38 protein-coding genes and 1 riboswitch (1 of these 39 only partly in view) are annotated in these 44,100 nt (G+C 69.8%); of the genes, 28 read left to right on the top strand and 10 right to left on the bottom strand.

What is annotated here, in order from left to right:
- From ABZS64_RS02735 to ABZS64_RS02710, 6 genes are all read left to right on the top strand, one after another.
- Window positions 1–1,417: SUKH-4 family immunity protein (locus tag ABZS64_RS02735; protein WP_355822349.1), on the top strand; the 1,417-nt coding region annotated here is incomplete at its 5' end.
- Window positions 1,418–1,604: 187 nt separating this feature from the next.
- The gene (locus ABZS64_RS02730; protein ID WP_355822347.1) at window positions 1,605–2,495 is read left to right on the top strand and encodes a cellulose-binding protein; all 891 of its coding nucleotides are present in this window, start codon (window positions 1,605–1,607) and stop codon (window positions 2,493–2,495) included.
- Between the two features lie 199 nt (window positions 2,496–2,694).
- Window positions 2,695–3,054 (top strand): hypothetical protein, encoded by a 360-nt coding sequence (locus tag ABZS64_RS02725; protein ID WP_355822345.1) that lies wholly within the window; start codon window positions 2,695–2,697, stop codon window positions 3,052–3,054.
- Window positions 3,051–7,316 carry a DUF6531 domain-containing protein gene (locus ABZS64_RS02720; RefSeq protein ID WP_355822343.1) on the top strand — a complete coding sequence of 1,422 codons (4,266 nt, stop codon included), beginning with the start codon at window positions 3,051–3,053 and terminating at the stop codon, window positions 7,314–7,316. Before ABZS64_RS02725 ends, ABZS64_RS02720 begins: the two co-directional genes overlap by 4 nt.
- Before the next feature lie 10 nt (window positions 7,317–7,326).
- Window positions 7,327–7,779: a hypothetical protein gene (locus ABZS64_RS02715; protein WP_355822341.1), complete on the top strand. Its 453-nt coding sequence runs from the start codon at window positions 7,327–7,329 to the stop codon at window positions 7,777–7,779.
- Window positions 7,776–8,087, top strand: coding sequence for a hypothetical protein (locus ABZS64_RS02710; protein ID WP_355822339.1), 312 nt, complete (start codon window positions 7,776–7,778; stop codon window positions 8,085–8,087). The genes ABZS64_RS02715 and ABZS64_RS02710 overlap by 4 nt, the downstream gene beginning before the upstream one ends.
- Window positions 8,088–8,198: 111 nt before the next feature.
- Here ABZS64_RS02710 and ABZS64_RS02705 read toward each other — a convergent pair whose 3' ends face one another.
- Genes ABZS64_RS02705 through ABZS64_RS02695 form a run of 3 tightly spaced genes read right to left on the bottom strand, consistent with a single transcriptional unit; the run spans window position 8,199 to window position 8,786 of the window.
- Window positions 8,199–8,417 carry a hypothetical protein gene (locus ABZS64_RS02705; RefSeq protein WP_355822337.1) on the bottom strand — a complete coding sequence of 73 codons (219 nt, stop codon included), beginning with the start codon at window positions 8,415–8,417 and terminating at the stop codon, window positions 8,199–8,201.
- Window positions 8,418–8,436: 19 nt separating this feature from the next.
- Complete coding sequence (locus ABZS64_RS02700; RefSeq protein WP_355822335.1) at window positions 8,437–8,562, bottom strand: hypothetical protein; 126 nt, start codon at window positions 8,560–8,562, stop codon at window positions 8,437–8,439.
- A complete protein-coding gene (locus ABZS64_RS02695) occupies window positions 8,559–8,786 on the bottom strand; it encodes a hypothetical protein (RefSeq protein WP_355822334.1) in 228 nt (75 codons plus the stop codon). The genes ABZS64_RS02700 and ABZS64_RS02695 overlap by 4 nt, the downstream gene beginning before the upstream one ends.
- Before the next feature lie 116 nt (window positions 8,787–8,902).
- On the opposite strand from ABZS64_RS02695, the gene ABZS64_RS02690 reads away from it, so the two are divergent.
- A complete protein-coding gene (locus ABZS64_RS02690; protein ID WP_355822332.1) occupies window positions 8,903–9,751 on the top strand; it encodes a helix-turn-helix transcriptional regulator in 849 nt (282 codons plus the stop codon).
- Window positions 9,727–9,942: a DUF397 domain-containing protein gene (locus ABZS64_RS02685; RefSeq protein WP_355822330.1), complete on the top strand. Its 216-nt coding sequence runs from the start codon at window positions 9,727–9,729 to the stop codon at window positions 9,940–9,942. The genes ABZS64_RS02690 and ABZS64_RS02685 overlap by 25 nt, the downstream gene beginning before the upstream one ends.
- A gap of 231 nt (window positions 9,943–10,173) precedes the next feature.
- Here the strand turns inward: ABZS64_RS02685 and ABZS64_RS02680 are convergent, their stop codons facing one another.
- On the bottom strand, window positions 10,174–11,685 hold the full coding sequence (locus ABZS64_RS02680) for an MFS transporter (RefSeq protein ID WP_355822777.1): 1,512 nt from the start codon (window positions 11,683–11,685) through the stop codon (window positions 10,174–10,176).
- Window positions 11,686–12,174: 489 nt separating this feature from the next.
- Here ABZS64_RS02680 and ABZS64_RS02675 point away from each other — a divergent pair, with 489 nt between their 5' ends.
- The 3 genes from ABZS64_RS02675 to mfd all read left to right on the top strand — a co-directional run bounded on the left by ABZS64_RS02675 (window position 12,175) and on the right by mfd (window position 19,314).
- On the top strand, window positions 12,175–12,963 hold the full coding sequence (locus tag ABZS64_RS02675) for an ABC transporter ATP-binding protein (protein ID WP_355822328.1): 789 nt from the start codon (window positions 12,175–12,177) through the stop codon (window positions 12,961–12,963).
- Window positions 12,960–15,530: an FtsX-like permease family protein gene (locus ABZS64_RS02670; RefSeq protein ID WP_355822326.1), complete on the top strand. Its 2,571-nt coding sequence runs from the start codon at window positions 12,960–12,962 to the stop codon at window positions 15,528–15,530. The genes ABZS64_RS02675 and ABZS64_RS02670 overlap by 4 nt, the downstream gene beginning before the upstream one ends.
- A 229-nt stretch (window positions 15,531–15,759) precedes the next feature.
- Window positions 15,760–19,314, top strand: coding sequence for a transcription-repair coupling factor (gene mfd, locus ABZS64_RS02665; RefSeq protein ID WP_355822324.1), 3,555 nt, complete (start codon window positions 15,760–15,762; stop codon window positions 19,312–19,314).
- An 89-nt stretch (window positions 19,315–19,403) separates the two neighbouring features.
- Here mfd and ABZS64_RS02660 read toward each other — a convergent pair whose 3' ends face one another.
- Window positions 19,404–20,693 carry an SGNH/GDSL hydrolase family protein gene (locus tag ABZS64_RS02660; protein WP_355822323.1) on the bottom strand — a complete coding sequence of 430 codons (1,290 nt, stop codon included), beginning with the start codon at window positions 20,691–20,693 and terminating at the stop codon, window positions 19,404–19,406.
- A gap of 121 nt (window positions 20,694–20,814) precedes the next feature.
- Window positions 20,815–21,372, bottom strand: coding sequence for a TetR/AcrR family transcriptional regulator (locus ABZS64_RS02655; protein ID WP_355822321.1), 558 nt, complete (start codon window positions 21,370–21,372; stop codon window positions 20,815–20,817).
- Window positions 21,373–21,471: 99 nt separating this feature from the next.
- Between ABZS64_RS02655 and ABZS64_RS02650 the strand changes: the two genes are divergently transcribed.
- On the top strand, window positions 21,472–22,338 hold the full coding sequence (locus tag ABZS64_RS02650) for a hypothetical protein (protein WP_355822319.1): 867 nt from the start codon (window positions 21,472–21,474) through the stop codon (window positions 22,336–22,338).
- Between the two features lie 381 nt (window positions 22,339–22,719).
- Complete coding sequence (locus tag ABZS64_RS02645) at window positions 22,720–23,397, top strand: HNH endonuclease family protein (RefSeq protein ID WP_355822775.1); 678 nt, start codon at window positions 22,720–22,722, stop codon at window positions 23,395–23,397.
- 63 nt (window positions 23,398–23,460) lie between these two features.
- On the opposite strand, the gene ABZS64_RS02640 is transcribed toward ABZS64_RS02645, so the two are convergent.
- A complete protein-coding gene (locus ABZS64_RS02640) occupies window positions 23,461–24,255 on the bottom strand; it encodes a hypothetical protein (protein WP_355822317.1) in 795 nt (264 codons plus the stop codon).
- Window positions 24,256–24,373: 118 nt separating this feature from the next.
- Window positions 24,374–25,216: a DUF4190 domain-containing protein gene (locus ABZS64_RS02635; RefSeq protein WP_355822315.1), complete on the bottom strand. Its 843-nt coding sequence runs from the start codon at window positions 25,214–25,216 to the stop codon at window positions 24,374–24,376.
- A 197-nt stretch (window positions 25,217–25,413) separates the two neighbouring features.
- On the opposite strand from ABZS64_RS02635, the gene ABZS64_RS02630 reads away from it, so the two are divergent.
- From ABZS64_RS02630 to ABZS64_RS02620, 3 genes are all read left to right on the top strand, one after another.
- On the top strand, window positions 25,414–27,540 hold the full coding sequence (locus ABZS64_RS02630) for an N-6 DNA methylase (protein ID WP_355822312.1): 2,127 nt from the start codon (window positions 25,414–25,416) through the stop codon (window positions 27,538–27,540).
- A gap of 156 nt (window positions 27,541–27,696) precedes the next feature.
- Complete coding sequence (locus ABZS64_RS02625) at window positions 27,697–28,251, top strand: hypothetical protein (protein WP_355822310.1); 555 nt, start codon at window positions 27,697–27,699, stop codon at window positions 28,249–28,251.
- On the top strand, window positions 28,248–29,768 hold the full coding sequence (locus tag ABZS64_RS02620) for a serine/threonine-protein kinase (RefSeq protein ID WP_355822309.1): 1,521 nt from the start codon (window positions 28,248–28,250) through the stop codon (window positions 29,766–29,768). Before ABZS64_RS02625 ends, ABZS64_RS02620 begins: the two co-directional genes overlap by 4 nt.
- Window positions 29,769–29,789: 21 nt before the next feature.
- On the opposite strand, the gene ABZS64_RS02615 is transcribed toward ABZS64_RS02620, so the two are convergent.
- Together ABZS64_RS02615 and ABZS64_RS02610 are read right to left on the bottom strand one after the other, a co-directional pair.
- Entirely contained in the window at window positions 29,790–30,719 is a 930-nt protein-coding gene (locus tag ABZS64_RS02615) for a class I SAM-dependent methyltransferase (RefSeq protein WP_355822307.1), read from the bottom strand.
- 86 nt (window positions 30,720–30,805) lie between these two features.
- The gene (locus ABZS64_RS02610) at window positions 30,806–33,214 is read right to left on the bottom strand and encodes a YfhO family protein (RefSeq protein ID WP_355822305.1); all 2,409 of its coding nucleotides are present in this window, start codon (window positions 33,212–33,214) and stop codon (window positions 30,806–30,808) included.
- Window positions 33,215–33,339: 125 nt separating this feature from the next.
- Between ABZS64_RS02610 and ABZS64_RS02605 the strand changes: the two genes are divergently transcribed.
- The 12 genes from ABZS64_RS02605 to ABZS64_RS02550 all read left to right on the top strand — a co-directional run.
- Entirely contained in the window at window positions 33,340–34,317 is a 978-nt protein-coding gene (locus ABZS64_RS02605) for a glycosyltransferase family 2 protein (protein WP_355822303.1), read from the top strand.
- Window positions 34,314–34,730 (top strand): GtrA family protein, encoded by a 417-nt coding sequence (locus tag ABZS64_RS02600; RefSeq protein WP_355822301.1) that lies wholly within the window; start codon window positions 34,314–34,316, stop codon window positions 34,728–34,730. The genes ABZS64_RS02605 and ABZS64_RS02600 overlap by 4 nt, the downstream gene beginning before the upstream one ends.
- A 130-nt stretch (window positions 34,731–34,860) precedes the next feature.
- Window positions 34,861–35,511 carry a SurA N-terminal domain-containing protein gene (locus tag ABZS64_RS02595; RefSeq protein ID WP_355822299.1) on the top strand — a complete coding sequence of 217 codons (651 nt, stop codon included), beginning with the start codon at window positions 34,861–34,863 and terminating at the stop codon, window positions 35,509–35,511.
- 19 nt (window positions 35,512–35,530) lie between these two features.
- The gene (locus tag ABZS64_RS02590; RefSeq protein ID WP_355822297.1) at window positions 35,531–36,514 is read left to right on the top strand and encodes a nucleoside triphosphate pyrophosphohydrolase; all 984 of its coding nucleotides are present in this window, start codon (window positions 35,531–35,533) and stop codon (window positions 36,512–36,514) included.
- Window positions 36,511–37,761: a cytochrome P450 gene (locus tag ABZS64_RS02585; protein WP_355822295.1), complete on the top strand. Its 1,251-nt coding sequence runs from the start codon at window positions 36,511–36,513 to the stop codon at window positions 37,759–37,761. The genes ABZS64_RS02590 and ABZS64_RS02585 overlap by 4 nt, the downstream gene beginning before the upstream one ends.
- Window positions 37,762–37,873: 112 nt before the next feature.
- Window positions 37,874–38,725, top strand: a complete 852-nt coding sequence (locus tag ABZS64_RS02580) for a transglycosylase family protein (protein ID WP_355822293.1) — start codon at window positions 37,874–37,876, stop codon at window positions 38,723–38,725.
- A gap of 265 nt (window positions 38,726–38,990) precedes the next feature.
- Window positions 38,991–39,167, top strand: a riboswitch (cyclic di-AMP (ydaO/yuaA leader).
- A gap of 3 nt (window positions 39,168–39,170) precedes the next feature.
- Entirely contained in the window at window positions 39,171–39,827 is a 657-nt protein-coding gene (locus ABZS64_RS02575; protein ID WP_355822291.1) for a transglycosylase family protein, read from the top strand.
- A gap of 350 nt (window positions 39,828–40,177) precedes the next feature.
- Window positions 40,178–41,464, top strand: coding sequence for a phosphopyruvate hydratase (eno, locus tag ABZS64_RS02570; protein ID WP_355822289.1), 1,287 nt, complete (start codon window positions 40,178–40,180; stop codon window positions 41,462–41,464).
- A 79-nt stretch (window positions 41,465–41,543) separates the two neighbouring features.
- Window positions 41,544–42,017, top strand: coding sequence for a septum formation initiator family protein (locus tag ABZS64_RS02565; protein WP_355822287.1), 474 nt, complete (start codon window positions 41,544–41,546; stop codon window positions 42,015–42,017).
- 41 nt (window positions 42,018–42,058) lie between these two features.
- On the top strand, window positions 42,059–42,622 hold the full coding sequence (locus tag ABZS64_RS02560) for a DUF501 domain-containing protein (protein WP_355822285.1): 564 nt from the start codon (window positions 42,059–42,061) through the stop codon (window positions 42,620–42,622).
- Window positions 42,619–43,536 (top strand): Ppx/GppA phosphatase family protein, encoded by a 918-nt coding sequence (locus ABZS64_RS02555; RefSeq protein WP_355822283.1) that lies wholly within the window; start codon window positions 42,619–42,621, stop codon window positions 43,534–43,536. Before ABZS64_RS02560 ends, ABZS64_RS02555 begins: the two co-directional genes overlap by 4 nt.
- Window positions 43,537–43,869: 333 nt before the next feature.
- Window positions 43,870–44,100: the 5' portion of an NAD(P)/FAD-dependent oxidoreductase gene (locus tag ABZS64_RS02550; RefSeq protein ID WP_355822281.1), read on the top strand. 1,149 nt of this gene lie beyond the right edge of the window; 231 of the gene's 1,380 nt are visible here — the first part of the coding sequence; it begins with the start codon at window positions 43,870–43,872; the stop codon falls past the right edge of the window.

Below are 44,100 nucleotides of genomic sequence, written 5' to 3'. Positions count from 1 at the left end.
CGGTGGCGGAGTTCACCACGCTGCGACGATGCTTGCGGACCCGAGCCAGATGGGCGGCCCGGCCGCGCCTCAGCCGCCCGGTCCTCCCGGTGCGCCGGGGGCCCCGCAGCCTCCCGGTCCGCCGACGCCTCCTGGCCCGCCCGGTGGCGGAGTTCACCACGCTGCGACGATGCTTGCGGACCCGAGCCAGATGGGCGGCCCGGCCGCGCCTCAGCCGCCCGGTCCTCCCGGTGCGCCGACGCCCCCCGGTCCGCCGGGTGGTGGCGTGCACCATGCTGCGACCATGCTCGCCGGACCCCCACAGATGGGCCCCGGCGCGCCTCAGCCTCCCGGCCCGCCGGGTGCTCCTCCTGGCCCGCCGCCCGGTCCCGTACCGCATGCGCCGCAGCCGCCGCACGGCGGTCAGCCGCCCGCGTACGGCTATCCGCAGCAGCCGACCGGCATGCCGACCGTCGGCCCCGGCTACCAGGCCGTGCTGCGCTACCGCGCGCCCGACGGCTCGGAGGCCCAGCTGATCCGTCGCTCGGCGCCCGGTACTCCGCACCCGGAGTGGCAGATCCTGCATGAGCTGCGCGCCATGAACGTGCCGCCGCAGCAGGTGCTGGAGCTGCACACCGAGCTGGAGTCCTGCGAGCTGCCCGGTGCGTACTGCGCGCGGATGATCCGGGAGACCTGGCCGCAGGCGCGTATCACCTCGATCGCCCCGTACGGCAAGGACCATGCCTCCCGCCAGCAAGGCATGCAGCAACTCCTTGCGCACCAGGGCGAGTTGCACCAGGTCGCCGACGGCCCGGCGCGCCCCGCGCCGGTACGGGCCCCGCTGCCGCAGATGGCACCGGCCCCGCCGATCCCCCCGGAGGGGATCGCGCAGGAGCTGGCGGGCGCGTTCGGTCCGCAGGGCATCTGCCGCTTCGACCAGCGGGCCGTCTCGCGTCAGGGTGTGCCGGAGATCGTGGCGGCCACGCTGGTGTGGGCGGGCCTGCCGGGCGACTTCAACCCGTTCTTCTGGGCGCAGCCCGCCCAGCCGGTCGTCCCGACCCTGGCCGAGCTCGCGGCCCAGCGGCAGGTGCAGCCCGCCGCCGACGCGGGTTCGTATCTGGTGGTGGGCAGCGACTTCGGCCGCGCGATCTGCGTCCAGTACGGCACGGCGCACATCGTCGCGGTCCCGGTGGAGGCGGGCCCGGGCGGCCAGCCGGTGGCGCCGCAGTTCGTGAACAGCGGCCTGCCGGAGTTCGTACGCTGCCTCGCCCTGCTCGGCCGGATGTGGCGCCTGCGCTTCAACCTCAACCCGGAACAGGCGGGCCGCTGGACGGTCGACTTCCAGGCCCAGCTCGCCGCCCTCGACCCGGCGGCGCTTGCGTCGCCGGAGAGCTGGTGGTCGGTGCTGCTGGAGCAGATGTGGGACGGACTGCTGTAGGGCCGACGTAACGAGATCACCGGGGCGCCCGGTCTGCTGCGGCAGACCGGGCGCCCTGTCTTTACTCACTTCTTCTTTGCTCAATCCTGCCCGATATGTTCGGGTGGAGTGTCGCGTTATGAGTGCTTCCCTTCGATCCAGCAAGATGTGCGCCAATCGCGTTGTATGTCGGAGAGAGGCTCGAAGGATGAGTGCTGCATCGGTGTCACCTCACGGCTTCGCCGCCGTACGGGGTCGTGGCTACCCGATGGAGGAGACCGACGCCTATGTCACCTCCCTGTCCCAGGACCGCGACGATGCCTGGGAACGCGCCGCGCGGCTCACCGTCCTCGCCAAGGAGATGGAGGCGGACGCGGCTGACCTGTGCGAGTTCGTTTCCGGGCTCGCCCCGCAGACGTACGAGACGCTCGGCCGCCGGGCCCAGTACCTGTTCGCGCTGGCCGTCGAGGAGTCCGAAGAGCTGCGCACCGCGGTCCGGAACGAGGCCCAGGCCCTGGTCGACGCCGCCGAAGAGGCGGCCCGGCAGACCCGCGACTCGGCACGCGAGCACGCCGACTCGGTACGGGCGGACGCCGACGCGCGCGCCCAGCAGATCCTGCTCGCCGCGCAGGCGGAGGCCGACGAGACCCGTATCGAGGCCCGCCGCGAGGTGAAGGAACGGCGTGGAGAGGTCGTGGCTGCCTGGAAGGAGATGCGCCGGCGAGGCGACGCGACGCTGGCCGACCTGGAGCGGGAACAGGCCGAACGCTGGGAGGCGATGGAACGCGAACTCGCCGACCGCCAGGCCGAGTTGGACACCCGCCACGCCGAGCTCACCACCTACGCCGAGTCCGGTCTCTCCGAGGCCAAGCGCACGTTCGCCGAAGCCGAGGAGTACGTCCGCCACGGCCAGGAGGACGCGGAGGCGCGGGCCGCCGAGGTGATCGCCGAGGCCGGGGTCCGCGCGGAGCGGATCGCGCGCGAGACAGAGCGGATGCTGCGGGAGCACGAGGAGTCCCGCGAGGAGATGCAGGCGCACATGGCGCACGTCCGCAACAGCCTGACGACCCTGACGGGGCGCGCGGCGGCGGAGGGCTGAGGCGGTCCGCGACGTGGCTCAGCCCCGCCGAGGCTCCGCGCGGGCATGGGACGGCGGCAGCGACGGCCGGCCGCACCGAAGGCGCGTTCGTACATCTGCGCCATCCATTACCCTCGCGTGGTCGTCACATGGGTAAATCTTGATCAAGCTCTTCTAGGGTCGGGATTTGCAATGCGTGAAGACAACGGGGGAGCGTCGCGTGGGCGAAGGCAAGAGTGACGGCAAGGTCCTGGAAATCCATACCGCCGACATCAAGTTGACGGCGCCCGTCTTCCACGAGCAGGCCAAGAACCTGAGCAAGGCGCTCACGACGCTGGTCACCACCCTGGACGGGCTTGGTGCGCCCTGGGGAGACGATGAGCCGGGCAAGAAGTTCTACGACGCCTACCACCCCCAGCAGAAGGCCATCGAGCGGGCCGCCGGCATCCTCGTCCTCGGACTGACCAGCATTCATGAGGCGATGTCGGACATGGCGGACGGGCATGTCGACAACGAGCAGTTGATCGCCGGTATGTTCACCAAGGCGAAGGCGAAGATCGACGGCGAGGGCGCCAAGTGAGCGTCGAGGACGAGGCCAAGGAGATCCTGCTCAAGCTCGGCATGTGGTGGCCCGACGCCGATTCCGGCACCCTGCGCAAGGCCGCCGATGCCTGGCGGGCCTTTGCCGGTGCCGTCGACGACGTACGTACCCCGGTCAACAACGCGGCCGCATCCCTCATCCACAACAACAAGGGTGAGGCGATCGACGCGTTCGAGGTGTTCTGGAAGCGCTACGCCAAGGGGAAGGACGCGGGCTGGCTCAGTGACATAGCGAAGGCGGCCCGCAAGATGGCGGAGATGCTGGACAAGCTCGCCGGCGCCGTCGATGACGCCATCAACAAGCTTCAGACAGAGCTCACCATCGACGCCACCATCATCGTGGCAGGCCTCGGGCTCGCCTGGTTCACGGCGGGCATATCGGCGGGCGCCGCGGCGGTAGCCGCCGAAGCCATCCTCGAACTCGCCGGCACGCTGGGAATCGCCGTCACGACCACGGCCGCCGAAATCGCCGCGGGCGCCGTGGTCGCCGCGGCGTTCGGCGGCGTGGAGTCGGTGGCCGTCGACCTGGCCGTAGCCCAGCCAATGAAGATAGCCACCGGGCTGCAGAAGGGCTTCAGCCTGGACGAGATCAATGCCGCGGCGAAGGACGGCATGATCTACGGCGGGGCGTTCGGCGGGGCGAGCGGTTTGGCGAAGGCCGGAGCCGAGGGGAGCTTGTTCGGGAAGTTCAACGAAACGCCCCTGATGCTGCGACCGCCGACTCTGCGGCCCGACCTCGTTGAACTGGGGCCTGCGGCCCGCCCGGCCAAGAAGACGCCGTGCGTCGGAGAGCCGATCGACGTGGCGACCGGCGCCATGCTGATGACGCAGACCGACCTCACGCTCCCGGCGACGCTCCCGCTGGTCTTCGAGCGCACCCACCTGTCCACGTACCGCGGGGGTGTGTGCTTCGGCCCGACCTGGGTCTCCACCCTCGACGAATGCATCCAACTCGACGCCGAGGGCGTGGTGTTCGCCGCGGCCGACGGCATGCGCCTGGTCTACCCGGTGCCGCAGGTGAGTGAACCCGTTCTCCCGGTGAAGGGAGCCCTGTGGCCGCTGGAGTGGGACGGCAAGCCCGACGGCGTCATGACCATCACCGACCCGGTCTCCGGGGTCGTACGAAGTTTCAGCAGTCCCTTTCCCTCGGACACGCTCGGAACTGTCCACCTCCCTGTGGACAGCTGGCAGGACCGCAACGGCGCCCGCATCGACGTGGAACGCACATCCGACGGCATCCCCACCGGGCTGCGCCACTCCGGCGGCTACTACCTGGCCGTCGACACGCAGGGCCCGCGCATCACCGCCCTGCGCCTGCTCGACGAGACCCCGTCACGGTACGAGCCGACACAGCACAACGGCGGCGGCACGGTCGTGATGCGCTACGGCTACGACGAGGCCGGCAACCTCACCGAAGTCATCAACTCCAGTAACGAGGCACTGCGTTTCACGTATGACACGGAAGGCCGGGTCGCCTCCTGGACGGACCGCAACGGCACCTCGTTTGCGTACTTCTACGACGCCCGCGGCCGCGTAGAGCGCACCGAGGGCAGCGACGGCTTCCTTTCCGGGGCCCTCGCCTACGACGACGAGTCGCGCACGACGACGTACACCGACTCGCTCGGGCGACGGTCCACGCATCGCTACAACTCCGAGGGCCAGGTCGTGGAGGAGACCGACCCGCTCGGCCACACGACGCGCACCGACTGGCACGAGAGGGGCGACAGGCCGCTCTCGGTCACGGATCCGCTGGGCCGTACGACGCGCTACACGTACGACGAGGCGGGGAACCTCACCGCGCTCACCCTTCCGGACGGGTCCCTTGCCCAGGCCGACTACAACACGCTCGGCCGGCCGAGCGAGGTCGTCGAGCCCGGCGGTGCGACCTGGCGCCACACGTACGACGAACTGGGCAACCTGCTGACCACCGTCGATCCTGCGGGCGCTGAAACTCATTATGGCTACAACGAGTTGGGACATCTGTCCGCCGTCACGGACGCCCTCGGCCATACCCGCACCCTCACACCGAACGCCGCCGGACTGCCCGTCGCCCTGACCGACGAGCTCGGGCATGTGACGGCGGTGCGCCGAGACACGTTCGGCAGGGTTGTGGAAGTGACCGACCCGCTGGGTCATGTCACCCGCATGGGCTGGACGACCGAGGGCAAGCCGCAGTGGCGCGAGTACGCGGACGGCACACGGGAGTGCTGGACCTGGGACGGGGAGGGTAACCCCCTCACCCACACCGACCCCGCGGGCAATGTCACCCGCCACACCGCCACCCACTTCGACGTCCCTGCCACTCGGACGGATCCGGACGGTACGACGTACGGCTTCGCGTACGACACCGAGATGCGGCTGACCGGGGTCACCAACCCGCAGGGCCTGACCTGGTCGTACGCCTACGACGAGGCGGGTCGTCTGGTCGCGGAGACCGACTTCAACGGCCGGACGCTTGCGTACACGCACGACGCGGCGGGCGGCCTGGTGTCGCGTACGAATGGCGCGGGCGAGACGCTGCGCTTCAGTCGGGACGTGCTCGCCCGCGTGACGGAGCAGCGGACCGATGCCGGTGACTTCACCACGTATGCATACGGCCCGACGGGCCATCTGGCCCGCGCGGTGGGCGCGGACGCGGAAGTCGCCATCGAGCGGGACGCGCTGGGCCGTACCCTCACCGAAACCGTCGACGGCCGTACGACCACCTACGCGTACGACGTCCTGGGCCGCCGGACCCAGCGGGTCACCCCGTCTGGGCTCACCTCGGAGTGGACCTACGATCCGGCGGGCCGACCCACGGAACTCCGTTCGGACGCAGGTTCACTGACCTTCGCGTACGACGCCGCGGGCCGCGAGACGGAACGCCGCCTTGGTGAAGACGTCACCCTCAGCCAGACCTGGGATGCGGCCGACCGCCTCGCCACCCAGTCGCTGACGACGCGCTCGGAGGACGCGGACCGGCTCCTCCAGCACCGCGCCTACGCCTACCGCGAGGACGGCTACCTCACCGAGATCCGCGAACTGACCTCGGGCACCCGCCGGTTCGACCTCGATCGCATGGGCCGGGTCACGGGCGTACGGGCACAAGGCTGGACCGAGACGTACGCATACGACGCGGCGGGCAACCTCGCCCATGCCACCGCCCCCGCCCACGAGTCTTCCGGCGACCGTGAATTCGAGGGCACCCTCATCCGCCGCGCGGGCCGCACCTCGTACGAGCACGACGCGCAGGGCCGCCTGATCCGCAAAACCCGCAAGCTCCTCAATGGGCAGCAGCGGACGTGGACGTACGCCTGGAACGCGGAGGACCGCCTGGTCGAGGCGGTTACGCCGGACGGCGCGCGCTGGCGGTACACGTACGACCCGCTCGGCCGCCGAATAGCCAAGCTGCGCCTGGCGGACGACGGCTCGGCCGCCGAGCGCACGGACTTCAGCTGGGACGACACCCGCCTGGCAGAGCAGAAGGCTTCCGACGGCAGGGTCACCACCTGGGACTACGCCCCGGGCAGCCATCGCCCCCTCATCCAGACCGACCACAAGCCACTGGTCCGGGAGCCGGGCGGATCCCTCCTCTCCAAGCTGGCCGAGGACACTTCGGCCGACTACGGCACCCGCTTCCACGCCGTCGTCACGGACGCCGTCGGCACGCCGACCGAACTAGTCACATCACATGGCGAATTGGCCTGGCAGCGCCGCACGACGCTCTGGGGCACGGACTTCCCCGCCCCGACGGACACGGCGTCCGTGGACTGTCCTCTCCGCTTCCCGGGGCAGTACGCCGACCCGGAAACGGGCCTGAACTACAACTACTTCCGCTACTACGACCCGGAGACCGCCCGCTACGCCAGCCCCGACCCGCTTGGCCTGGAGCCTGCGGACAACCATCACGCGTATGTTTTGAATGCGCTGGGCTGGACCGACCCACTCGGCCTTGCACCCAAGTGCGGGATAGACCTTTCGCAGGCGACCCCCCACAGTGGGCGTTTCCCCAAGTCGGCCGATCCGGGCGAAGTCCTGGTACGCCGCAAGGAGGACGGGAGCGTGACCGCCTATGCTGTGTACGGCGAGGATGGGCTCCCGCTGAAGCGGGTTGATGTGGATCCGGACTCCAAGCCACACGGCGGAGTTCCAGCGCCCCATGTCCTGGAAACACACAAGAACGTAAACCCCAAAACGGGCCAGGTATTCCTCACTTGGGATAAAATGCCGCGACCGGCCAGGTCCGATGAATTGCCGCAATAAGGGACACCGGATGGACCCGATGAAGGACCCCCAGATCAAGAGATGGACGGAGGCTTCGGGTGTCGATGTCGATTACCTGGACTTCCTCTCTCAGCGCGTAGGGCTTTCCGAATGGATCGCCATGTCGCGCATGTTTCTGCCGCAGTTCGTCGAGGTGGAGGGATGCGTTCTGTGGGATCGTGCGTACGATCCTGACAACTTTCGGACGTGGCGGCAGGCGTTGAAGGGGGATGTTGCGTCGATCGAAGCCACCTTGAATCAATTCAGGCTCTGGCTGCACATCGACATCGACGAGGATCCCGAATCCGAGGCCAATGCCTTCTCCCTGGCCCAGGAGATCGCGACTGCGTGGCGTGCCGCTCTGGGGCGGCAATTTCCGCAACGACGCTTTGATGTGCAGGCGACGGACACGGTGGACGGCCCGGTCGTGTCATTCACAAGCCGGACGGAGAATGGATTGTGACCGAGGGAATGGAGCTGGCCGCCGGGGTCCATGCGCCGTCGCCGGTGCTCATTGCCGTTTTCGTGCTGGGCGGCCTGGTCGCGGTGTGGTGCGGTGCGAGCTGGGCGTTCAACGTGCGGGGGATCGCTACACGGCGGGCCGAGAACATCAGGCAGCGCTACCTGCTGGGCGGGGCGCAGCTGGGGCAGCTGGACCGATCGCCCACGATGTGGGCTCAGCCGTGGTACCAACGGCTGATGGGGGCGTTCATGGCCTTCGCGGGCCTGGTGATGGTGCTCGCGGGCGGCGCGCTCTGGCATCTCAACTGACGGAGGCGCCTGCGCCGGCCGGGCAGTGCGCCGGCCGCGCTTCCTGTGGGACCACGGCCGCCCCGCTGCCCGGGTGAGCGGCGGGGCTGAGCTGCCGGTGGCGAGCGCTGACTATCCCGCCGGCGGGACCCGGCGGGCGCCGCCGCTGCGCGCACGGGTCACGCGGATCGCGACCCGTGCGCCGAGGACGTACGCGTTGCCGTCCGCGAACTCCAGTCGCTTGCGCCGCCCGCTCACTTCTCGTACGTCGCAGACGGTGTGCGGGATGCCGCCCACGGCGATCACGTCGCCTCTGCGTACCCCGTCGGCGGTGACGCTGACGATCTGCACGACTCGAGTTCCTCTCGTCCTACCGGAGGCGGGCGGCGCTCTGCTTGTTGGCTTCCCGCACCTTGGCGAGCAACTCTTCGCGGCGTGCGGCCTCCGCGTCGCCCTGCACCCGCTGCTCGTCCGGCTCGGGTTCGTCGTCGCTCATGGCGCGGATCCCCGCAGGACTGCCGCCAGTTGACGGACGACGCTCGGGTTGCAGCGACCGAGGTCCACGAGCGGCCGCGGTACGTCGCGGGCGAGGGATGCGTTGTCCAGTCCGAGCGAGGGCAGCACGACGCCGACCGCAGCGAGTGTGTCGCGCAGTTCGTCCCGTGCCGCCTCGGCGTCCTTGATCCGCTCAACCGCCGCTCTGTGTTCAGCCGTTCCCATGTCTGCGGTGCCTTCCGTGGTTGCTCACACCTTCCACTGATGAGCATCGGTGCGTAGAGCTACGATCACTAGGGGTAACGGTTTTCGGGGCGCGCGAGCGAAAACGGGGGGCGGCGATGCCTGCACCGAAGGAGCTTGATCCGTCGGCGTCTTTGGCCGCGCTGTACGGCACGAAGCTGCGCAAGCTCCGTGTCCGCGCCGGGTGGACGCAGCGCGAGCTGGGCGGCAAGGTCCCCATCGCCCATAGCCGGATCGCCCAGTTCGAGCTGGGCAACGAGACGCCGCCCGAGGACATCGACAGGAAACTGGACGCGCTTCTGGGTGCGGATGGCGACCTGACCGACCTGTGGGGCCATGTCAGGCGGACGCCGTTCCCGGACTGGGCACGGACGTTCATGACGTACGAGGCCAAGGCGAACGCCATGCACAAGTACATGGCGCACAGCGTGCCCGGCCTGCTCCAGACCGAGGAGTACGCCCGTGAGGTGCTACGCCTTGGCCAGCCCTGGTGCACAGAGGGGGAGATCGAAGAGAAGGTGGCTGCTCGGATGCGTCGACAGGACCTTCTTCGGACACAGCGACCCCCATTGTTTTGGGCCGTGCTCGACGAGGCGGTGATCCGGCGTCCCGTAGGCGGCTCGGCGATCATGCGTGACCAGTTGGCCCGCGTCGTCGAAGCGGCGAAGGGGCCCCGTGTCGAGGTACAGGTTCTGCCCTTTGCCGCCGGTGGGCATTCGGCCATGGGCGGCTCGCTGACCTTGTTGTCATTCGAGAACGCACCGGATGTGGCCTACCTTGAGGCTGGACACTCCGGGGAGCTGGTGGAAGACAGGGCAGCAGTGGCCCGGCACTCCTATCGGTACGATCTTGTGCACGCCCGGGCGCTGTCGCCTGATGCGTCAACTGCCTTGATCCGGCGGGCAATGGAGGGCTTCGGAGCATGCACGCCATACGACCTGACTTGACATCCGCTGCGTGGCGCAAGAGTAGCTACAGTGATGGCGGCGGCGGCGACTGCGTAGAGATCGCCGACAACCTCCTGGGGCTCGTCCCCGTCCGCGACAGCAAGAACCCTCGCGGCCCTGTTCTGGTTTTCCCGGTCGGTGCGTGGGCCGCGTTCGTCGCCGAGGTGAATGGCGCCGGGTACTCCGGCTGATCAACTCCACGTCCGCACAGGCGCGTTCGCGCAGGTCGGCACCGGGACGCGGTTGGGCGCGTCCCAGTTGGGCGCGCTGCTCCTTAGAGGAACGGGAGAAGGAACCAGCCAACCCGACCCCCCAACTCCACTCGCCACACGATCGGGTGACGAGGTGTCCGGATATCGGAGGGGTGAGGTACGGTCGGCCGCAACAACCTCACCCCGGCGGACCCGATCGCGGCCTGAGGCTTACTCCTCCGGCTTGTCGGCGAGGACCGGGAAGCGGCGCGGCGCCACGAACACCAGGACCAGCAGCGCGACTCCGGCCGCCGCTGCCGCGCCCAGGTAGACGTAGTCCACCGCCGCGTCCACCGCGCGGCGCAGCTGGTCCGTCGCCCTGGCCGTCGTCGATGACGGGTCGGCCAGGGCGTGCGCCACCGAGTCCAGGTCGCCCGAGCCGCCCAGGCGGGAGGCGAGGACACCGTTGGCGACCGCGCCGAACAGGGCCGCGCCGATGCTCTGGCCGACCTGGCGGCAGAAGAGTACGGACGCCGTCGTCGTGCCCCGCTCCGACCAGCCGACCGTCGACTGGACGCCGACGATCAGCGGGAGTTGGAAGAGGCCGAGCGCCCCGCCCAGCAGCAGCATGATCAGGGCCGGCTGCCAGGGCTCGCCCGGGAAGGGGAGGAGCGGGAAGGCCAGCAGGATCAGGGCGGACAGGGAGATGCCGATGATCGCGGTCAGACGGAAGCCGATACGGCTGTAGACGTGGTTGGACAGGGCGGCGCTGACCGGCCAGCTCAGGGTCATCACGGAGAGCACGAAGCCCGCGGCGATCGGGCCGAGGCCGAGGACCGACTGGGCGTATGTGGGGAGGAAGACGGTCGGGGCGACCATCAGCAGGCCCAGCGCGCCGAGGGCCAGATTGACGGCGGCGATGGTGCGGCGGCGCCAGACCCAGCCGGGGATGATCGGCTCGGCGGCCCGCCGTTCGACGACCACGACCACGGCGACGAGGACCGCGCTTGCGCCGAGCAGTGCGAGCGAGGGCACGGAGAGCCAGGGCCAGGCGATACCCCCCTGGACGAGCGCGGTGAGCAGGAGCGTGCCCGCAGCGAAGATGGTCAGGGCGCCGGGCCAGTCGATCCGGGGGCGGGTAGCCGGTCGCGTACGGGAGGGTTCGCGCAGGTGGCGGGCGATCAGCCAGAGGGCGACCGCGCCGACCGGCAGGTTGATCAGGAAGATCCAGCGCCAGTGTGCGTACGAGGCGAGCAGCCCGCCGATCGCGGGCCCGGCCACCGCCGAAACCGCCCACACCGTCGACAACCGGGCCTGGATCCTGGGGCGTTCCTTGAGCGGGTAGAGGTCGGCGGCGATGGTCTGCACGGTGCCCTGGAGGGCTCCGCCGCCCAGCCCCTGCACCACCCGGAACGCGATCAGCGCGGCCATGTTCCAGGCGCCCGCGCACAGCAGTGAGCCGACCAGGAAGAGGACGATGCCGGCGAGCAGGACCGGCTTGCGGCCGAAGGTGTCGGAGAGCTTTCCGTACACGGGGAGGGTGACGGTGACGGCGAGGAGATAGCCGGAGAAGAGCCAGGAGAAGACGGAGAAGCCGCCGAGGTCGCCGACGATCTGGGGTACGGCGGTGGAGACGATGGTGCCGTCGAGCGCGGCGAGCGCCATCCCGAGCATGAGTGCGGCCACGACCGGCCCGCGCCCCCGTGCCCCGGCGGCCCCCGTCCCGGTCCCGTTCACCCGAATGGCCGTGCCAGGGGCGGCGGCCCGCCCTGCGGACCCTTCGGACCCCGCTATGGGCCCGGCGGACCCGGCGGCCTGCCCCGCGGACCCCGTCGCCCCCGCGGCCCGTATCCCCTCCGGATCGTCAGAACGTCCCGTGCTCACCCGGAATCCTTTCCCCCTGCATCTATTTCCCGGAACACCTTCTCACTTGTGCCTCACGCAGCGGGAGGGTGCAGGCTCGAGCCAAGCCGGTCCACCCGGAGGTGGAGTCCCCCTAGGGGCTCCTCCTTACTCCAGGCCAGGGGACGTTCGTCCCCGGGGACGACGAGGAGGCGGCCGTCGATTCCTTAGCTTGGTCTTACGGCCGCAGCTGAGGCCCGCACCACCGGGGGGTGGGGAAAACCCCCGGTTCAAGACTGCGCTGCGCACCAGCGCGCCGGACCGCTTCCGCCGACAGACTCGTATCCGTACGCGGCGACACCCACTGATCACCGACATAGGAGAAATACCGTGACTACGGCTGTGACCACTCCCCAGCAGGGGGACACCGGAGGGCGTACGGCCGTCGCCGCGCGAGGGCGGCAGGTCGTCAAGGCCTACGGCTCCGGGGAGACCCGCGTCGTCGCGCTCGACCGTGTCGACGTCGACATCGCCCGCGGGCAGTTCACCGCGATCATGGGCCCCTCCGGGTCCGGCAAGTCGACGCTCATGCACTGCCTGGCCGGTCTCGACACTGTCACGTCGGGCGAGATCTACCTCGACGAGACCGAGATCACCAAGCTCAAGGACAAGAAGCTCACGCAGCTGCGCCGGGACCGGATCGGCTTCATCTTCCAGGCGTTCAACCTGCTGCCCACGCTCAACGCCCTGGAGAACATCACGCTCCCCATGGACATCGCCGGCCGTAAGCCGGACGCCGGGTGGCTGAACCGGGTCGTCGAGACGGTGGGCCTGTCCGACCGGCTCAAGCACCGGCCCACCCAGCTCTCCGGCGGGCAGCAGCAGCGCGTCGCCGTGGCCAGGGCGCTCGCCGCCCGCCCCGAGATCATCTTCGGCGACGAGCCGACCGGAAACCTCGACTCCCGTGCGGGGGCGGAGGTGTTGGGCTTCCTGCGCCGCTCGGTCGACGAGCTCGGTCAGACGATCGTGATGGTGACGCACGACCCGGTGGCCGCCTCGTACGCGGACCGGGTCCTCTATCTCGCCGACGGCCGGATAGTCGACGAGATGTTCCGGCCCACCGCCGACGCCGTTCTGGACCGTATGAAGGACTTCGACGCGCGGGGGCGGACGTCGTGACCGTACTCAAGACATCTCTGCGCAACTTCTTCGCGCACAAGGGGCGAATGGCGCTCTCGGCCGTGGCGGTGCTGCTGTCGGTGGCCTTCGTCTCGGGCACGCTCGTGTTCACCGACACGATGAACACGACCTTCGACAAGCTCTTCGCCGCGACCGCGTCCGATGTCACCGTCAGCCCCAAGGGCTCCGACGACGACGAGAACCCGAAGACCGGCAAGCCCGAGTCGCTGCCCGCCTCGCTCGTCGGGCAGGTGGCGAAGGCCGACGGAGTGAAGTCCGCCGAGGGCGGCGTCTCCTCCATGAGCGTGACCGTCGTCAACTCCCAGAACAAGGACATGGGTTCCAGCAACGGCGCTCCCACGATCGCCGGCAACTGGACCCCGAACGACCTCAAGGCGATGGAGATCACCTCCGGCCACGCACCGCGCGGCCCCACTGAGGTGATGGTCGACGCCGACACCGCCGACAAGCACCACCTGAAGCTCGGCGACGAACTGCGCACCATCGCCGTCACCGGCGACCTCACCGCCAAGATCTCCGGTATCGCCTCCTTCAAGGTCACCAACCCCGGTGCGGCCGTCGTCTACTTCGACACCGCCACCGCCCAGCGTGAACTGCTCGGCAAGGAAGGCCTGTTCACCCGTATCTCCGTCACCGGCGCCGACGGCGTCAGCGACGAGCAGCTCAAGCAGAACGTCGCCAAGACTCTGGACGGCACCTTCAAGCTGCAGACCGCCAAGGAAGCCGCGGACGCCAGCCGCGAGGACGTCGGCTCCTTCCTCAAGGTGATGAAGTACGCGATGCTCGGCTTCGCCGGGATCGCCCTCCTCGTCGGCATCTTCCTGATCGTCAACACCTTCTCGATGCTGGTCGCCCAGCGCACCCGCGAGATCGGTCTGATGCGGGCCATCGGCTCCAGCCGTAAGCAGGTCAACCGCTCCGTACTGGTCGAGGCGCTGCTGCTGGGTGTCGTCGGCTCCGTCGCGGGCGTCGGCGCCGGCGTCGGTCTCGCGGTCGGACTGATGAAGCTGATGGGCTCCATGGGCATGCATCTGTCCACCCAGGACCTGACCGTGAAGTGGACGACCCCGGTTATCGGACTCGCCCTCGGCATCGTCGTGACCGTCTTCGCCGCCTATGTTCCGGCGCGGCGGGCCGGCAAGGTCTCCCCGATGGCCGCCCTGCGCGACGCCGGTACGCCGGCCGACGGCAAGGCGGGCCGGATCCGGGCCGCGATCGGCCTGCTGCTCACCGGCGGCGGCGCGGCCGCGCTCCTTGTCGCCACCCAGGCCGACAAGGCGAAGGAGGGCTCGATGCTCCTCGGCCTCGGCGTGGTCCTCTCGCTCATCGGCTTCGTGGTCATCGGCCCGCTGCTCGCGGGTGTCGTGGTGCGGGCGATCAGTGCGGTCGTCCTGCGGATGTTCGGCTCGGTCGGCCGCCTCGCGGAGCGCAACGCGCTGCGCAACCCGCGCCGCACCGGCGCGACGGGCGCCGCCCTGATGATCGGCCTCGCGCTGGTGGCGTGCCTCTCGGTCGTCGGCTCCTCGATGGTGGCCTCGGCCACCAGTGAGCTCGACAAGTCGGTCGGCGCGGACTTCATCATCCAGTCCGGCAAGAACCAGCCGATCATGCCGCAGGTCGAGAAGGCGCTGAAGACGGCGCCGCACATCGAGCACGTCACCAACTACAGGGGTGTGGAGGCGAAGCTGACCGCGCCCGACGGCAGGACGGAGGACGAGGAGCTCGTCGCCGCCGACCCGACGTACGCGCAGGATCTGCGCCGCGAGACGGTTTCGGGCGAGCTCTCGGCGGCGTACGGCAAGGACGCGATGTCGGTGGGCGACCGTTACGCCAAGGACCACGGCCTGAAGGTCGGCGACACGATCAAGGTCGCGTTCAAGAACGGCCGGACCGCCGAGCTGAAGATCGCGGCGATCACCTCCGACGACACGAACGTCGACAAGGGCGCGATGTACACCAACATCACGACCGCCGCGCAGTACGTCCCGGCCGCCAAGATGCCGAAGAACGTGATCATGTTCGCGAAGGCGGAGGACGGCAAGGAGAAGGAGGCGTACGCCGCCCTGAAGGCGTCAGTCGCCAAGTACCCGCAGTACAAGGTGCAGAACCAGACCGACTTCAAGCAGGACCTGAAGGACCAGATCGGTCAGCTGCTGAACATCGTCTACGGCCTGCTGGCGCTCGCGATCATCGTCGCGGTGCTGGGTGTGGTGAACACCCTGGCCCTGTCGGTGGTCGAGCGGACCCGGGAGATCGGCCTGATGCGCGCCATCGGCCTCTCGCGCCGCCAGCTGCGCCGCATGATCCGCCTGGAGTCGGTGGTCATCGCCCTCTTCGGTGCCCTGCTGGGACTGGGCCTGGGCATGGGCTGGGGCACGGCGGCCCAGAAGCTGCTGGCGCTGGAGGGCCTGGGAGTCCTGGAGATTCCGTGGCCGACGATCATCACTGTCTTCGTGGCCTCGGCGTTCGTCGGCCTGTTCGCGGCCCTGGTGCCGGCGTTCAGGGCGGGCCGGATGAATGTGCTGAACGCGATCGCCACGGAGTAGCGGGGGAAACGGGGGAGTAGCGGCGGGGGCGCTACGGTAAGGGCCCGGCCCCGGGGTGTTCCTCCAAACACCCCGGGGCCGGGCCTTTGCGCCGTAGTGGGGGCCGGTGTGGAACCGGGCGGCAGGGGCAGCGCGCACGTCGTACGCTGGAGACCCCCGGCCCGTTCGACGTGTCGGGCGGTTCGCGTTGCCCACCCCCCGCCCAGTCTCGCCCCGGATGGAAGCCTTCATGAGCCTGCACGGTCTGCTCGATACCGTCGTACGTGACCCGGCGCTCGCCGAAGCGGTGAAGGCTGCCGGTGACGGTCACCGTATGCATGTCGACCTGGTCGGCCCGGCCGCCGCGCGTCCCTTCGCTGTGGCCGCGCTCGCCCGGGAGACCGGGCGGACGGTGCTGGCCGTCACCGCGACCGGGCGGGAGGCGGAGGATCTGGCGGCGGCGCTGCGTTCGCTGCTGCCCGAGGAGGGCATCGCCGAGTACCCCTCCTGGGAGACGCTGCCGCACGAGCGGCTCTCGCCCCGCTCCGACACCGTGGGCCGCAGGCTCGCGGTGCTGCGCAGGCTGGCCCATCCGTCGAAGGACGACCCGAGCGCCGGCCCGGTCTCCGTCGTGGTCGCGCCGATCCGTTCCGTACTGCAGCCGCAGGTCAAGGGGCTCGGCGAGCTGGAGCCGGTGGCTCTGCGCACCGGGCAGCAGGCCGACCTCAACGAGATTGTGGACGGCCTCGCGGCCGCCGCGTACTCCCGGGTCGAACTGGTCGAGAAGCGCGGCGAGTTCGCCGTGCGCGGCGGCATCCTCGATGTCTTCCCGCCGACCGAGGAGCACCCCCTCCGGGTGGAGTTCTGGGGCGACGATGTCGAGGAGATCCGGTACTTCAAGGTCGCGGACCAGCGCTCGCTGGAGGTGGCGGAGCACGGGCTGTGGGCGCCGCCCTGCCGTGAGCTGCTGCTGACGGACGACGTACGGCAGCGGGCCGCGGCCCTTGCCGAGGAGCACCCCGAGCTGGGCGAACTGCTCGGCAAGATCGCCGAAGGCATCGCCGTCGAGGGCATGGAGTCCCTCGCTCCGGTCCTGGTCGACGACATGGAACTGCTGCTCGACGTCCTGCCCGCGGACGCGATGGCCATGGTCTGTGACCCGGAGCGGGTGCGGACCCGGGCCGCGGACCTCGTCGCCACCAGCAAGGAGTTCCTGCACGCGTCCTGGGCGGCGACGGCGGGCGGAGGCGAGGCGCCGATCGACGTCGCCGCGGCCTCGCTGTGGGGGATCGCGGACGTACGGGACCGGGCGCGCGAACTTGGGATGATGTGGTGGTCCGTATCCCCGTTCGCCGCCGACGAGGAGCTGTCGGACGCGGTGACATCAGCCGACGAGTCGGCGGGCCTCAAGCTGGGCATGCACGCCCCGGAGAGCTACCGAGGCGACACCGCCCGCGCGCTCGCCGACACCAAGGGCTGGCTGGCGGACGGCTGGCGCACGGTCTTCGTCACCGAGGCCCACGGTCCCGCGTCCCGCACGGTCGAGGTCCTGGGCGGCGAGGGCATCCCCGCCCGCCTCGACGCCGATCTCGCCGAGATCTCGCCGTCTGTCGTGCATGTGGCGTGCGGCTCGATCGACTACGGCTTCGTGGACCCCGGCCTGAGGCTCGCCGTGCTCACCGAGACGGACCTCTCCGGCCAGAAGGCGGCCGGCAAGGACGGCCAGCGGATGCCGGCCAAGCGCCGCAAGACGATCGACCCGCTCACGCTGGAGGCGGGCGACTACATCGTCCACGAGCAGCACGGCGTGGGCCGCTACATCGAGATGGTGCAGCGTACGGTGCAGAACGCGACCCGCGAGTATCTGCTCGTGGAGTACGCCCCCGCCAAGCGCGGCCAGCCCGGCGACCGGCTGTACATCCCCACCGACCAGCTGGAGCAGGTCACCAAGTACGTCGGCGGCGAGGCCCCGACCCTGCACCGGCTCGGCGGCGCGGACTGGACGAAGACGAAGGCGCGCGCCAAGAAGGCCGTGAAGGAGATCGCGGCCGACCTCATCAAGCTCTACTCCGCCCGCATGGCGGCGCCCGGCCATGCCTTCGGCGCGGACACCCCCTGGCAGCGGGAGCTCGAGGACGCCTTCCCCTATGTGGAGACTCCCGACCAGCTGAGCACCATCGCCGAGGTCAAGGAGGACATGGAGAAGACGGTCCCGATGGACCGCCTCATCTGCGGCGACGTCGGCTACGGAAAGACGGAGATTGCCGTACGGGCAGCCTTCAAGGCCGTTCAGGACGGCAAGCAGGTCGCGGTCCTGGTCCCGACGACCCTGCTCGTGCAGCAGCACTTCGGCACCTTCTCCGAGCGCTACTCCCAATTCCCCGTGAACGTACGGGCGTTGAGCCGCTTCCAGTCGGACGCGGAGGCGAAGGCGACGCTGGAGGGGCTGCGGGACGGCGCGGTGGACATCGTGATCGGCACGCACCGGCTGTTCTCGTCCGAGACGAAGTTCAAGGACCTGGGTCTGGTCATCGTCGACGAGGAGCAGCGCTTCGGCGTCGAGCACAAGGAGCAGCTGAAGAAGCTGCGCGCCAACGTCGACGTCCTGACGATGTCGGCCACCCCCATTCCCCGTACGCTCGAAATGGCGGTCACCGGCATCCGTGAGATGTCGACGATCACCACCCCGCCGGAGGAGCGGCACCCCGTCCTCACCTTTGTCGGTCCCTACGAGGAGAAGCAGCTCGGCGCGGCCATCCGCCGTGAACTGCTGCGCGAGGGCCAGGTCTTCTACATCCACAACCGGGTCGAATCCATCGACCGGGCGACTGCGAGGCTGCGCGACATCGTCCCGGAGGCCCGTATCGCAACGGCTCACGGCCAGATGCACGAGTCGGCTCTGGAACAAGTCGTGGTGGACTTCTGGGAGAAGAAGTTCGACGTCCTGGTCTCCACGACGATCGTCGAGTCCGGCATCGACATCTCGAACGCGAACACCCTGATCGTGGAGCGCGGTGACAACTTCGGTCTCTCGCAGCTCCATCAGCTGCGCGGCCGCGTGGGCCGTGGCCGCGAGCGCGGTTACGCGTACTTCCTGTACCCCCCGGAGAAGCCGCTGACGGAGACGGCTCACGAGCGTCTCGCGACGATCGCCCAGCACACCGAGATGGGCGCGGGCATGTACGTGGCGATGAAGGACCTGGAGATCCGCGGCGCGGGCAATCTGCTCGGCGGCGAGCAGTCGGGCCATATCGCGGGCGTCGGCTTCGACCTGTACATCCGCATGGTGGGCGAGGCGGTCGCCGACTACCGTGCCGCCGTCGACGGCGGCGTGGAGGAGGAGCCTGCACTCGAGGTCAAGATCGAGCTCCCGGTCGACGCGCATGTCCCGCACGACTACGCCCCGGGAGAGCGGCTGCGCCTCCAGGCCTACCGCGCGATCGCCTCGGCGAACACTGAGGCGGACGTCAAGGCGGTCCGCGAAGAACTCACCGACCGCTACGGCAAACTCCCCGAGCCGGTCGAAAACCTGCTCCTGGTGGCGGGCCTGCGCATGCTGGCGAGGGCCTGCGGGGTGGGCGAGATCGTGCTCCAGGGCCCGAACATCCGCTTCGCGCCGGTGGAACTGCGGGAGTCGCAGGAGCTGCGCCTGAAGCGCCTCTACCCGCGGACGGTCATCAAGGCCCCGACCCGCCAGATCCTGGTGCCGCGCCCGACGGCGGGCAAGATCGGCGGAAAGCCGGTGGTGGGGCGGGAACTGCTGGCGTGGACGGGCGAGTTCCTGACGACGATCCTGGGGTCGTAGCGCGATCGCCTGACGGCGACGGCCGTAGACGGCCCGAGGCCGGACATACCACGGTGGTATGTCCGGCCTCGGGCTTGGCCGGGCGGAGGTCAGAGCGTGTCGAGATCCAGGGCCTCAGCCATCGCGCGGTATCCGGAGTCGCCCGGGTGCAGATGGTCGCCCGAGTCGTAGGCGGGGAGGATGCGGTCGCGGTCCCCGGGGTCGGACACGGCGCGGTCGAAGTCGACCACGGCGTCGTACTCACCAGAGGTGCGGATCCAGTCGTTGACCGCGTCGCGCCGAGCCTCATTGTCCGAGATGTCGTAGAACGAGCCCTTGATGGGGGTCAGGGTCGCGCCGATCACCTTGATGCCCCTCGCGTGTGCCTGGCGGATCAGCGAGCGGTGGCCTTCGATCAGCTGGTTGACCGAAACCTCGGGGGTCGGGCCGCCCGGGAAGGCCGGTGAGCTGCCCCCGATGTCGTTGATGCCCTCAAGCACGATGACCGTGCCCACGCCCGGCTCGCTGAGCACGTCCTTCTTGAAGCGGGCGATGCCCTTCTCCCCGGCCCAGGTCGTGTCGTTGACGACCTGGTTGCCGCCGATCCCGTGGTTAAGGACGCTGCGCGCCTGCCCGGCCGCCGCGAGGCGCTCCGCCAGCTTGTCGGGGTAACGGTTGTTCGTGTTCGCCGTGGAGCCGACGCCGTCGGTGATGGAGTCGCCGAAGGCCACCACACCGTCCCGGCGCGCGGCCCGGCCGCCGGAGACCTCGACGCCGGAGAGGTAGTACCAGGATTCGCTGGTCTCCTTGAACGCCGCGCCGTCACTGTCGGAACGGTGGTCGCCCTGTGCCCGGTAGCTCGCGACGGCGGAGGCGAAGTGGTGGAAGGTGGCGGGTCCGGTCGGCCCGGCCAGATACAGCGTGACGGTCACCGACTCCAGGGCCTCGACCTTGAACGGCACTCCGTCACTGAACGCCGTGCCGCCCGCCGGGATCGTGACGGACCGTCCCTTCCCGAAGGACAGCCGACGCAGCGAACCTGCCTGCACCGTGGCGCCCTTGTCCGTGCGGGCCACCGTCGCTCCGGTGATCCGCAGCGGGGTCTTGCCGTAGCGGTTGGACAGTTCGATACGGGCCTTGGTGCCGCCGGTGCTGACTCGGATCACCTGCCGGACCGTGTGGTTCGAGAAGCCCTGCTCCGACCAGTTCGGAGCGAAGGGGGAGGTCGGCGCCTGCGGCGAAGCAGCCCAACCACCCCGCCAGGCACCGCCGTTGTACTCAACCGCTGCGGCGCCGGAGCCGCCGGCCAGATCTCCCGTGCCAACGACCGGTAGCGCGACCAGGGTTGCCGTCGCGAGCAGCGCAACCCCCGTGCGCCGTATGGAGTTCGTCGATCTCATGTACCCGCCCCTTGTTGTATTGCCGAAGCTCATCTCGGTGATCGCGTGCACGCGACACCTTCAAGCGGAGATCGACTTCGGCTATTCCCGCGTCAGTTCGGGAACGTGAAGTGGGGCCGGGTCAGGACGCCCTGAACGTCAGGCCCGTCAGGGCGCGGAAGACGTCCTCCGGGTCGCGGTCGCCCATCGTGCGTTCCAGGTTGTGGCTCAGCAGCAGGGTGGCGAAGCCGTGGGCGATCGACCAGGCCGCGACGCCCATCAGGGCCGAGTCCTCGTCCGGGCTGCGTTGTTCGACGCCCGCGCGGAGTTCGGCGGCCGTGCGGGCCTTCGCGGACAGCAGGTCCGGGTTGTCCGCGTGGTACAGGTCGGGATGGAACATCACCTGGAAGTGCGCGGGGTGGTCGATGGCGAAGCGTACGTAGTGCACGCCCCGTTCGCGCAGGCCGGCCGCCTCGGCGAGGGTCGTGCCCAGCAGGTCGTAGCCCTCGGTGGCGATTGCCGTGAGCAGGCCTGCGCGGTCTTTGAAGTGGTGGGCCGGGGCCGCGTGGGAGACGCCCGCGCGGCGGGCCAGGTCGCGCAGGCTCAGGGCGGATGGGCCCTCGGTCGCGATGACATCGAGGGCGGCGGTGAGGACGGCCCGTCGTAGATCGCCGTGGTGGTAGGTGCGCTGACTGGTCATGGTCAGCAGGTTACGCGGAATCTAGGCATTGACAAGTTCGCTGCGGGCGCGCAATCTAGCCAGTGTCAAGATGATGCTGATGCGAGGAGAGGAAGAGTCATGGCCGAGGACTACGGACGAGTACGGCAGATGTGGCACCTCCTGGAGCCCCTGCACGCGGTCGTCTACTACGCGCCCGAGGTCTTCGAGGAGTTCGCCGCGCTGGGATACGAGACCGACGAGCGCTGGCCGAGCTACTTCGCCCTGCGCTCCGCGCCGCTCGGGGCGCCCGGGGCCGGGCAGGTGGCCTCCGCGTTCTACAGCTTCAGCCTGCACAAGGTCGCCCAGCACATCCCCGCCGCGTGGGACATCGCCGCACCGGACGAAGTGCTCGCCGCCCGGATGCGCGGTGTCGACCGGGCGTACCGCGCGATCCTCGGTGACGCGGTGGACAGTCCCGAACTCGCCGAGGCCGCCGCCCTCGCGCGCAGGGCGGCCGAGGCTGTGAACGCCGCGGGGCGGCCGCTCGCCGCCGCCAATGCCGCGCTCGCGTGGCCCGACGAGCCGCATCTCGTGCTCTGGCAGGCCGCTACGATCCTGCGCGAGCACCGCGGGGACGGGCATCTCACCGCCCTGCTGGCCGCCGGGATCGACCCGGTCGAGGCGCTGGTCTCCTTCGCGGCCGTCGGCGCGGCCCCGGAGAAGACCTTCGCGAGCCGCGGCTGGAGCGAGGAGGAGTGGGGCGCGGCGCGTGAACGGCTCGCCGGGCGCGGGCTGTTGGACCCCGACGGCAGGGTCACCGAAGCCGGGCGGGCGCTGCGGGCCGAGGTCGAGCGGCGTACCGACGCACTGGCCGCCGCCCCCTGGGCGGCGCTCGGCGACCAGGCCCGCGACCGGCTCGCCGATCTGCTCGGGCCGTTCTGGGTCGAGGTGCTGGGCACAGGGCTGATGCCCGGCGAGAACACCCTCGGCATCGGCAAGGTGTGAGCGGGAGGGGTGGGCCCGGATACGCGACACCGCCCGCGGGGGCCGGCTCGGCTCCGCGGGCGGTGGGTGTGCGTGTGTATGTGTGACCTATTGCTCTGTCGGCGTCCCCATGTGTACGTCCTTCCGTAGAGGACAAGGGTGCTTTCGACGCTACGCGCCCCCTCCGCATTGCGCCAGGCGATGCCCCTGGTGCGGTCGACAGGGACATGAAAGCGGCGTGAAAGCGTCATGAAAGCGGCTATTTCGTACAGGACTTGGGGCGGCCGGTGTCAGTAACCTACGGACGTGAACAGACTCGGGGTCCGAATATCGCGCGCGCTCACCGGCGGCCTGGCGGCCGTCGCCGCCACCGCACTGCTCTCCTCCTGCGACGGAACCGGGCTGCCCGGCGACGCCAAAGCCACGAACTCCGCCGCCGCACCCGCCACCGGGACCAGCCCGCTCGCCAACCCCGACGGCACCAAGCCCGGCCTCGCCGCCCTCACCTCCGAACAGGACCGGGCCGCCGCCCGCACCCTGATCGAGAAGGTGGCCACCAAGGGCCGCGGGCCCAAGACCGGGTACGCCCGTGACCGCTTCGGCCACGCCTGGCTGGACACGGCCGACGGCGTCCCGCTGGCCCGCAACGGCTGCGACACCAGGAACGACCTGCTCGCCCGCGACGGCCGGGATCTGCGCTACCGCTCCGGCTCCGACTGCGTCGTCATCGCGATGACCCTCAACGACCCGTACACCGGCACCGTCATCGACTGGCGGAAGCAGAAGGCCTCCGCCGTCCAGATCGACCATGTCATTCCGCTCTCGTACGGCTGGCAGATGGGCGCGGCCCGCTGGGACAAGGCCAAGCGTCAGCAACTCGCCAACGACCCGCTGAATCTGCTGCCCGTGGAGGGCCGCGCCAACAGCTCGAAGAGTGATTCGGGCCCGGCGTCCTGGCTGCCCCCGAACAAGAGGATCCGCTGCGCGTACGCGGTACGGGTGGCGCAGGTGGCGGTCAAGTACGAACTGCCCGTGACCGCGGCGGACAAGAAGGCGATGCTCACGCAGTGCGGCGGCTGATCCTCCCGGGTGTCGGCCGTGCCGGTGCCCCGGTAGCCCCCCTGCCCGGGCGGGACCCGTGGCCTACTGGGACTCCTTGTCGAGGTCCACGATGTCCTTGGCCGCCGGCTTCGTCGCGCCCACCGGCTTGTTGAACTTCGAGAAGGTGATCGTGCCCGGCTCCTCGCCGCCCTTCTGCTCCACCTTCAGCACATACGGCTCGCCCTCCGTCGCGACGTACACCTTGTAGCTCGTGGCGCCGTCCTTCTCTGTGAGGGTCAGCGCCTTCTGGCCGTTCACCGTCGTCGTCTCGCCCCGGCGCATCAGATTGAAGCCCTCCTCGAACTGCCCGAGGAACGTCTTCAGTTCGCAGAACTCCAGCTGCTCCTTGTCGTCCGGCGACGACGCGTCCGACTTCACCCAGCGCCCCTTGAGCATCTTCAGCACCGCCGCGGTCTCCTCGGGCGAGCCGCCCTCGTTCTGGCTGCGCAGGAATGCCTCGTCGAAGCGCATGTAGGCGTTGTCGCCGATCCTGATGAGCTCGGCCGTGCCGGTTTCGCCCGTGGAGAGCGTGCCCTTGCAGTCGCCCTTGGAGTCGATGGACATGTACGCCTTCAGGTTGCCGTCCGTCGTCCGGGCGGCGAAGTCGACCGTCACCGAGGTGGCCGTCTTGGTCGCTTTGAAGGCCTTGTTGGCGATCTTCGGGCCGGACAGTCCCGGGAACGCGCCTTCCTCGGCCTTCGTGCTCTTGGCCGGCGCGCCCTTGGTGTCCCGGCTGTCGCCGTCGGAGGGGCCGCACGCCGTGGCGGCGAGCGCGAGGGTGGTGCACAGGGCGGCCAGAGCAATGGGCTTGAGGCGGCGCGGAGCGATGACAGACATGAGGTTCTCCGAGGAGGAAGAGACGTTCGGGGAAAGGGGAGGGGGAGGCTGAGGAGCCGGGGCGCGGGGGGACGTCCCTCGGCGGGCAGGGGCCGTCAGGGGCGGCGGGACCCGCCGGTCAGAGCGTCAGCTCCCAGTGCGACGGGTTGTACGAGATACCCGGCGTGACCTCGACTGTGAGGTTCTTCGCGTCCGCCGGGGCGTCGAAGGCGTACTGCACGCTGGCCTTCTTGCCGGGCAGGATCGTGCCGCTGAAACCGCTGCCGACCTTGCCGTCGTAGATCTGCTCGGCGGTCACACCGTCCTTGCCCGCGCGGGCGTCGGCACCGACGAGGTTCGCGTCGAACTTCTTCTTGCCGCCGTTCTCGATGACGATCGTGACCCGGTAGGCCTTGTGGCCCGCGGTGTGGCCGATCGCGAACTCGCCCGGCGAGAAGGACTTGGCCGCCGACACGGTGACCTTCACGTCGTCGTCGTAGATCGACGTGTCACCGGCTGCGAGGCTCTCGGTCTCCTTGCCCTTGGCATCGCCGGCGTCCTTGTCGCCTGCACCGCCCTTGCCCCCGGGCGAGGCGTCCTTCGGGGCGGTGTTCTCCGTGACCTTGTTGATGTCGTCGACCGCGTCGTCCACGGCCTTGACCGTCACCACACCGACGGCCACGCCCACGATCATCGCGACCAGGCCCAGTACGGCTCCGGCTGTGGCGGCGCCCTTGTTGGTGGCCTCGCTGCGCTTGGCGCGGCCCCGGCCCAAGAGGCCGAAGATCAGGGCGAGCAGGCCCAGGATGCAGCCCAGCCAGAACAGGAAGGGGATGAAACCGGTGACGGTGCCGATGATGCCGAGCACCAGGGCGGCCGTCCCGAGGCCGTTGCGCGCCGGGTTGCCCATGGCGTACTGCCCCGGGCCGTATGGCTGCTGCGGGTCGGGCTGAGGCTGCGGCTGCTGCGTGTACTGCGACATGGGTGTCCCCCCGGGAGTGCGTTGCGGGCTCATTTCGAGAGCTCCGTTGTGACGACAGCTCAAATAAGACCAGAGCCTGTGAACCGAGTCAACCAGTAAACTGTGAACGCTTCAGAAGCCAGCTGTGAAGTGGGCTGTTCCGTTCACCGGGTAGGATCGGCGCCTCAGCAGCGGTAAGGACGAGGGGAGTCAGCCGGGTGCCGGAGAACGCAGCAGAGGTGACCGCTGCCGGGATCGCACGGCTCGCGGGGGTCGGCCGAGCCGCCGTCAGCAATTGGCGGCGCCGGCACGCCGACTTCCCCAAGCCCGTCGGCGGTACCGAGACAAGTCCGTCCTTCGCCCTCGCCGACATCGAGCGCTGGCTGCGCGACCAGGGCAAACTGGCCGAAGTCCCCCTGCGTGAAAGGGTCTGGCAGCAGGTTGCCGACCACCCGGCGGGCGCGGTGGGCGCGCTGGTCCGCGTGGGGTGTGCGCTACTGCTCGTACGGGAGCGGCCGACGACGTGGCAGGAGCTGACGGCCGTCGCGGACGAGCGGATGGCCGAGCTGCTGCCGACGGCGCTGGAGCAGGTCCTGGCGGCGCGCTTCGGGGACACCCGGGCGGATCTGTTCCCCACCCCGCCTCTTCCCGGAACCGGGGCTCAGCCCCAGACCCCGTCGGGGCTCCGCCCCGAACCCCGTGCCTCGAACGCCGGCGGGGCTGACCTTCGCCTCCTCCGCTCCGTTGGGGAGCTCGCCGCCGAGACCGGTGCCCGTCAGGCGTTCGAGTTCCTGCTGGGCCGTCACCTCGACGCCAACCCGCGCCAGTACACGCTCACGCCGCCCGGGCCCGCCGCGCTGATGGCGGCCCTCGCCGGACCGGCCGGCACCGTACTCGACCCCGCGTCCGGCACCGGCACCCTGCTGCGTGCCGTCGACCGTCCGGCCGCGCTGTATGCGCAGGAGGCCGACCCCGACCTGGCCGGGCTGACCGCGCTCCGGCTGGCCCTGCACACCGACGCCGACGTGCGGGCTGCCGGCGGCGACGCGCTGCGCGCCGACGCGTACCCGGAGCTCACCGCCGACGCGGTGCTGTGCCATCCGCCGTTCAACGAACGCAACTGGGGCCACGAAGAACTCGCCTACGACCCGCGCTGGGAGTACGGCTTCCCGGCCCGCACCGAGTCCGAACTGGCCTGGGTCCAGCACGCGCTGGCCCGGCTGCGCCCCGGCGGGACTGCCGTCCTGCTGATGCCGCCCGCGGCCGCTTCCCGCCGATCCGGCCGCCGTATCCGCGCCGGGCTGCTGCGCCGTGGCGCACTGCGTGCCGTCGTCGCGCTGCCCGCCGGGGCCGCGCCGCCGTACGGCATCCCGCTCCACCTGTGGGTGCTGCGCCGCCCGGGCGCCACCGACAGGCCATCGCCCGAACTGCTCCTCGTCGACACCGCCTCGGCCGAGCAGACCACGGCCGGCCAGGCCGCGGCAGGACGCGACAGGTTCGACTGGCAGGCCATCCACACCGCGGCGATCGAGGCGTGGCTGCCCTTCGACCGCCAGGGTTCCGTCGAGGAGAACCCCGGGGTGAGCCGTGCCGTCCCGGTCATCGAACTCCTCGACGACGACGTGGACCTGACGCCGGCCCGCCATCTGCCGCCCCCGGCCGCGGGTGGCGGAACCGCCGAACTGGGCGCCGTACGCGAGCGGTTGACGGAGACCCTCCGGCGCACCGGCGAGCTCACCCCGCCGCCCGTCGGGGAGGCCCCGGCCGCCGGTCCGGTCCACTGGCCCACCACCACCGTGGGGGAACTCGCCCGCGCCGGGGTCCTCGCCCTGCACGCGGGGGGCTCGGGCACCGCACCCGGGGGCGCCTCCGTCGCCGTCCTCACCGAGAACGACGTCCTCGCGGGAAAGCCGCCGTCGGGCGGCCTCCCGGACGGCCCGGACGAGGAGCCCGTGCGGGTCGAGACCGGTGACGTCGTCGTACCCGTGCTCGGCGGCGGCACGGTCGTGCGCGTGATCGACGAGGCCACGTCGGGCGCGGCACTCGGCCGCAACCTCCAGCTGCTGCGCCCGGACCCGGCCACCCTCGACCCCTGGTTCCTCGCGGGCTTCCTCCGGGGCAGCGCCAACCAGCGCCAGGCCAGCAGCTACGCCTCGACCGCGACCCGCCTCGACGTGCGCCGCCTTCAGCTGCCGCGTCTGCCGCTGGCCGATCAGCAGCGGTACGGGGCGCACTTCCGGGCACTCGCGGAGTTCGAGGAGGCGCTGCGCCTCGCGGGCCGGCTCGGCGAGCAGCTGGTGCAGGGGCTGTACGACGGCCTGACGGACGGAACGGTCAGCGCGTGAGCACGGCGCCCGGCCGGGCGGCGTGACCAGTTCAACAACGGTTCCGCACAACCCGGGGACCACTGTCCTTGTCGGTGTATACGCTCGACACGCTCAACTCCCCGTTCTCCCTAGTGCGATCCCGTCCGACCTCGTACGTACTTGTCAGGAGCAGGAATGCACGGCCACGGCTTCGGTCCGGCGCAGCCGGACCGTCCCACCACCGGGACGCTGGTCACACTGCGCATGGTCTTCGCGGTGCTCACGGTCCTGAGCTGTGGCCTCCTTGCCTGGATCCCGATGCTGCGTCTCGCGATCGTGACCCGCAGGGCGCTGCACTGGGGCCTGTTCTGCGCCGTGCTCGTGCTCAACATCGGTTTCGTCGTGTACGTGGGGGTGGCGGTGCCGGACGACGAGAACCAGGAGCTGTCCGACGCGACCGCCATCACGATGCTGCTGTGGATTCTCGGCACCGTCGTCGGCGCGCTCACCTACTACCTGTACGCCGAAATCCGGCACTACGAGCAGCTCGCTGCCCCGAGCATGACGCCGCCGTCCGGGCCCGTGGCCGGCTATGGCTACGGCTACCCGCCACCGGTGCAGGCCCACCAGCAGCCGACGCCCGTACCGCAGCCGCAGCCGCAGCCGCAGCCCGCGCGGCCCCGCATCGACCAGGTCCGCGCCGAGCTCGACGAGCTCAGCAATCTCCTCCGCAAAGAAGAAGGCAAGTGAACGGACGCGTCATCGCCGGGCGGTACGAACTGTCCACGGTGATCGGCCAGGGCGGGATGGGCCAGGTCTGGACGGGATACGACGCCCGCCTCGACCGCCGCGTCGCCGTCAAACTGCTGCGCCCCGACCGGATGGCCGCCCCCACCGCCGCCGACGAGATGCGCCGCCGGTTCGTGCGCGAGTGCCGGGTCACCGCCCAGGTCTCGCACCCCGGCCTGGTCACCGTCCATGACGCGGGAAGCGACGAGGACGACCTCTTTCTCGTCATGCAATACGTCGAGGGCGCCGACCTCGCCGACCATCTCGCGGAGCACGAGCCGTACCCCTGGCAGTGGGCCGTCTCGGTCGCCGCGCAGCTGTGCGCGGTGCTCGCCGCCGTGCACGCCGTGCCGATCGTCCACCGCGACCTCAAGCCGCGCAATGTGATGGTGAAGCCAGACGGCACGGTCACCGTCCTCGACCTCGGTGTCGCCTCCGTCATAGACATGGACACCACGCGCCTGACCCACACAGGATCGCCCATCGGGAGTCCCGCCTATATGGCCCCCGAGCAGGCGATGGGCGGCGCGGTCGGTCCGTACACCGATCTCTACGCCCTCGGTGTGCTGCTCCACGAACTCCTCAGCGGGAACGTGCCGTTCGCGGGCTCCACCGCCCTCGGCGTGCTGCACCGACATCTCTACGAGCCGCCGCTCCCGGTCCGCCGGCTGCGCCCCGAGATACCCGAGCCGCTCGAAGCGCTCGTGCTACGGCTGCTCGCCAAGGACCCGCAGCACCGGCCGGCCGGCGCGCACGAGGTGTACGAGGCGCTGGTGCCGCTGCTGCCTGGCCGGGGCACGCCCGGGGGCCCGCTCGATCCGACCCGCCCGTTCCTCCGGCCGCACGCCCCGTGGCCCGACCGCGTCGCGCCCCCGCCGCCGGTCGCGCCACCCGCACCGTCCGCGCCCCGGCCCGATGTTGCCGCCGCCGTCGACGAGGTCAAACGGCTGCTCGGCGAGGGCAGCATCACGCGGGCCGTCGACATCCTCGGCGGGATCCTCCCGGCGGCCGCCGCCGAGCATGGCGAGCACTCCCCGGTCGTACGGATCCTGCGCAAGCAGTACGCCACGACGCTGATGGACGACGGCCAGTACCGCCGTGCGCTGCCGGAGCTGCGCCGCCTCGCCGACGACCGGGCCGCCGAGGCGGGCCCGGCCGATCCGCAGACGCTGCAGTTCCGCTACGACGCGGCGCAGTGCCTGGAGCAGCTGGGCGAGGCGGCCGCGGCGCTCACGGAGTACCGCGCCGTCCTGCCGTACTACGAGAACCAGCAGTCGGGCGGCGCCGATGCGGCCCGAGCCTTCGACGTGCGCCATCGCATCGGGAATCTGCTGCTCGCGGTGGGCGACCACACGGCGGCCCACCAGCAGCTGCAGAGTCTGCTCTACGACACGGAGCGTGTGTACGGGCCGTACCACGCGCTGCCGGTCGAGCTGCGTCGTGCCCTCGACCGGCAGCGGCAGTTCCACAGCGGGTGACCGCGGGGGGACGCCCGGCGGTCAGCTCGCGCGCAGATACGCCGAGGTGGACACCCGCCCCAGCAGGCTCAGCCGCGAAGTCCCGCCCGCCAGATGCTTGTCCAGGGCGTCCTGGACCCCGGGCCATGCCTTGTCTCCGTAGTCGTCGAGGACCACGATCCCGCCCGGGGCCACGATCTGCTCGACCCATTCGAGATCGGCCCGCACCCCGTCCATGGAGTGATCGCCGTCCACGACGATGACGCCGTACTCCCGATCGGAGACGGCGGCCCGCACGTCCGGATCACCCGAGAAGCCCTGCTGGATTCGCGCGTCGATCACCGAACCGACGCCGCCGAGCGCCAGGTTGGCCCGTACGACGTCCTCGCGCACCGGTGTGCCGGTGGGATCGACGTGCTGGGTGACGGTGCCGGGCTGGAGCTGCGCGCCCGCCAGCGGATCGACGATGGTCAGATGCGGTTCGGTCCCGGACCGGTGCAGCATCCGCAGCAGTCCCGCGGCGAACATCCCGTACAGCGTGCCGATTTCGAGGACATTTCCGTTCGGCGGGGAGAGCAGGGGCACCGTGGCGAGCTTTCCGCAGACATTGGAGGTGGACCCGGCCAGCCTGCCCACGCCGAGTGACTCCAGGGCAATCACCGTGCGATAGGCGACGGTCACATTGCGAAGAGCGTGCTCACTGCCGTCCGTCACACCCTGAATCTGACGCGCGAGGGTGTCGATCTGGGCGACGGTGGGCATCCGGTGGCCACTTCGCCCCGTTCCGTCGACGAGCAGGCCGAGTCCGTACTGCGGATTTTGCAGGGCGGTCACTTTCGCGGTCAGAGCGTCCACATCGGTCTGCAGGGCCTGCGTCGCACGTTTCACCTGCTGCTCGATGCGCCGGTCGATCAAGGTGAGGGCTGGGCTCAGGACGCGCTTCGCCAGCCGGTTGCGAAGGAGAGGGGGCATGCGGGGACGCTACGCCGGAGGGCCGCCGCGCGGGCCAAGGCTGGATGCTTTGCAAGTGAAGTCCTGATGACTCCGCGGCGGCGGTCCTATGAAGCGGTCGCGACGGAATGCCGCGTACCGCGCGCCCGCCTCCGGATCCCGGGCAGCAGGGCGATCACGACGAGCGTCAGCAGTCCAGCCGCTCCGATCGCCGCCCCGGCCTTCAGTCCGGGCGGGCGGAAGGAGCAGTCCACCGCCGTCGATGTGCCGTCCAGCTCCACGGCGACGAGCCCGAGGTAGGAGTCGGCCGGTTTGCCGTCGCAGCTCCAGCCCGCGATACGGGGCGCGGCGAGCACCGCCGTCCCCTTGGTGCCGGGCGGCAGTTCGGCCCGTACACCGTTGTCGGTGACCTTGAGCGACACCGCGCCCGTCGTCTTCAGCCTCTCCACGGCGGCGGTGAGCTTCGCCCGGTTCAGACAGCCGAGGGTGGTGCGTCGGGGGTCCTTGCTGTAACCGACCTTCTCGCCGGGCGAGTTCACGGTGCCGAGCGAGGTGAGTGCGGCACGCCGCTTGGGCTGTCCGCCGCGCAGCGTCACCCACGCCGAGTCGCCGAGCCTGGCCTTGCCGGTGTAGTTCGGCGCCCAGAGGAAGACCTCGCCGCCGACCGGGCAGGAGCCGTTCACGGGGGAGCCGTAGACCTGCGAGCCGAGCAGCTTCTCCTGGTTGCGGAAGGGGTTCCAGCCGTACCGGGGCTCGGGGCCCGAAGGCCGCACGGTCACCAGCGGCGGCGTCGCCGCCCGCGTCACCTCCGGCTGCTGCCCCTTCCTGGTGCGTACCCGTGCGCCGACGGAGAAGATCGCGTCGGTGACCGGATTGTCGAGGGACTGCACACTGCGGCCGTTGGACGTCCAGCCCGCGCCGAGCGCGGCCATCGTCCGTGTGAACACATCGGGGGTGTGGCTGCTGTAGTACCCGCCGCCCTGTCCGCCGAGCAGGATCGGATCGTTGCCGGTGATCTGGTCACGGCCCACATCGGTGCGGTAGTCCGGCCAGCCGTCGGCCTTCGCCACGGCCGCCGCGCGCTCGCTGTGCGGCTCGCCCCAGGCCGGATAGTCGTCCAGTCTGCCGAGCCGCTGCCGGTCGGCGTAGGCCGTTGTCGCGGCGGCCTGTCCGACCAGCGCGCCACTGAGCAGCAGCGCCGCCGGCGCGGCGTACTTTCCGCGCCCGGCCAGCACCAGACCGGCGAGCACCGCCGCGATCCCGGCCGCGAAGAGGGGGAAGGTCCAGCCGGTGACCAGATCACTGGTGGAGGCGGCAAGGGCGATCGCGGCCACCACGGCGCCGCCGCCGAGCAGGGCGCGCCGCCCCGGCCAGGCGTACGAGAGGCCGGTCCACGCGGCGATCACCAATATCCCGGCGAAGACGAAGGTCTGGCGGTACGGGCTGCCGTTGGGTGTGGCGAAGACATGCCACACCAGATGGGTGGGCGCCCACTGCAAGGACACCAGCGTCGCCGCAGCAAGCCCGGTCCACAGCCACCGCTCGCGCCGCGGCACAGCGCCGTTGAAGGCGAGCGTGCAGGCCAGCAGCAGCGCCCCGCCGCCCAGGAAGACCGCCGGGGTGAAGAAGCTGTACGTCGCGGGCAGGGTGCGGGCGAACACATCGGCCCAGCCCGCGGGCGCGAACTCCTTCGTCCACCCCGGGTAGGCGTGCTTGGAGCCGAGGAAGACGGGGATCAGGACGGGTGTGGACAGGGCGATCCCGAGCAGCACGGTCCACATGGCCCGCAGCAGGGCCCGCGTCCGGTGCCGCAGATCGGTCTCCTCCAGGGCGAGGCGCACCACGAGCACGAGCGCCGCCCCGATGGTCGCCATGTAGGCGGTGTAGAAGTTGGCGATCCATGCCACCGCGACGACCAGAGGACCGAGGACCGGCCGCCGTGCGGTGCGCGCCCATTCGCCGACCAGGCAGAGCAGCGGGAAGGCGACCAGACCGTCCATCCACATCGGGTTGTACGAGGCCTCGACGACAGACCAGCCGCACAGTGCGTACGAGCCGCCGAGCACCCCCGCCATCCACCAGCGCCCGCCCCGGCCCTCGTTCTCGCCCCCGCCCTCGCCCCCGCGCAGCGACATCAGCAGCCAGGTCATGGCCGCGCCCGCCGTCGCCATCTTGAGCAGCGTGACCACATAGACGGCGAGGTCGATCTCGTCCCGCGGGAAGAGCCCGACCAGCATCGAGTACGGGCTGGTCAGATAGGTCCCGAGGTCGGGCAGAAAGCTGGTGCCGTATCCGGACTGCCAGTTCAGCAGCAGCCCGCCGTCGGCCCGGCCGTGCAGCAGATCCCACAGATGCGCATGAAACGGCACAAACTGATTGCCGAGGTCGTTCACGCTGCGGGTATGCGGTCCGAAGGGAAAACTGCGGGCGACGGCGTCGCCGGCGCACACGGCTGTCACGGTGATCAGCGAGGCGAGGGCGGCGGCGCGGCCTCGCACGGATTGCAGAGTCGACATGATTCCTCGAATATGCCAGCGCCGATCGTGAAAACATCCCGCGGGAAGCCCAGTTCACTGGATGGTCGCCTACGCGTCACGTGAGGAATCCACCTCCGACATTCGGGGGGTATGTTGTTTCTTCCGTGCTGATCTCGATAGTCGTTCCGTGCTTCAACGAAGAGGAGATCATCGGCCGCTTCCATGAACACGTGACCGCGGAACTCTCCCTGCTCGGGCAGGAATTCGAGCTGGTCTATGTGGATGACGGAAGCCAGGACCGGACGCTCCCTCTCCTCGAGGAGATCGCCGAGGCCGACCCTCGTACCCGCTATGTGTCCTTCAGCCGCAACTTCGGCAAGGAGGCGGCCATGCTGGCCGGCCTCCAGCATGCCGAGGGCGATGCCGTGGTCATCATGGACGCCGACCTCCAGCACCCGCCGGAGCTGGTCCGGCGCATGCTGCAGCTCCATGACGAGGGCTTCGACCAGGTCATCGCCCGGCGCACCCGCAAGGGCGACCGGGTCACCCGCACCATCACGGCCCGCGCCTACTACTGGCTGATCAACCGCCTTGTCGACGTGGAACTCGTCGACGGCGTGGGTGATTTCCGGCTGCTGTCGCGCCGTACCGTGGATGCGATCCTCGAACTCACCGAGTACAACCGCTTCTCCAAGGGCCTCTTCGCCTGGGTCGGATTCCGCACCACGACCTTCGAGTACGAGAATGCGGTACGCGAGCAGGGCCGCTCCAAGTGGAGTTTCGGCAAACTGCTCAACTACGGACTCGACGGGCTACTCTCCTTCAACAACAAACCGCTGCGGGCCGCCGTCTATCTCGGCCTTCTCCTGGTCACTCTCGCCATGGCGTATGCCGCCTGGATCGTCGGTGTCGCCCTGGTGAACGGCGTGGACACCCCCGGGTATGTCACCCTTCTCGTGGCGGTCACCGCACTCGCCGGCGTACAGATGCTGATGCTGGGGGTGGTCGGCGAGTACGTCGGCCGTATCTACTACGAGGTGAAGCGGCGACCGCACTTCCTGGTGAAGGCCACCAACGCCGGCCTTCCGCATCAGCAGGAAGGAGAGCGGCGTACACGCACGGGGGAGCTTGTAAGACGATGACAGTCCAGGTCCAGATGGTCAGATTCGCCCTGGTGGGTGTGGTGAACACCGGGACGTACTACGGCCTGTACCTGGCCCTGCTGACCTGGCTGCCGTATGTCGCGGCCCATGTCGTCGCCTTTGCGCTCAGCATGGTCGGCTCCTTCTTCCTCACCTCGTACTTCACGTACAGGACCCGGCCGACCTGGCGGAAGTTCGTGCTCTTCCCGCTCACCAACGCCGCGAACTTCGTCGTCACCACGTGTGGCGTCTATCTGCTGGTCGACGTGATGCACTTCGGCAGCCGCTATGCCCCGCTGATCGCGCAGGCGTCCGCGATCCCCATCACCTTCGTCGTCTCCCGGATGATCATGCTGCGGCCGGAACCGGCTCAGCGGGAGCGGGAGGGCGTCCCGGTGCAGTCGGCCGGCTGACGGGGGCCGCACGCATCCGCAGCTGCGGGCGAATCGTTGGTCGAATCAGTGGCCCAGACCCCTGGGACTGCCTACCATCGATCACCGCAGGGTCTTGTGCACCGAAGCACAATCACGCCGGGAGGCTCCTTTGCACCGCCGCCGTCGCACCGCGCTCACCGTCTCCGCCGCGCTTCTGATCGCCGCGCCCCTCCTCGCCGCCTGCGGCAATGATTCTCACCCAGGGGCCGCCGCCGTCGTCGGTGGGGAGCGGATCGAGGTGGCTACCGTTCAGGCGAAGGTGAAGGACGTGCGCGCCGCCCAGCAGCGTTCGCCGCAAGCCGCGCAGCTCATCAAGGACAGCGGTCAGCTCAGCCGGGCCAAGCTGTACGACCTCATCGTCGACGAGGTCGTCCAGCGCGCCGCCGGCGACGCCGGGGTCACGGTCAGCCGCAAGGAGATCCAGGACGCGCGGGCCCAGCTCGTGCTGCAGTCCGGGGGCGAGGAGCAGCTCGCCACCATGTATCTGCAGCAGCGCGGCGTCGCTCCCGACCAGCTCGACGATGTCGTACGCCGCGACATCCTGGTCAGCAAGCTCGCCACGGCCCTCGGCGCGACCAACACCCCCGAGGGCCAGCAGAAGCTGAACCAGGCCTTCACGGCCGCCGCGAAGTCGCTGCACATCGATGTGAACCCCCGCTTCGGCACCTGGGACAACCAGAAGCTGGAGCTCGGCAACTACAAGGCCCCCTGGATCACCCAGGTCACCAAGCAGCCGGAGGCCGTCGAGGCCGGTGCGTAGGGGGAGGTAGGTTCGACGGGTGACCACAGAAGCACCCGTCGCTCCCGGCCGTATCGTCCTGCTCACCGCCAGCCACCGCGTCTCGCCCGGGCTGCTGTCCTGGCCCGCGTGGCAGACGCTGCACGCCGCGGACCAGGTGCTGTGCGCCGACGAGGGACACCCGCAGCTGCCGTATCTGCGCGAGGCGGGCGTCGGGGTCGAGATCACCGCGCCCACCGCCCAGGAGCTGGTCGACGCTTGCGCCGGCGGCCGGACCGTCGTGGTCCTGCCGTCCGGTGAGGGCGACCAGGCCCTGACCGACGGGCTGGCCCGGCTCGCCGGGTCCGGGCGGGTGCAGATGCCGGATCTGGAGCTGCTCCCCGGCTCCTACGACCTGCCCGGCGCCCGCCTGCTCGACCTCGTCCAGGTCATGGACCGGATCAGGCTCGAATGCCCGTGGTCCTCGCAGCAGACCCACAAGGGCCTCGCCAAGTACGGCATCGAGGAGGCGTACGAGCTCGTCGAGGCGATCGAGGACGGCGACCGCGACGAGCTGCGCGAGGAGCTCGGTGACGTACTCCTCCAGGTCGTCTTCCACGCGCGCATCGCGCAGGAAGGCCGCGAGGAGGACGGCGCCGAGCCCTTCTCCATCGACGATGTGGCGGCGACGATCGTCGAGAAGCTGATCCACCGCCACCCCCATGTCTTCGGCGACGAGCGTGCCGAGACTCCGGAGGACGTGAAGGCGCACTGGCTGCGTACGAAGGCGATCGAGAAGCAGCGCGACTCGGTGACGGACGGCGTACCGCTGGGCCAGCCCGGCCTGGCCCTGGCCGCGAAGCTCGCGGGCCGGGTCCGTACCGCCGGCCTCGATGTGCCGCTGCCCGCCGGTGAGGGCATCGGCTACGAACTGCTCGCACTCGCCACCCGCGCGGAGGCCGAGGGCGCCGACCCGGAGGCCGCGCTGCGGGCCGCCGCCCGCGCCTACCGGGACGCGATCCGTGCCGTCGAGAGCCAGGTGTGAGTACGCAGCCCGAACTCTTCACCTGGGAGTTCGCCACCGATCCGTATCCCGCCTACGCCTGGCTGCGCGAGCACGCACCCGTGCACCGCACCCGGCTCCCCAGCGGGGTCGAGGCATGGCTGGTGACGCGGTACGGCGACGCCAAGCAGGCCCTCGCCGACCAGCGGCTGTCGAAGAATCCCGCGCACCATGACGAGCCTGCGCACGCCAAGGGGAAGACGGGCATTCCCGGCGAGCGCAAGGCCGAGCTGATGACGCATCTGCTGAACATCGATCCGCCGGACCACACCCGGCTGCGGCGGCTGGTGTCGAAGGCGTTCACTCCGCGCCGCGTAGCCGAATTCGCTCCGCGCGTACAGGAGTTGACCGACCGGCTCATTGACGGCTTCATTGAGAGAGGGGAGGCGGACCTGATTCACGAGTTCGCCTTCCCGCTGCCCATCTATGCCATCTGCGACATGCTGGGCGTCCCGCGCGAGGACCAGGACGACTTCCGGGACTGGGCCGGGATGATGATCCGGCACGGCGGAGGACCGCGTGGCGGAGTCGCCCGCTCTGTGAAGAAGATGCGCAGCTATCTCGCCGAACTCATCCACCGTAAAAGGGAAGAACCCGGCGACGACCTCATCTCGGGACTCATCAGGGCGTCCGACCACGGCGAGCACCTCACCGAGAACGAGGCAGCGGCGATGGCCTTCATCCTGCTTTTCGCGGGTTTTGAAACCACCGTCAACTTGATCGGTAACGGGGTCTATGCCCTGCTTCGGAATCCCGAACAGCGCGAGCGCCTGCAGCACTCGCTGGCCGCGGGGGAGACCGGGCTCCTGGAGAACGACTTCCTCGCGACGGCGGTCGAGGAACTGCTGCGCTACGACGGGCCAGTTGAGCTCGCGACCTGGCGGTTCGCCACCGAGCCGCTGTCCATCGGCGGGCAGGAGATCGCGGCGGGCGATCCCGTACTCGTCGTACTCGCGGCCGCCGACCGGGATCCCGAGCGCTTCGCCGAGCCGGACACCCTCGATCTCTCCCGGCGGGACAACCAGCATCTCGGGTACGGGCACGGCATCCACTACTGCCTCGGTGCTCCGCTCGCCCGGCTGGAGGGGCAGATCGCGCTCGCCACGCTGCTCAGGAGAATGCCGGACTTGCGGCTTGCGGGCGATCCGGCCGATTTGCGCTGGCGCGGGGGCCTGATTATGCGCGGATTGCGCACTCTGCCCGTTGAGTTCACTGCCCGACAGATCTGACGTGCTGTCAAGTCTGTGACTTTCACGTGATCTGCGCTGCATCGACTTGTGACTTCCGTTCGAATGCGGCTACTTTCACTGCCGTCTCAGCAGTCACGCGAAAGGCAACCGCATGCTTTCCGGCAATGGTCGACACCGCCGACCCCGTCAGGCTCCGGCCATTGTTGTCGCGGCAGGGGTGACGGGATCCGCCATCGCGATCCCCCTTCTCGGGGCCGGAGCGGCATCCGCCGCCGACGCCTCCATGTGGGACCGCGTCGCCGAGTGCGAGAGCGGCGGCGTGTGGAGCACCGACATCGACAACGGGTACTACGGCGGACTCCAGATATCGCAGGAAACCTGGCAGGCCTTCGGTGGTGCGGCGTACGCGCCCACCGCCGACCTCGCCAGCCGCTCGCAGCAGATCGCGGTCGCCGAGAAGATCCTCGACGTTCAGGGCCCCGAGGCGTGGCCCGGCTGCGCGGCGATCGCCGGGCTGAAGAACGACGGCGTCGCCACCGGCGTCGACCCGGGCACTGCGCCCCTGCCCGCGCCGAGCACCCCCGCCGCACCCGCAGAGCCCTCGACCACGCCCTCCACCTCCGCCAAGCCGTCCGCGGACCCGACGGCGACGCCCGACGCGGCGAAGAGCGCGGACGCGGATGCCGACAGCACCGGCGGCAAGCACCGCGGCGAGCCCGCTCCGGAGGAGACCGGGCCGGGCAATACGGACAATTATCGCGAAGCGGGGCGTCACGCCTCACGAGGTGATGGTCCGACACGTGACGAAGCGGACAAGGGTGATGCATCGGACGCCGCGCCGGGCGAGTACACCGTCCTGCCCGGCGACAGCCTCTCCGCGATCGTCGGCAAGGAGAAGCTCACCGGCGGCTGGACCGCGCTCTACGAGAAGAACCGCGAGACCGTCGGCGACGACCCCGACCTCATCCTTCCTGGCCAGAGCCTCGATCTGGGCCTGAAGTAAGGGCAGTTCACACCCGTATGTCCGAGTCTGAGTAAGTGAGACAAGGGTCTCTTTGTCCCAACTGACGCATCTGCCCCGGCGGAATCGCCCATTCCGCCCGTCACCTGCGGAAACGTATATGTCCCACTCGGCAGAATGGGCGATTTCTCCCCGATGTTCGTCTTTGAACATCGGGGAGAGCTGTGTCTACGGTCTGAACCGCTCGCCACCGCGGGCACCACTGACCGCAACGCCGAATCCTGCCGGCGGTCGGGGGGAGTAGTCGTCGCGCAGAGCGCCGAAGGCAGGAGCGGGGGACCCAAGGTAAGCGCCGGCCCAGGCCGTTGAGAGATCGACGGCGGACGACTGGCTTGGGGTGAAGTCGCGTGCAAGGACGTGCGACCGGGCAACTCACTTGGCCCGAACCCGACAGCTCACCTCGTAGGCGTCGGTGAGGAGTAGCTTCATGCTGTTTTCCAGCAAGTCCAAGCACCGCCGCCCGTCCAAGGCCACCCGTATCGTCGCGCTCGCCGGTGTCACCGGTGCCGCCGTCGCCGTGCCGCTGATGGGTGCCACCTCGGCCTCCGCCGCGACCGCCTCCGAGTGGGACCAGGTCGCGCAGTGCGAGGCCGGCGGCAACTGGTCCATCAACACCGGCAACGGCTTCTACGGCGGCCTGCAGTTCTCGGCTTCCACCTGGGCCGCGTACGGCGGCACGGCGTACGCCTCCACGGCCGACCAGGCCTCCAAGGCCCAGCAGATAGCCATCGGCGAGAAGGTCCTTGCGGGCCAGGGCAAGGGTGCCTGGCCGAACTGCGGCGTGAACCTGTCCAACGCTGCGTACGACGGCGGCTCCGCCACCACGCCGAAGGCGCAGCCGGCGGCCAAGCCCGCCCCGAAGCGCGCCGAGGCCCCCACCACGCGCTCCGAGCGCCCCGCCGCCCCGAAGAAGGCCGTGAAGAAGGGCGACGGCGAGTACAAGGTCAAGTCCGGTGACACGCTCGCCAAGATCGCCGAGGCCAAGAAGGTCAAGGGCGGCTGGAAGAAGCTGTTCGACCTGAACAAGGACATCATCAGCGACGCTGACGTCATCTTCCCGGGCCAGCAGCTCCACCTGAGCTGACCCGAGGACCGGAGCCCCAGGACTCCGGTGGACCCGGCGGACCACCGAACCCTGCGGACCCCCGTCCCCCCACAGCCACCCCGGTCCGGAGCGCCTCCCCCCCGTGCGCGCCGGGCCGGGGTTCTGTCTGTGCCCCTCGGCGCGTGACCCCTCAGTGCGTGGCCCCTCGGCTCGTGCCCTCTCCCGTTACCCCCAGGTAGTTCACGCGCTGTTTGTCCCGCGCCGAGACTCTTCATGCCCTTTTTCGTCCCAGCGGGCGGGCATCGGGCGGCCGATGCCGCCGGGCCGGTTAGGCTCATGTCGCAAGGCCAAAGAGACCCTGCACTTCAAGCGTCACATCCCAGAAGGAGATGCTCGTGCCGTCCATCGACGTCGTCGTAGCCCGGGAAATCCTGGACTCCCGAGGCAACCCCACGGTCGAGGTCGAGGTTGGCCTCGACGACGGCAGCACGGGCCGTGCTGCTGTTCCGTCCGGCGCCTCCACCGGTGCGTTCGAGGCTCTTGAGCTCCGCGACGGTGACCAGAACCGCTACCAGGGCAAGGGCGTCGAAAAGGCCGTCCTCGCCGTCATCGAGCAGATCGGCCCGGAGCTCGTCGGCTACGACGCCACCGAGCAGCGCCTGATCGACCAGGCGATGTTCGACCTGGACGCCACCCCGGACAAGTCCTCGCTCGGTGCCAACGCCATCCTTGGTGTCTCGCTCGCCGTGGCGCACGCCGCGTCCGAGGCCTCCGACCTCCCGCTCTTCCGTTACCTGGGCGGCCCGAACGCGCACCTGCTGCCCGTTCCGATGATGAACATCCTGAACGGCGGCTCGCACGCCGACTCCAACGTGGACATCCAGGAGTTCATGATCGCCCCGATCGGCGCGGAGTCCTTCTCCGAGGCCCTGCGCTGGGGCGCCGAGGTCTACCACACGCTGAAGAAGGTGCTGAAGACCAAGGGCCTGTCCACCGGTCTCGGCGACGAGGGCGGCTTCGCGCCGAACCTCGACTCCAACCGCGCCGCGCTGGACCTGATCCTCGAGGCCATCAAGGAAGCCGGTTACGCCCCCGGCAAGGACATCGCGCTCGCGCTCGACGTCGCCGCGTCCGAGTTCTACAAGGACGGCACGTACGAGTTCGAGGGCAAGTCCCGCTCGGCCGCCGAGATGACCGAGTACTACGAGGAGCTCGTCGCCTCCTACCCGCTGGTCTCCATCGAGGACCCGCTGTTCGAGGACGACTGGGCCGGCTGGAAGGTCCTCACCGACAAGCTGGGCACCAAGGTCCAGATCGTCGGCGACGACCTGTTCGTCACCAACCCCGAGCGCCTGGCCCGCGGCATCGACGACGGCGCGGCCAACGCGCTGCTCGTCAAGGTCAACCAGATCGGTTCGCTGACCGAGACCCTGGACGCCGTGGAGCTCGCCCAGCGCAGCGGCTTCAAGTGCATGATGTCCCACCGCTCCGGCGAGACCGAGGACGTCACCATCGCCGACCTGGCCGTCGCCACCAACTGCGGCCAGATCAAGACCGGCGCCCCGGCCCGCTCCGAGCGCGTCGCCAAGTACAACCAGCTGCTGCGTATCGAGGAGATCCTCGACGACGCCGCGGTGTACGCGGGCCGCTCGGCGTTCCCGCGCTTCAAGGGCTGACCAGCCCGTCGTCCGTACGTCCCCGGCCCCGGTCCCGTACCGTGTCCGGGGACGTACGTACGTAATGGGGAGGCGGCACATGGCCGGGAAGGACCGCGATCGGTTCTCCACCGCGACCAGGATTCGGCTGCTCGGTGAGCAGACCGCCGCTCGCGTCTACCGTTCCCAGAGCCGCCGCCAGGCCCGCCGCTCCCGGCTGACCGGACGCGCGGCCTTCCTGGCGCTGGTGGTCTGCTCGCTGGTCGTCGCGCTCGCGTATCCGATGCGCCAGTACGTGTCGCAGCGCGCCGACATCGCCGACGAGCAGCGCCGGACGGCGGACGCGCGGCAGAAGGTGGAACGGCTGCGGGACGAGAAGGCGCGCCTCCAGGACGACAGTTACGTCAAGCGGCTGGCCCGCGAGCATCTGCACCTGGTGCTCCCGGGCGAGATCGGATACACCATGATCGACCCCGAGGCGGCCGAGCGGCGCCGTATGGAAGAGGGGGCGGCCGACCGCCCCTGGTACTCCAACGTCTGGGACGGCGTCGACAACGCCGACCGCCGCCGCTAGCGCGGCAACCGGACGAACCGAACGAGAAGACAGACGCAGGCATGCAGACGCCCCCTCCCACCACCGAACCGACCGAGCCCACCGACGCGGACATCGCCGCGTTCAAGGAGCAGCTCGGACGCCCGCCGCGCGGGCTGCGCGCGATCGCCCACCGCTGCCCGTGCGGACAGCCGGATGTCGTCGAGACCGCGCCCCGGCTGCCCGACGGCACGCCCTTCCCGACGCTGTACTACCTGACCTGCCCGCGGGCCGCGTCGGCGATCGGCACGCTGGAGGCGAACGGCGTGATGAAGGAGATGACCGAGCGCCTCGCCACCGACCCGGAGCTGGCGGCCGCGTACGGCGCGGCGCACCAGGACTACATCGCGCGCCGTGACGCGATCGAGGTGCTGGAGGGCTTCCCGAGCGCGGGCGGCATGCCCTACCGGGTGAAGTGCCTGCACGTGCTGGTCGGGCACTCGCTCGCGGCCGGGCCCGGGGTCAATCCGCTGGGCGACGAGGCGATCGCGCTGCTGCCGGAGTGGTGGCGCAAGGGTCCGTGCGTGACGCCCTGCTCGGTGGAAGCAGAAGAATCGGTGGAAGCAGAAGAAGGGGACAAGACGTGACCCGGGTCGCCGCCATCGACTGCGGTACGAACTCCATCCGGCTGCTGATCGCCGACGTCGACCGGGAGACCGGTGAACTGGTCGACCTGGACCGGCGGATGATCATCGTCCGGCTCGGTCAGGGCGTCGACAGGACCGGCCGGCTCGCGCCCGAGGCGCTGGAGCGTACCTTCGCCGCCTGCCGCGAGTACGCCGCGCTGATCAAGGAGTTCGGTGCCGAGAAGCTGCGCTTCGTGGCCACCTCCGCATCGCGCGACGCGTCGAACCGCGACGACTTCGTACGGGGAGTGCTCGACATCCTGGGCGTGGAGCCCGAGGTGATCACCGGTGACCAGGAGGCGGAGTTCTCCTTCACCGGCGCGACCGGGGGGCTGCCCGGGCACGAGGAGCGGCTGGTGGTGGACATCGGCGGCGGCTCGACGGAGTTCGTGGTCGGCGACGACCATGTGCACGCGGCCCGGTCGGTCGACATCGGCTGCGTACGGCTGACGGAGCGGCACGCGCTGAGCGACCCGGCGACGCCCGAGGAGATCGCGGCCGTCCGCGCGGACATCGAGGCGGCGCTCGACCTGGCGGAGGAGACCGTCCCGCTGCGCGAGACCCGCACGCTGGTCGGTCTGGCCGGTTCGGTGACGACGGTGGCGGGGATCGCGCTCGGTCTGGACGCGTACGAGTCGGAGGCGATCCACCACTCGGTGATCTCCGTCGAGCAGGTCCGCGGGATCACCGAATCGCTGCTGAAGTCCACCCACGACGAGCGCGCGGCGATCCCCGTGATGCACCCCGGACGGGTGGACGTCATCGGTGCCGGAGCGCTCGTACTGCTCACGATCATGGAGCGGATCGGGGCGCGGGAAGTGGTCGTCAGCGAGCACGACATCCTGGACGGGATCGCCTGGTCGATCGCTCGCTGAGGAACTTCGTGAAGTTCTTCACAAGGAAATGGCCCCTGATGGGCCCTGGGAGGGGTCGAAAGGCTCCTCCGGCCCGTCCCATGCGCCTCGACGCGCCGATTCCCGGCAGTGCGGGGCGTGTTGCCGGGGTGTGAAACGAGGGCGGTGGTCCACCCGGGAGTCGCGGCTTAGGGGCCAGCTCACGAGGGGTGAACAACGTTCGCCACTGCACCGTGGTTCCACCGCAGTGCCATGACCTCGAACACGTGGGCCGCGCAGTGTAGCAGAGGTGGGTCCAGTGCTTGTGAAGGGGCTCACGAGCGACCCCTCCAGGGGGGGTGGATACTCGATGGCATGAGCACCACGGAGCGTCCCAGGATCCTCGTTGTAGGCGGTGGGTACGTAGGCCTGTACGCAGCTCGGCGCATTCTGAAGAAGATGCGTTACGCAGAAGCGACCGTCACGGTCGTGGACCCGCGCTCGTACATGACGTACCAGCCCTTCCTCCCCGAAGCTGCCGCCGGCAGCATCTCGCCTCGGCATGTCGTCGTCCCGCTGCGACGCGTGCTGCCCAAGGCTGAGGTG

It is taken from the genome of Streptomyces sp. NPDC005408, assembly GCF_040606445.1.
In the GTDB taxonomy this organism is placed as follows: domain Bacteria; phylum Actinomycetota; class Actinomycetes; order Streptomycetales; family Streptomycetaceae; genus Streptomyces.
This window is presented reverse-complemented; position numbering and strand designations above follow the sequence as displayed.

Bases quoted from the DNA above. Each gene is read 5' to 3' on its own strand.
- ABZS64_RS02730 (WP_355822347.1), top strand. From the start codon at position 1,605: ATGAGTGCTGCATCGGTGTCACCTCACGGCTTCGCCGCCGTACGGGGT.
- ABZS64_RS02715 (WP_355822341.1), top strand. From the start codon at position 7,327: ATGGACCCGATGAAGGACCCCCAGATCAAGAGATGGACGGAGGCTTCG.
- ABZS64_RS02700 (WP_355822335.1), bottom strand. From the start codon at position 8,562: ATGAGCGACGACGAACCCGAGCCGGACGAGCAGCGGGTGCAGGGCGAC.
- ABZS64_RS02695 (WP_355822334.1), bottom strand. From the start codon at position 8,786: ATGGGAACGGCTGAACACAGAGCGGCGGTTGAGCGGATCAAGGACGCC.
- ABZS64_RS02690 (WP_355822332.1), top strand. From the start codon at position 8,903: ATGCCTGCACCGAAGGAGCTTGATCCGTCGGCGTCTTTGGCCGCGCTG.
- ABZS64_RS02685 (WP_355822330.1), top strand. From the start codon at position 9,727: ATGCACGCCATACGACCTGACTTGACATCCGCTGCGTGGCGCAAGAGT.
- mfd (WP_355822324.1), top strand. From the start codon at position 15,760: ATGAGCCTGCACGGTCTGCTCGATACCGTCGTACGTGACCCGGCGCTC.
- ABZS64_RS02660 (WP_355822323.1), bottom strand. From the start codon at position 20,693: ATGAGATCGACGAACTCCATACGGCGCACGGGGGTTGCGCTGCTCGCG.
- ABZS64_RS02655 (WP_355822321.1), bottom strand. From the start codon at position 21,372: ATGACCAGTCAGCGCACCTACCACCACGGCGATCTACGACGGGCCGTC.
- ABZS64_RS02650 (WP_355822319.1), top strand. From the start codon at position 21,472: ATGGCCGAGGACTACGGACGAGTACGGCAGATGTGGCACCTCCTGGAG.
- ABZS64_RS02640 (WP_355822317.1), bottom strand. From the start codon at position 24,255: ATGTCTGTCATCGCTCCGCGCCGCCTCAAGCCCATTGCTCTGGCCGCC.
- ABZS64_RS02635 (WP_355822315.1), bottom strand. From the start codon at position 25,216: ATGTCGCAGTACACGCAGCAGCCGCAGCCTCAGCCCGACCCGCAGCAG.
- ABZS64_RS02625 (WP_355822310.1), top strand. From the start codon at position 27,697: ATGCACGGCCACGGCTTCGGTCCGGCGCAGCCGGACCGTCCCACCACC.
- ABZS64_RS02615 (WP_355822307.1), bottom strand. From the start codon at position 30,719: ATGCCCCCTCTCCTTCGCAACCGGCTGGCGAAGCGCGTCCTGAGCCCA.
- ABZS64_RS02610 (WP_355822305.1), bottom strand. From the start codon at position 33,214: ATGTCGACTCTGCAATCCGTGCGAGGCCGCGCCGCCGCCCTCGCCTCG.
- ABZS64_RS02600 (WP_355822301.1), top strand. From the start codon at position 34,314: ATGACAGTCCAGGTCCAGATGGTCAGATTCGCCCTGGTGGGTGTGGTG.
- ABZS64_RS02580 (WP_355822293.1), top strand. From the start codon at position 37,874: ATGCTTTCCGGCAATGGTCGACACCGCCGACCCCGTCAGGCTCCGGCC.
- ABZS64_RS02575 (WP_355822291.1), top strand. From the start codon at position 39,171: ATGCTGTTTTCCAGCAAGTCCAAGCACCGCCGCCCGTCCAAGGCCACC.
- eno (WP_355822289.1), top strand. From the start codon at position 40,178: ATGCTCGTGCCGTCCATCGACGTCGTCGTAGCCCGGGAAATCCTGGAC.
- ABZS64_RS02565 (WP_355822287.1), top strand. From the start codon at position 41,544: ATGGCCGGGAAGGACCGCGATCGGTTCTCCACCGCGACCAGGATTCGG.
- ABZS64_RS02560 (WP_355822285.1), top strand. From the start codon at position 42,059: ATGCAGACGCCCCCTCCCACCACCGAACCGACCGAGCCCACCGACGCG.